At 45.8% G+C, this 57,671-nt stretch carries 49 protein-coding genes, 1 pseudogene and 1 other annotated feature (1 of these 51 cut by a window edge); of the genes and pseudogenes, 9 read left to right on the plus strand and 41 right to left on the minus strand.

Going from position 1 to position 57,671, the window contains the following annotated elements; all coding sequences use genetic code 11:
• Positions 1-140 precede the first annotated feature (140 nt).
• The gene (gene helD / locus BM358_RS02010; RefSeq protein WP_231517260.1) at positions 141-2,519 is read right to left on the minus strand and encodes an RNA polymerase recycling motor HelD; all 2,379 of its coding nucleotides are present in this window, start codon (positions 2,517-2,519) and stop codon (positions 141-143) included.
• 356 nt (positions 2,520-2,875) lie between these two features.
• Entirely contained in the window at positions 2,876-3,907 is a 1,032-nt protein-coding gene (locus BM358_RS02015) for an FUSC family protein (protein WP_175405266.1), read from the minus strand.
• A 187-nt stretch (positions 3,908-4,094) separates the two neighbouring features.
• Between BM358_RS02015 and BM358_RS02020 the strand changes: the two genes are divergently transcribed.
• A complete protein-coding gene (locus tag BM358_RS02020) occupies positions 4,095-5,417 on the plus strand; it encodes an MFS transporter (RefSeq protein ID WP_049828503.1) in 1,323 nt (440 codons plus the stop codon).
• Positions 5,418-5,510: 93 nt separating this feature from the next.
• Positions 5,511-6,680 carry a glycosyltransferase family 4 protein gene (locus BM358_RS02025; RefSeq protein ID WP_028542777.1) on the plus strand — a complete coding sequence of 390 codons (1,170 nt, stop codon included), beginning with the start codon at positions 5,511-5,513 and terminating at the stop codon, positions 6,678-6,680.
• A gap of 57 nt (positions 6,681-6,737) precedes the next feature.
• On the opposite strand, the gene BM358_RS02030 is transcribed toward BM358_RS02025, so the two are convergent.
• The 13 genes from BM358_RS02030 to BM358_RS02090 form a co-directional block, all read right to left on the minus strand.
• Positions 6,738-7,370 carry a DUF2238 domain-containing protein gene (locus BM358_RS02030; protein WP_023988099.1) on the minus strand — a complete coding sequence of 211 codons (633 nt, stop codon included), beginning with the start codon at positions 7,368-7,370 and terminating at the stop codon, positions 6,738-6,740.
• Positions 7,371-7,395: 25 nt separating this feature from the next.
• On the minus strand, positions 7,396-7,599 hold the full coding sequence (locus BM358_RS02035) for a YwbE family protein (RefSeq protein WP_013309792.1): 204 nt from the start codon (positions 7,597-7,599) through the stop codon (positions 7,396-7,398).
• Positions 7,600-7,663: 64 nt separating this feature from the next.
• A complete protein-coding gene (locus BM358_RS02040; RefSeq protein ID WP_028542778.1) occupies positions 7,664-8,404 on the minus strand; it encodes a DUF1361 domain-containing protein in 741 nt (246 codons plus the stop codon).
• 187 nt (positions 8,405-8,591) lie between these two features.
• The gene (locus BM358_RS02045; RefSeq protein WP_028542779.1) at positions 8,592-10,343 is read right to left on the minus strand and encodes a hypothetical protein; all 1,752 of its coding nucleotides are present in this window, start codon (positions 10,341-10,343) and stop codon (positions 8,592-8,594) included.
• A 34-nt stretch (positions 10,344-10,377) separates the two neighbouring features.
• Positions 10,378-11,337 carry a sugar phosphate isomerase/epimerase family protein gene (locus tag BM358_RS02050; RefSeq protein WP_034095012.1) on the minus strand — a complete coding sequence of 320 codons (960 nt, stop codon included), beginning with the start codon at positions 11,335-11,337 and terminating at the stop codon, positions 10,378-10,380.
• A complete protein-coding gene (locus tag BM358_RS02055) occupies positions 11,337-12,209 on the minus strand; it encodes a carbohydrate ABC transporter permease (RefSeq protein ID WP_028542780.1) in 873 nt (290 codons plus the stop codon). The genes BM358_RS02050 and BM358_RS02055 overlap by 1 nt, the downstream gene beginning before the upstream one ends.
• A 21-nt stretch (positions 12,210-12,230) precedes the next feature.
• Positions 12,231-13,133: an ABC transporter permease gene (locus tag BM358_RS02060; protein ID WP_025721738.1), complete on the minus strand. Its 903-nt coding sequence runs from the start codon at positions 13,131-13,133 to the stop codon at positions 12,231-12,233.
• A gap of 30 nt (positions 13,134-13,163) precedes the next feature.
• On the minus strand, positions 13,164-14,771 hold the full coding sequence (locus tag BM358_RS02065; protein ID WP_028542781.1) for an extracellular solute-binding protein: 1,608 nt from the start codon (positions 14,769-14,771) through the stop codon (positions 13,164-13,166).
• Between the two features lie 380 nt (positions 14,772-15,151).
• On the minus strand, positions 15,152-16,357 hold the full coding sequence (locus tag BM358_RS02070) for an MFS transporter (protein WP_023988092.1): 1,206 nt from the start codon (positions 16,355-16,357) through the stop codon (positions 15,152-15,154).
• Positions 16,358-16,376: 19 nt separating this feature from the next.
• Entirely contained in the window at positions 16,377-17,438 is a 1,062-nt protein-coding gene (locus BM358_RS02075) for an ROK family protein (protein ID WP_028542782.1), read from the minus strand.
• A gap of 187 nt (positions 17,439-17,625) precedes the next feature.
• Entirely contained in the window at positions 17,626-19,932 is a 2,307-nt protein-coding gene (locus BM358_RS02080) for a helix-turn-helix domain-containing protein (RefSeq protein WP_028542783.1), read from the minus strand.
• 299 nt (positions 19,933-20,231) lie between these two features.
• Positions 20,232-22,784 carry a beta-mannosidase gene (locus BM358_RS02085; RefSeq protein ID WP_028542784.1) on the minus strand — a complete coding sequence of 851 codons (2,553 nt, stop codon included), beginning with the start codon at positions 22,782-22,784 and terminating at the stop codon, positions 20,232-20,234.
• A 206-nt stretch (positions 22,785-22,990) separates the two neighbouring features.
• Positions 22,991-24,058, minus strand: coding sequence for a LacI family DNA-binding transcriptional regulator (locus BM358_RS02090; protein ID WP_025723495.1), 1,068 nt, complete (start codon positions 24,056-24,058; stop codon positions 22,991-22,993).
• Positions 24,059-24,338: 280 nt separating this feature from the next.
• Here BM358_RS02090 and BM358_RS02095 point away from each other — a divergent pair, with 280 nt between their 5' ends.
• Positions 24,339-26,030, plus strand: coding sequence for an ABC transporter substrate-binding protein (locus BM358_RS02095; RefSeq protein ID WP_028542785.1), 1,692 nt, complete (start codon positions 24,339-24,341; stop codon positions 26,028-26,030).
• Positions 26,031-26,102: 72 nt separating this feature from the next.
• Here the strand turns inward: BM358_RS02095 and BM358_RS02100 are convergent, their stop codons facing one another.
• The 3 genes from BM358_RS02100 to BM358_RS02110 are packed head-to-tail and all read right to left on the minus strand — an operon-like array spanning position 26,103 to position 28,311.
• Entirely contained in the window at positions 26,103-27,326 is a 1,224-nt protein-coding gene (locus BM358_RS02100) for an MFS transporter (protein WP_028542786.1), read from the minus strand.
• A gap of 2 nt (positions 27,327-27,328) precedes the next feature.
• Complete coding sequence (locus tag BM358_RS02105; protein ID WP_028542787.1) at positions 27,329-27,889, minus strand: GNAT family N-acetyltransferase; 561 nt, start codon at positions 27,887-27,889, stop codon at positions 27,329-27,331.
• 59 nt (positions 27,890-27,948) lie between these two features.
• The gene (locus BM358_RS02110; protein WP_023988085.1) at positions 27,949-28,311 is read right to left on the minus strand and encodes a DUF2500 domain-containing protein; all 363 of its coding nucleotides are present in this window, start codon (positions 28,309-28,311) and stop codon (positions 27,949-27,951) included.
• 407 nt (positions 28,312-28,718) lie between these two features.
• Between BM358_RS02110 and nrdI the strand changes: the two genes are divergently transcribed.
• From nrdI to nrdF, 3 genes are all read left to right on the plus strand, one after another.
• A complete protein-coding gene (nrdI, locus tag BM358_RS02115; protein WP_016819181.1) occupies positions 28,719-29,078 on the plus strand; it encodes a class Ib ribonucleoside-diphosphate reductase assembly flavoprotein NrdI in 360 nt (119 codons plus the stop codon).
• A complete protein-coding gene (gene nrdE, locus BM358_RS02120; protein WP_028542788.1) occupies positions 29,065-31,149 on the plus strand; it encodes a class 1b ribonucleoside-diphosphate reductase subunit alpha in 2,085 nt (694 codons plus the stop codon). The genes nrdI and nrdE overlap by 14 nt, the downstream gene beginning before the upstream one ends.
• A 220-nt stretch (positions 31,150-31,369) precedes the next feature.
• The gene (nrdF, locus tag BM358_RS02125; protein ID WP_028542789.1) at positions 31,370-32,335 is read left to right on the plus strand and encodes a class 1b ribonucleoside-diphosphate reductase subunit beta; all 966 of its coding nucleotides are present in this window, start codon (positions 31,370-31,372) and stop codon (positions 32,333-32,335) included.
• A gap of 193 nt (positions 32,336-32,528) precedes the next feature.
• Here nrdF and BM358_RS02130 read toward each other — a convergent pair whose 3' ends face one another.
• The 13 genes from BM358_RS02130 to BM358_RS02190 form a co-directional block, all read right to left on the minus strand.
• Positions 32,529-33,782 (minus strand): MFS transporter, encoded by a 1,254-nt coding sequence (locus tag BM358_RS02130; protein WP_028542790.1) that lies wholly within the window; start codon positions 33,780-33,782, stop codon positions 32,529-32,531.
• 155 nt (positions 33,783-33,937) lie between these two features.
• On the minus strand, positions 33,938-34,411 hold the full coding sequence (locus BM358_RS02135) for a MarR family transcriptional regulator (protein ID WP_023988081.1): 474 nt from the start codon (positions 34,409-34,411) through the stop codon (positions 33,938-33,940).
• 160 nt (positions 34,412-34,571) lie between these two features.
• Positions 34,572-34,997, minus strand: a complete 426-nt coding sequence (locus tag BM358_RS02140; RefSeq protein WP_028542791.1) for a VOC family protein — start codon at positions 34,995-34,997, stop codon at positions 34,572-34,574.
• Between the two features lie 91 nt (positions 34,998-35,088).
• Complete coding sequence (locus BM358_RS02145; RefSeq protein WP_028542792.1) at positions 35,089-35,739, minus strand: hypothetical protein; 651 nt, start codon at positions 35,737-35,739, stop codon at positions 35,089-35,091.
• Positions 35,740-35,764: 25 nt separating this feature from the next.
• Positions 35,765-36,304 (minus strand): GrpB family protein, encoded by a 540-nt coding sequence (locus BM358_RS02150; RefSeq protein WP_028542793.1) that lies wholly within the window; start codon positions 36,302-36,304, stop codon positions 35,765-35,767.
• A 90-nt stretch (positions 36,305-36,394) separates the two neighbouring features.
• Positions 36,395-38,503: a class I SAM-dependent methyltransferase gene (locus BM358_RS02155; RefSeq protein WP_028542794.1), complete on the minus strand. Its 2,109-nt coding sequence runs from the start codon at positions 38,501-38,503 to the stop codon at positions 36,395-36,397.
• 122 nt (positions 38,504-38,625) lie between these two features.
• Positions 38,626-40,158, minus strand: coding sequence for an NAD(P)H-binding protein (locus BM358_RS02160; RefSeq protein WP_319016732.1), 1,533 nt, complete (start codon positions 40,156-40,158; stop codon positions 38,626-38,628).
• A gap of 237 nt (positions 40,159-40,395) precedes the next feature.
• Complete coding sequence (locus tag BM358_RS02165) at positions 40,396-40,740, minus strand: DUF3024 domain-containing protein (protein ID WP_231517263.1); 345 nt, start codon at positions 40,738-40,740, stop codon at positions 40,396-40,398.
• A 235-nt stretch (positions 40,741-40,975) separates the two neighbouring features.
• A complete protein-coding gene (locus tag BM358_RS02170) occupies positions 40,976-41,947 on the minus strand; it encodes a glycoside hydrolase family 43 protein (protein ID WP_025723509.1) in 972 nt (323 codons plus the stop codon).
• 40 nt (positions 41,948-41,987) lie between these two features.
• On the minus strand, positions 41,988-43,373 hold the full coding sequence (locus BM358_RS02175; protein ID WP_023988073.1) for an arabinan endo-1,5-alpha-L-arabinosidase: 1,386 nt from the start codon (positions 43,371-43,373) through the stop codon (positions 41,988-41,990).
• A gap of 80 nt (positions 43,374-43,453) precedes the next feature.
• On the minus strand, positions 43,454-44,296 hold the full coding sequence (locus BM358_RS02180) for a carbohydrate ABC transporter permease (protein ID WP_023988072.1): 843 nt from the start codon (positions 44,294-44,296) through the stop codon (positions 43,454-43,456).
• Between the two features lie 27 nt (positions 44,297-44,323).
• The gene (locus BM358_RS02185; RefSeq protein WP_023988071.1) at positions 44,324-45,214 is read right to left on the minus strand and encodes a carbohydrate ABC transporter permease; all 891 of its coding nucleotides are present in this window, start codon (positions 45,212-45,214) and stop codon (positions 44,324-44,326) included.
• Positions 45,215-45,307: 93 nt separating this feature from the next.
• The gene (locus BM358_RS02190; protein WP_023988070.1) at positions 45,308-46,651 is read right to left on the minus strand and encodes an ABC transporter substrate-binding protein; all 1,344 of its coding nucleotides are present in this window, start codon (positions 46,649-46,651) and stop codon (positions 45,308-45,310) included.
• 509 nt (positions 46,652-47,160) lie between these two features.
• Between BM358_RS02190 and BM358_RS02195 the strand changes: the two genes are divergently transcribed.
• Positions 47,161-48,090 (plus strand): ArsR/SmtB family transcription factor, encoded by a 930-nt coding sequence (locus tag BM358_RS02195; protein ID WP_028542797.1) that lies wholly within the window; start codon positions 47,161-47,163, stop codon positions 48,088-48,090.
• A 56-nt stretch (positions 48,091-48,146) separates the two neighbouring features.
• Here the strand turns inward: BM358_RS02195 and BM358_RS02200 are convergent, their stop codons facing one another.
• Positions 48,147-48,857, minus strand: coding sequence for a DUF1361 domain-containing protein (locus BM358_RS02200; protein WP_028542798.1), 711 nt, complete (start codon positions 48,855-48,857; stop codon positions 48,147-48,149).
• Positions 48,858-48,952: 95 nt separating this feature from the next.
• Positions 48,953-49,561 (minus strand): DUF1349 domain-containing protein, encoded by a 609-nt coding sequence (locus BM358_RS02205; RefSeq protein ID WP_028542799.1) that lies wholly within the window; start codon positions 49,559-49,561, stop codon positions 48,953-48,955.
• Between the two features lie 189 nt (positions 49,562-49,750).
• Positions 49,751-49,989, plus strand: a binding site (T-box leader).
• Between the two features lie 43 nt (positions 49,990-50,032).
• Here BM358_RS02205 and BM358_RS02210 point away from each other — a divergent pair.
• Complete coding sequence (locus tag BM358_RS02210; protein WP_023988066.1) at positions 50,033-51,217, plus strand: aminotransferase class I/II-fold pyridoxal phosphate-dependent enzyme; 1,185 nt, start codon at positions 50,033-50,035, stop codon at positions 51,215-51,217.
• 176 nt (positions 51,218-51,393) lie between these two features.
• On the opposite strand, the gene BM358_RS02215 is transcribed toward BM358_RS02210, so the two are convergent.
• The 4 genes and pseudogenes from BM358_RS02215 to BM358_RS02230 all read right to left on the minus strand — a co-directional run bounded on the left by BM358_RS02215 (position 51,394) and on the right by BM358_RS02230 (position 53,210).
• Positions 51,394-51,954: a GrpB family protein gene (locus tag BM358_RS02215; protein ID WP_023988065.1), complete on the minus strand. Its 561-nt coding sequence runs from the start codon at positions 51,952-51,954 to the stop codon at positions 51,394-51,396.
• Positions 51,955-51,996: 42 nt separating this feature from the next.
• A pseudogene (locus tag BM358_RS02220) lies at positions 51,997-52,146 on the minus strand (macro domain-containing protein); the annotation flags it as partial.
• Between the two features lie 62 nt (positions 52,147-52,208).
• Positions 52,209-52,601: a hypothetical protein gene (locus tag BM358_RS02225; RefSeq protein ID WP_023988064.1), complete on the minus strand. Its 393-nt coding sequence runs from the start codon at positions 52,599-52,601 to the stop codon at positions 52,209-52,211.
• Positions 52,602-52,622: 21 nt separating this feature from the next.
• Positions 52,623-53,210, minus strand: a complete 588-nt coding sequence (locus BM358_RS02230) for a TetR/AcrR family transcriptional regulator (protein ID WP_023988063.1) — start codon at positions 53,208-53,210, stop codon at positions 52,623-52,625.
• A 195-nt stretch (positions 53,211-53,405) separates the two neighbouring features.
• Here BM358_RS02230 and BM358_RS02235 point away from each other — a divergent pair, with 195 nt between their 5' ends.
• The gene (locus tag BM358_RS02235) at positions 53,406-54,641 is read left to right on the plus strand and encodes an MFS transporter (RefSeq protein ID WP_023988062.1); all 1,236 of its coding nucleotides are present in this window, start codon (positions 53,406-53,408) and stop codon (positions 54,639-54,641) included.
• A gap of 86 nt (positions 54,642-54,727) precedes the next feature.
• On the opposite strand, the gene BM358_RS02240 is transcribed toward BM358_RS02235, so the two are convergent.
• From BM358_RS02240 to fabF, 4 genes are all read right to left on the minus strand, one after another.
• Positions 54,728-55,468: a zinc ribbon domain-containing protein gene (locus tag BM358_RS02240; RefSeq protein WP_028542800.1), complete on the minus strand. Its 741-nt coding sequence runs from the start codon at positions 55,466-55,468 to the stop codon at positions 54,728-54,730.
• Positions 55,469-55,562: 94 nt separating this feature from the next.
• On the minus strand, positions 55,563-56,519 hold the full coding sequence (locus BM358_RS02245) for a helix-turn-helix transcriptional regulator (RefSeq protein ID WP_023988060.1): 957 nt from the start codon (positions 56,517-56,519) through the stop codon (positions 55,563-55,565).
• 20 nt (positions 56,520-56,539) lie between these two features.
• Positions 56,540-57,046 carry a GNAT family N-acetyltransferase gene (locus BM358_RS02250; protein ID WP_028542801.1) on the minus strand — a complete coding sequence of 169 codons (507 nt, stop codon included), beginning with the start codon at positions 57,044-57,046 and terminating at the stop codon, positions 56,540-56,542.
• Between the two features lie 141 nt (positions 57,047-57,187).
• Positions 57,188-57,671: the final stretch of a beta-ketoacyl-ACP synthase II gene (gene fabF, locus BM358_RS02255; RefSeq protein WP_023988058.1), read on the minus strand. It continues 755 nt past the right edge of the window; the window shows 484 of its 1,239 coding nt (coding positions 756-1,239); its start codon lies beyond the right edge, outside the window — the gene reads right to left on this strand; its stop codon occupies positions 57,188-57,190.

Here is a 57,671-nt window from a genome sequence, read left to right on the forward strand (position 1 = left end):
TCCGTTTATGCTTCTTACCTGTTTTTCTTATTTGCTTATGTTACTGGAATACGCTCCATAATGCCAGCCAACTCTACATCTATTCAAGCATCGCATGGGTTTCTAAGGTATTTGCCCCCAGCTGATTGCCAATGTCCTCTCTATAGAACACGATCACTTTCTTCCACTTTGCGAGTATACGTATCCGAATCCCGTAAACTCACGAATGGCGTAATCTCCCCTATGCTATAAATATGCAGCAGATGCATCGCTCGCGTACAGGCGGTGTAGAATAACTTACGCTCACTCTCACGCTGGTATTGTTTCGCTGATCCGTCATAAATCAGGACCGCATCGAATTCCACGCCTTTTGCCAGGTAGGCCGGAATGATATGAATCCCCTTTTCAAAAGCGGGAGTTGTTTTCTTAATTAATTTTGGCTTCACTGACAGCTTTCCTTCCAGCGCTTCGTAGGCTGCCGCGCTTTCGTCAGCATTTTTACAAATCACCGCAATGGATTCATACCCTTCTGCCAACAATTCTGTGACATTCCCAGCTATCTGTTGATGCAACTTTTCACGCGAATGCACCTCGGTTACAAGAGGCTTCTCACCCTTACGATTAAACGGCACAATGTGCTCTCCCCCAGCGACCATTTCCCGGGTAAATTCCACAATCTCCTGTGTTGAGCGATAGCTTCGTGTCAGGGAAATCATTTCGGTCTGATCTGCACCATACAAGTCATACAATGGCTCTGCATCCTGAAGCACCGAGGCATGGGCATAGATAGCCTGATTAAAATCACCCAGTGCCGTCATTTTAGCCTGTGGAAATAAGCGCTTGAAGAAAGCCAGTTGGAATGGGGAATAGTCCTGTGCCTCATCAATAAACACGTGACGGATGTTGCTATTAGAACGGAAACCCAGCATCAACTCACGCAAATATAAAAAGGGTGTCACATCCTCATACGCTAACTCCCCAGCCTGAATTCGTTCCAGGGTTTGTCGACTAATTTCACCCCAGCTGACGGGCAGCTCTGCATGATTCGCCAGTTGGCTCAGCAGCGTCTCGTTCATAAACAGCTCGCTGTAGAGCCGGGTCGTATCTACGAAGCGAAGCGCCTTAATCCATTTGCGCAGGGGCTTTAAGCGGTCACTGACCACCATACGCGCCAATATTTCTCTTTCACGCGTAAAATCGTCGAAGGTATCGCCCTTATTCTTGGATTTACGGCGCATGCGGTTATAGGCACGCTGATAATCCTCCGGCTCCATCAGATCCATCTGTTGATCCACCCATGGGGCGGAGCATTCTTCCTTACCAAAGCGGGCCAGCTCTTTGAGCATCCAATCCCGCAGCAGTTCCAATCGGTTCGCCAGCCGCACCGTAGAGTCGAATTCATAAAACTTGCGTGCCATTTGCTCTACTGAAACCACCTCACGTCCCTGAAAGCGGATGGGTTTAAAACGCATTCCCTCCTTTTCCAAATACGTCTTGTAGCCTGTAATCACATGTAAGAATGTCTTGGACGACTTAAAGCGGATACCCTCCAGCCTGGCTTCATACCCAAGCTGTAACGACGCTGAAAGCACATATTCCAGCTGTTCAAATGGATCTTCTAACTGAAACTCCCGGCCCAAACGCCGCTCCAAATATTCCTGAAACGTGGCCTGAAGCATATTTTCCTCACCCAATTCAGGCAATACTGTCGATACGTAACTGTTGAACATCGGGTTAGGCGAAAATAACACGACCTGATCCGCTCGTAAGCGATCCCGGTACTTATACAGTAAATACGCTACTCTCTGAAGCGCAGCAGAGGTTTTGCCACTTCCCGCCGCCCCCTGAACAATGAGCATCCGACTTCGATCATCACGGATGATGCGATTCTGCTCCTTTTGGATGGTAGCGACAATACTTTTCATTTGAGCATCCGAGCTGCGGCTCAATACTGCTTGAAGAAGTTCGTCTCCAATCGTCACCCCTGTATCGAACATAAAACGGATCTGTCCATCACGGATCGAGAATTGGCGCTTAAGCGTGAGTTCCCCTTCCATCTCCCCTGCCGGGGTCTTATATGAAGCGGGCCCCGGCATGTTATCGTAATAAAGATTGGAAATAGGCGCGCGCCAGTCGTATATCAGAAACTCCTCATCTTGATTATCCAGCAGGGAGGCAATCCCCAGATAAACACGTTCCGCAGTCTGCCCTTCCTCAGCAAAATCAATGCGTGCAAAATACGGTGAATCAAGTAACTTTTTCAAACGACCTAACGCCTCTGTAGAATGCTTGTGTCTTCGTTCCCGCTCAGACAAAATCTCAGACTGCTGACGCAAACTGGTGGACGTCTCGCCCACATCATCCGCCTCACTGAAATTGATCGTTACCTCATCCCAGAAGTCTTTACGCATATCGACGACATCTCCGCGCACAGAACCAACCTCTGTCTCTAGCTTCCGAATACGCCCGCTAATTACTGCGGTCACATCTTCTACTCTTCGTTGTTCTTCATTCCATTGCTGTTCAGTAGTCACTGACATCGCTCCTGTTCCGTTTCCTCCTGCTCCACGCAGGGCTCCCTTGCGTACAAACTATGCTCTATTATGGACCCGGGCATACTCGCGGCATCCCCCTGATCCGGGAAAATTGACTAATCCTTTGAAGCATGCTATAATATAACAAGAAGTGTAATTCACAACTTATGCATATGGTTTCACCATAAAACAGAGCATCCTCTATTGTATCAAGTTCAGTCCCTGTTCGCAACCAGCGGGCTTTTTTTGTGCGTTCTGGCAACCTTCTATTAACCTGTTCTTACATAATTGAATTCATTACATAAAAAAGCGACCAGCCATCTGATTGATGAATGCGGTCGCTTTTCTTTTAGGAAATTCGCCTATCTGCTCTCTTCCACAGGATGAATATGATCGGCCAGTCTGCTCAGCCTCTCCAGCTGATGACCATAGTCGTACATCGCCGCAGCTACAATGGAAAGCCGCAGCATTCCCTCCTGACAATGGTCAAAACGTGTAATCGCATGCTTCATAAATTCGCCGTTGGCTTGCTGAAACAATTCACTTTCGTCCTCATTCGGTTTTAGCTTATTTTCGAATTTCAGTAGAGCATGCTCGTGAAAACGAATCAGTAGCTCCAGATGACTGTCAAAAAAAGCATCCGTTCCCTTTGGCCTTAAAGACTGGAAGTAGTGCCTTTCCACTGCATCCAGTACCTCATATCCTTTGTGCAAACTTCCGAGCATTTGTTTGTATACTACCATTTGTCTCGTTTGACTAAACTTAGAGCGCTTGAGTTTCTTCTGCTCTTCCTCGAACAAATGATATTTGTCCGACAGCGATTTAATAGCTCCCTCCAGATTTCCTTTTTCCTCTTTAAAGACAGACTCCTTAATCTCATCGGAAATGGCAGTACGCAGCAACAAAGACATGCTGTTAAATACATTTTGAATCTGATTAATAAACTGCCTTTTCGGTTTCGGGGGAAAAACGCTAACATTGATGACAAAAGCAGACACAATCCCAATCAAAGTGAGTGCAAAGCGGGTCACCGCAAATTTCCAGTCTCCTGAGGCTTCCATTACAGAAACAACGGTCACAAGTGTCAATCCAACCGTATCAGCCATATTTATTTTCAGACATATCATAAGTACCAATACACATACCAGCCCGACTGCAATCGGCTCATTCGAAAATACCATTCCGCCCAGCAACGCCATGATTGCACCTAGTGTGCTTGTTTGGAGTTGATCCAGAAAATAACGCCACGACCTATATATCGACGGTTGCATGGCAAAAATAGCGGCTATCGCTGCCCCCACAGGCGAATGGGTGTTCAAAAGCGTGCTCAGAAAAAGGGCGAGCGTCACTGCGATTCCCGTTTTTAACACCCGTGCTCCAAAAGCCAAAGCCATCCCTCCTGCTTACCTTTCAAATTTATTCATACCGAATTACTATAATGAAAATTCAATGTAAAGTCCATGCTTTATTATTACCCAAAACAATCGGAGATCAGGAATATTTATGAAATGTACAGTTCCTGATAGAATACATATCAACAGAATTAACTTATTTGCAACAACGTCACAGGAGGAACTCATCGTGTCATGGATTAGCAAAATGTTAGAAGAGCCCCGAAAGTGGCCGCGTAATATCCGATTGTTTTTTATGGCCAATCTGCTGTACCAGATGGGTACGGGAATGTTTTCTGTGCTGTACAACCTGTATATCCAAAAGCTTGGCTTTGACGATGATATGAACGGCCAAGTGGTCAGCATGCAGGCGCTAGCGACGGCGTTGCTGTTCATTCCGGTCGGATTTTGGGGCGATCGGACGAGCCGCAAAAATATGCTGGTCATCGGCGCGTTATTCAGCGGCCTGGCCTTTCTCGCCCGTACCTTTACAGATACCAGTGGAAGCATGTTGGTATTTGCCGTAATCTCAGGTGTATTCGCCGCCTTTATTCAGGTGCTGGCTGTGCCTTTCTTAGCGGAAAGCATAAGTAAAGCCCAACGCTTAAAAATATTCAGCTATTACTCAGCTCTTGTACTGGCAGCCCAAGTCCTAGGCAGCTTCGGGGGTGGTGTACTCGCAGATGGGCTGCAGACGTGGGGAATCACACCGCTATCCAGTCTGCGGGTTGCTCTGTTCCTTGGAGGAATGGCAACATTGACCGCTTTTATTCCTCTATTATTCATCACAAAAACTACGGCAACCTTAGAAGCACCAGCTCCTGCCGAATCTTCACCCCAAACAGAACAAGTACATACGCCGCACAGTACATCCGATATACCTGACTCGGAGACGCCTGCTGCTGCTTCTGATCGCCGGGTTATTGGACAATTTGTTCTGGCCCAGTTTTTTCTTGGGTTAGGTTCAGGTCTGGTCATCCCGTATCTTAATTTGTATTTTACGAACCGCTTCTCCGTATCACTCAGCGCAATGAGTTTACTGATTGCACTCGGCCAGCTCATGACCATCCTCTCCATGTTGATCGGACCTACCCTCGGTAGCCGAATAGGACTGGTCAGAGCTGTAGTTGGCTTCCAACTGCTTTCGCTACCGTTCCTTCTCATTACAGGCTTTACGAACGTGCTATGGATCGCTTCCATCAGCTTTCTATTCAGGCAAGCGCTAATGAATGCAGCCAATCCGCTGCAAACCGCCATTCTCGTCGAACGTGTGTCAGATAAAAATCGTGGCATTGCCAACTCCATTCTCCAGACGACCTGGATGCTAGGCACCGCAGGTATGGGACCTGTACAAGCCTATTTGGTTACAACTTATGGCAACTACTGGGGCTATGCCATCACATTTAGCATGACAGGTGTTTTCTATATTTTGTCTTCCCTCGTCTATTACAGAATGTTCCGAGAAAAGCGCCCGTCCGCGGGCCAGCTTTTACAAAACCCGGCAAGCCCGTAAACAAAATCATGACACAATAAAAGCCGGAGCCTCCAAGCGGACTCCCCTGGAACGTCATAGGATAAATGAGAATGGCGGAGGAGGAATGAAGGCATGCTTCGAGTTGCATTATTTACGGACACGTATACGCCTGACGTGAATGGCGCTGCTCTGACCCTGGAACGATGGATTGGCTATCTGGAGACACATGGAGTATCTACGCTCGTCTTCGCACCGGAGGCAGACCATCATCTGCCCTCTGGGCCGGGTGTGGAGCGATTTCGGAGTATTCCCTTTTTATTGTACCGGGAATGCAGACTTGCGATCCCCAACGCCAAACAGATCAACGAGCGTCTGTCAGCCTTTTCCCCGCATTTGATTCATGTCGCTACTCCGTTTAACCTTGGCCTGTATGGAACAAGCTACGCAGCCAAACACCATATTCCACTCGTCGCCTCATATCACACCCACTTTGATAAATACCTCGAATATTACAAGCTTCGCTGGCTTGAACCTGCGTTATGGAAATACATGCTCTGGTTTCACAGACATTGCGAAAGGGTGTATGTCCCTTCTCAATCAACCATGGAATTGTTGCGCAATAAAGGAATGGGGCAGCTCGAAATCTGGAGTAGAGGCATTGATACTGACCGATTTCAACCAAAGGTGGACCGTAATGCAGTATGGAGGAAATGGGGCGTTCATGCAGATGCATTTGTTATTTTGTATGTGGGCAGGCTTGCACCGGAAAAGGGGATAGACACGTTACTGGATTCCTATCTCCAGTTACCCGACGACGTCCGCGCAGCCTCTGTGCTGGTCATTGCAGGAGATGGTCCATTGTATAAGGTCAAAACTACAGCGGATATAGGGGTACCGGAGCATGCAGTCCACTGGCTTGGTTTTGTGAAAGGGCCGGAATTAGCTGAACTCTACGCCGCAGCCGACGTATTTCTCTTCCCTTCCACCACGGAAACCTTCGGCAACGTTGTACTGGAGGCTATGGCGAGCGGTACACCTGTGGTCGGTGCCAATGAAGGCGGGGTAAAAGATAATCTAATCCATGGAAAAACAGGACTATTGTGTCCTGCTGGGGACGCCGCTGCCTTTGCCAAAGCTGTACACCTGTTGTACGAGGATGCCTCACTTCGCGATTCTATGTCCAGAGCGGGTAGAGCCTACAGCCTGAAGCAGACGTGGGACCGTATTTTTGAACGGCTACTGGACAGCTACATGGACGCAGCAACCCTACACCTCGACAGCCGTCCCATGACGCGAATGTAGCCTTCAAAAACAGCGAAATTCCAGATAGCATGATAAAAGCGAGGTAAATAAATTCTGCTAATACCTTAATTGTTTCAGCAGCTTGTTATGTACCCCACTCAACAAAATCACTGCGGTCAAGGCACCGATGAACGCAAGAAGCATATCCCATTGGGTATCCCATACATCTCCCTGTGTGCCCAAAAAGGCTTCTGCTGCCGTTCCGGTTGCCTTGGCTACAGCAAACTCAATCAGCTCGTACACAGCGCTGATCGCAAGACACACACTAACCGTGAGGAAAGTGAGCCAGCTCCCGCTTCCCAAGGCCGTTTTACGCAACAGCACTTCCCTGACAATGAGTGCAGGTACAAAACCTTGTACAAAATGCCCAAGTCGATCATAATAATTGCGCTCCAGTCCGAACGTATCCCGGATCCAGTTGAACAGTGGCATTTCGGCATAGGTATAATGTCCACCGACAATCAAGATCAATGCGTGCAGCCAGATTAGGGTGTATACCAGATTGGTAAACCGAAATCTACGGTACAAAGCCGTCAGCAGCACAGCTCCCAAAACCGCGGGTAGAACTTCCAGTACCCATGTAAAATAATCCACCGGGCGAATCAAGGACCAAATGAGGGCAAGCGCCAGCAATACAAGTAAAACAAGCGGGTAGCGATCATTTTTAGACCATGCCGTTGCCTGGTTCATCTTCATTCCTCCTCAGCCCAAAGCTCTAGCCTTCGTTCGTTACGATATGTTTGACACGCCCAACCTGTCCGTCTGCCAAACGCACTTTGATTCCATGCGGATGACGCGGGGAATTGGTCAAAATATCTTTCACCGTTCCTCGCGTCAGCTTACCGGTAGGCTGATCCTTTTTAAGTACAATATCTACCTGAAGACCAGCGCGGATATCGGATCGATTCTGTCCGTTCATTGTAGCTATTCCTCCTTTGTTTTTACATTTTTTGATGATATCCAGCCACTCAGCTGCAATCAAATCACCAGCGACGCCATTCGTCCTGGCGGTTGTTCCCCATCCAGACTACGCACATCGTGGATACATAGCTGACGAGCAAAATGACGAATACCATCCCACTAAACTCCACAAAATGAGTACGTTGCAAGGAGTCTGCCCATATGGAAGATACTTGTGCATACAGTTGAGAGGGCGCAGAAACAATATCCCATGTGTTCCCTCGAAAGAAACGGCCAATGTAAATACCCAGGCTACTCAACAAGAGTACCGCCAGCATAAACAGCCAACTAACAAGCCCACCACGTGCACGCTGTACCAATTGTCGTACGGATTCGAGCGATACAAAACCCATTGTCAGGCCAAGTACGGCTACCAGCAGCATTCCCAGTACATGATTCCAAAAGTACGGATTTCCCCAGAAGCGTTGCTCCCCGAGAAATGGATATCTGGCGAATACATGCAGCAAATCTGTGATCAAATAGGGTGTATTGGGATAAAAGAAAAGCCATGCCGCCCCCGTAATCCAGAGTAAAAATGTCCTCGTTCCCCGCCTCCACGAGCTGTACATTACATCAAGCAGTAGCGTCAACACCATAGGAATCCAGGCCAACATCATATTCCACCAAATAAAAAGATAAGGGCGGCCCCCTGAGGGCAGTCGCACGTTAATGATCCACAATGTACTGATTACGGAGCATAAGGCCAGTGCTAAAAAAACATAGAGTTTTAGTGGATAATTTAACGATCTTAAACGGGCATACATATGTGTCTTTCCCTCCTTGTAACCGTCTTGCCTTCCTGACGTTCCAATTTACACCTGTTCTGGACAGTGTACACCACAATGGCTTCAAGCTCAATGGAAGCGCTCTACCCTGGCATAAATGAACATAAAAAAACATCCGTTCTCCGGGAATGGACTTCATCCCCGAAAAATAGATGCTTACTGTGTTTTAGACTTCACTCACAGGTAAAGGCGACATACGAATGCGGATCGTATGATCAAACGGAGTCACCCAATTAACCAGCAATGTATGGCAATCCATGGGGAGAGTGGCTCCCCTTACCGAATTAGCCTTATGCTCTACGGTTGTTCCCAGCAGCTCAAACCACGCATTCCCAGATTCATAGCGCGCCATACCGCCAGTCCAACATTGAACCGTTTCGTTAACCAGCCTGTATTCCCCGCAAGTGAAGCGTCCTTCGCGCCCAAAAATAAATCGAATCTGTGTCATGCAATCTACTGGACCCTCTGAGCGAAAACGAAGCGTCCACATATCGCTCTGACGATCCACATCGACCCGAATTTCATGCTTTTGTTCATGGGTTAATGGCCGTTTGTGATGCGGAAGCAAGTACCACGGACTGACTTCCTCCTGCGAGGTAGGCGGCAGATCTAAGGTCGCTACAGGGCCATAATAACCTTTGACCTGTGTGCCCGACAGAGTCCAACCATGTTCGTGAGCTGTCAGCTTCTGCATGGGTACAAAACCAGGCGAGAAATACGATGCAACCTGAACCGCCAATAATCGTGCATCTCCGTGCCGCAACGATAGGAACGATGAAGCCTCGGTCATCAGTGTGGCACTGGTATCCTCCTGCCGATATCGAACGACTGGCGCGCCAAAGTCCGTATGCAGTCGGCTATGATAAATCTGCTGGTGATGGCCTGCCTCATCCATTCGACTCAGATAGTCAGCCCTTGGGAAGTCTCCGTTCAGTAACTGGTTGTAGGTGACAGGTAATGTAGCTGGCAATACTTGACGAGTTTGCAAACGCGGATCTAGTAAAAAGCGCACAGCCGCATTGATAGGAGCACCACCCGGATGATCCATGACTTGAATAGCGGCGACAGCCATCGCTTCAAATATAGCGTCCTCATCCTCTGTAGCCAGCATGGCATATGGTAGAAGATAAGAAGATAAGTTCATGATCACCCCAAAATCCTGTCTCCCTGAATACTCTGTGACCACTTCACCATCAGGATGGACAAGGTACACCATCATGCGTAAATTACGACGCACCGACTCTAGTAGCTCCGGCAGTTTTAATAATCGGGCAGCATGAATCAGCATAATATCGCTAACGGCATTATAAATTCCGTTGCTGCGCTCCGTCCATTCGCCATCTGGCGTCCCGTCCAGCCCTTCGGCTAGCCAAGCCTCAGCCCGCACGAGCGCCTCGGGCAGATCAAACAGCTCATGTAGAAATCCCAGCGCAGCACACAAAACCCAACGGTGATTTGGCGTATGGCAACCTCCGGTCAGCATGACCGGAATCGTCCGCTCCAGAAACAAGTAGATCGCATCAGTCACCCGACGCAGCTCCAGCCAGTCGTCACCAACCAGCAGCTGATAGACCTGGGCGTAGCCTACCACCACGAACGCTGTATCCGGTGGCGAGTGAAAATTGGTCCAGCCCGGTGAAATAGAACCGTCCTCATGCTGCACACGTAGCATGTACTGCGCAGCCAGCTCCAGTCGGATGAGTACATCCTCATTCCGATAATATGCAGAATCCGGATTGACGAGCGCTGCCGCCCAGATCGCCATTGCGGCAGGAGTACCAACCGAATGATTAGGCCAGGCGATTCCATTCTCATCATCAGTCACTCCGCCGTAATAACGGCTGTCAGCATCCAGTACCTGATGGTCCATACCTGGTTTTACCCAGGCATCGTTGATCGCTACGATTTTACTATACATTCCTCTCAACCCCTGTAATATCCATAATCGTTTATCATCCTTGCGGCTGAAGCTTCGCTATCTTACTTGTCAGCAACTCATGGCTACGTTCAATATCCTCCGGCTGACAAGCTGCTTTCAGCTCATAAACCTTAATAGGGGCCTGCCGGATAATATTCACAAAACGATCGAAGAACTCCAGATCACCACTATGAATATAAGGGCACCAGTGATCGGATAAACCAATGGTTTCATGAATATGAACACCGAGAATATAGTCGATCATTTCATTGGCTTCCTTGGCGTTGTCGTACAGTCCCATTCGGTCCATAATCATACCGTGTCCAATGTCATACCACAGATAGACAGGTGCACCCTTCAAACGATCTATAATCGTCTTTGCCTCCTGCAACGTAGGCATCTGATAGCAACGTGAACGCGTTTCAATGCCAATGGCTACATCATATCCCTTGGATGCGATGCGGTCACACACCTCTTCCAGACTATCACGGATGCGTTGTACATAGTGCCCACTCAGTGAATTCCGACGCTCCAGCATTTGGCCCCACAACGTTTGATAAGCAGCAGAATCCCTGCCCTGCTCATTGAAAATATCCTCTAGTTCCTCACTGATATCATATGGAAATGGAACCTCTCCGGGATGCACAACTACCGCTTTTGCACCATAACGATGCGCATATTCCGCAGATTGCACCAACAGCTCTATCGCACGTTGTCGCTTGCTTTCATCGTCAAACCCGAGCAGAACGGAATCCGTGCCGTAATCCGGGTCTGGTGTATGAGGAAATGTATTATGCACACTCGATATGCCGATTTCTCCCCGCTCAATCATAGGCTCAATCGTCGTCAGCATTTCCCGGGTAATGTTATAGTTCAACTCCACCCTGCTAAAGCCCAACTGACGGATTTCCTCTACAAGTTCTCGGCCGACCGTATGCTTTTTAATATTCCAACAGGTGGAAAAGGAATATTCCCCCTTCGCCTTCATTATCATCACCCTTTCACCGCTCCCACCATCACGCCGCTGACAAAATATCTTTGCAGCCACGGATACACTAGCAGAATTGGAACCGTTGCAAAAATGACACTTGCTGCCTTCAACCCTTCAGGCGTAATTCTCGCGCCACTGGCTCCTTCCAGCCTGGTTAGCTCGGATACCATATTATTTTGAATCATTTGATACAGCTTGAGCTGTAACGGGAACAAGTCGGGGTTTTGAATATACATCAGCGTATCCTGAAATCCGTTCCAACGGCCTACACCGTAAAACAGGCTTAATGTCGCCAGCACAGGCAGGGACAGCGGCAGTACAATCCGAAGCAAAGTGCCGAACTGGCTGCTGCCATCGATTTCTGCTGCTTCTCCCAAGCTTTCTGGAATCCCATTAAAAAAGGAAATCAAAATAATCAGATAAAACGGGCTGATCAGCCCTGGTAAAATAAGGGACCACATATTATTCAACAAATGTAAGTCGCGCACCAGAATGTATTCAGGAATGATGCCGCCGCTGAAAAACATCGTTACTACAATAATGAACATAATCGTTTTACGACCTCTTAGGTGTTTCTTTGTTAATGGATATGCTGCGATAATTGTCATTAACATACTCAGCACTGTCGTGATCAGCGTCAGCATAACTGTAAACCCGAGCGAACGGATCATGCTCATATCAGAAAAGACCTTTCCGTATGCCTTCAAATTGAACTCTACTGGGAACAAAGTAACTTCCCCGGATGTAATGGCCCGGTTCGAGCTAAAGGAAATAGACAAAATGTGAATAAACGGGGCCAAGCACAGTAGTACAGCCACAGCCACTAACACGGTGGTTACGATATCAAAGGTGCGATTTGCAGTACGTTCACTCATCAGATGTCAGCTCCTTTCCCCTTACATAATACTTTCATCTGTCAGTTTCTTGGAGGCATAGTTAGCTCCTAATACGAAGATGAGACCAACCACAGCTTGGAACAGGCCTACCACCGTTGCCAGCGTATATTGCCCGGATTCCATCCCGATGCGATACACGAACGTGCTAAGTACATCGGAATAATCTCGAACCGCCACATTTCCAATTACATAAGGACGATCAAAGCCAATGGTGATCATATTACCCAAATTAATGATAAGAAGCGTAGCAATAGTCGTTTTCATGCCAGGGATCGTAATGTACCAAATTCTTTTCATGCGTCCTGCACCATCTACCTCGGCAGCTTCGAACAATTCCCGGTTAATCCCGGTCAAGGCAGCGAGGTACAAAATCGTTCCCCAGCCTGCACTTTGCCACACTCCTGTCAGCAGGTAGGTGAGTACCCAGTCATTTTTATCTGTCAAAAATGGAATCGCCTGAAAGCCGAGCGAAGTAAGCACATTGTTGATCATGCCGGACTGCGTACCAAACACCTGGTACACAATCCCGCCAATAATCACCCACGAAATAAAATGGGGAACATACAAAATCGTTTGTGACAGCTTTTTAAACCAGACTACTTTCATTTCATAGAGCAAAATCGCCAAGATTAAAGGTGCTGGAAAAGATACCAGCAAATCAAGCAGGTTTAGCACGATGGTATTGCGCAGCGTTCGATAAAAATCATCCATACGAAACACTTCTCTAAACGCATCGAACCCGATCCACTCACTCCCTGTAATTCCCTGAAAGAAGTTGAAATCCTTAAACGCGATCTGTACTCCCCACATCGGACCATATTTGAACACAATGAAGTAGGCCAGGGGCAGCACAAGCAACGCGTATAATTGCCAATATCTGCGGAAGTAAACGTTCCCTTTCATGCGCTGTCTCCTCCTTTACTTTCCGCCTTCTTACTTGCCTGTCATGGCCTTATAAGCTTCGGTACGCTCATCCAATATCGCTTGACCACCGCTCACCATATAATCCTTCAACGCCGCTTCGAATGTTGCATCAAACTGCGCCGGAGGCACCATCACGGATTTAACGACCATTTCGTCAAACTTATCCAGCAATGAGTTACTGTATTTGGACTCGGCTTTAATCGGATGGTCAAATTTCACTGGTGAAATTGTGTCCGTGTTGGAAATATCCATCGCCTTGCGAACATCCTCTTGGAATTGGGACGGCATGCCCAAAACAAAGGCTTCCTTGTTTTTGTTATCGTCTCCTGCAATCTTGCCATTCGCAATAATGACCACATCACCCTGATTATAGATACGATCCTGCGCTTCTTGTGTCGGTTTCTCCTTGGCAACTGGAATTCCGTCTTTCAAGGTATAGTTCTCGCCTTCCACACCATTTTGCATATCAAGCAGCACCTTCTCGGAAGACATCCAGTCGAGATACTTGATCGCCTCAATCGCATGCTCACTGGATTTAGGTACCATAATGTAGAGTCCATTGGATGCAAATTCTGGCTTGGCGTGCTTACCCTCACTGTTGGTATAAGGGTCCATTGGAGTCAGCTTCGCTGCGGACTGGTTAGCCAACAGATTCGGATAGGCGGAGTCGTTATAATAGATGTTGTCGTAATCTTCACTGAAAAAACCGGTATTTCCGCTTTGAATATCCTGAGTCAGCTGTTTTTTGTCCTTATCCAGACCAAAGTCCTTGCTGATCAGATTCTCATTGTAAAGCTTGTTCATAAACTGAACTCCATCCTTGAATCCAGGTAGCAGGATTGGATAGTCACGGGAACCCAGCTCTTGGGTTAGCGTATATTTCTGCTCATCTGTCACTGGCTTAATAAAAGACCACAACAGCGGATCATATTGCCCCGGCTCCATCGTCATCCCCAGCGGAACGACCTTACCGCCGGTCTTACCGGGGTCTTTTTCCTTGAACGCTTTTAGCGTGTTGTATAGTTCATCTGTCGTTTTAGGAACAGGCATATTCAGCGTATCGAGCCAATCCTGGCGAATAAAAGAGGAATATTTTCCTAAGATGGTACGTTTGCCGGGAATGGCGAACTGCTTGCCCCCCACCTGACCGTAGCTGAGCGTATCTTCACCGAGGAATTTTTTAAGATTTGGGCCGTACTCATTCAGCAGAGGGGTCAAGTCTGTCAGTCCACCCTGCTCCGCATACCGTTCAAAGGTTCCGGAATCATAAGTGAACACGATATCAGGTACATCACCACCGCTAGCCATCAGAACATTCAGCTTGGTAACTTCTTCGGAGCGCTGAACGGGCACGTACGTCAGATCAATATCGTTGGGTTTGCCAAAGTTTTCTTTTGCATATCGGGTTAAATAGCTGTCAGTAATGGTATAGCCCTGAGGTGTATTGCCTCTGTCAAAAATTTCAACCTTCAATGAACCACCCTTGTTTCCGGTAGCGGTCGAAGCCTTGTCCGCCTCACCCGACGAGCATCCGCTCAATACAACCGACAGTGCAACCGTAGCTGCAAGCAGCAGACGAAGCTTCTTCAATGTTCCTCCAGCCTTATTCCCACTCATTCCTGAACACCCCTTTGTCTGCTTTTCCCGTTCGTCGCCTCTTCTGAGGAGGAGGTTATGACATTTCATGCATCGGCATGAGTCTGTCCCTTTTGGTCCGGGATGTGCCTTAGTATGACATGACCGCAGGAAAACTGACAATAAACTAGTTTCCCAATCATAAACCGGTTGATTGAAAGCGATTACTGAACATGATGAAGCGCTTACTCTTATTAAAAATCACTATTTTCCTGTGAATAAACCATTTTCTTTGTTCGTTTTGTGTGAGATATAGTTCCATATCACGTGATTTAAAAGTTTTTCGCACGAAAAAAAAGAGCATCCTCACCCTCATCAGGGATTCGATGCTCACAATCAATGAAATACTAACGTCACTGCTCCTACTGTGAAGTCTCTGAAGGGAGGCTCATGGATAGCTTGCGTACCTTCCCTGTTTTCCCATCCTTACGGCTACGTGATACATAAACCATCATTAATGCCCCCAAGGTTGCGCTGATCAGACACGCCAGGTTCATTAATTGCGGCCCTCCAGCGTGAAGAAGAAAGCCATTTAACAAATTACCTACAATCCCTGCCAGCCCGGCAAATACCATATTGAACACGCTTTGTCCGGTCGCTTGCATATCCTTTTCAGTTACATGTGAAACATACTCGACCGCTGCGATGTAGAAAAAACCAAATGACAATCCGTGCAGCACCTGCACAGCAATCATAACGGTAGGGTCGGGAAAAGCTAATTGAATTCCCCATCGAATCATATAAGCGACTGCCCCTAGCAAAAGAGTTCTCTCTAACCCAATCTTTCGAATCACTCGTGAAGCGAGCAGCATGGAGGGGACATTCGTAATGGACGCAATCAGCAGAGCAACCCCGACCAAGCTCGTAAGTCCTCCCGACATCTTAAAGGCCAATACAAAATAGGTGTTGAATGCAGTTAACGTCTGATTTACTAAAAAACTGCCCCCCAAAAATATTAAAAATGTCCTGTTGCGTATCAATTGACCAATGCCGTCCGAAAACGATTTGCGCAGCACGAGATCCTCCTCCGTATTTTTCGGCAACGCCAGCGCCGTCAGGGCCGCAAGACTGTTCAGCACCAAAAAAGGTACCCACATCATAGTCACAGATAACAGCGATACAAATAGCCCCCCGGCGTAACCGCCCACCGCATTGCCTATACTCGCCATAAATCGTATACTGCCATAGGTCGTTCCTGCCTTCTTGGCCGCCACAATCGCATAGGAATCCGCAATCGGCGCCTGCGTTGCCGTAAATATTGCCATAGTGGAATACACAAGCGCCATCAGAACAAAACGCTCCGACTGATAACATACAGCCATAATTCCCGGAACCGCTACACTCAAAATGAGCACCAGCCGCATTTGACGATATTGATCCACAATAATTCCCCATATCGGCTGAACCAAAATGGATACCAGCGTACCAATTGCCATCAGAACACCGACACTGCTGCTCGTCAATCCATTCTGAACCAGCAGTAGTGTCAAATATGGATTAAACATGCCCCCTGCCAAGCCAATAAACAAATAGAAGCTTCGTAGCTTCAGCATTTGTGAGCCTACCATCTGGAAACCTCCCTGTTGTTTAGCGTACCGAGTTGTCCAGAATCGTAGCCAATGCTCCGATGGCCCCGGCTTCATTCCCCAGACCAGCAGGTACAATAGTACAAGGAATATCCGTCCATAAGGCTACTCTTTGCCGAATTTCATCCAAATAATACGTGTTACCTTCTGCTACACCGCCACCTACAACGATCATTTCCGGGTTCAGCAGGCTGATCACATTCGTCAAAGCCATCGCCATATGCACTAGTGCAGGCTCTAAAATCATCTGTGCTTCTACATCCCCTTCGGACGCCGCTTGCAATACATGTCTCGCCCCTACCTCGTCCCTGTTTCCTCCTGCTAGCCGGATCATGTGTGTACCTGGTATGCCAGAGGCGAGTGCTGATTTTACACTGCGCGTTATTGCCGTCCCCGATGTTAAAGATTCGAACACACCGAACTCATCCGTCCCTTTCTGTTTTGCTGCTTGCCGTGCCTGTTCCTCGCCTGCAATCCAATAAGCCATTTCACCTGCTCCGCCTGCGGCTCCCTTATACATCTCTCCATTTAAAATAAGGCCACAACCGATACCTGTTCCCACCGTTATCATCATCACATGCCGTAATCCCCGAGCTGCCCCTAACCATTGTTCTCCCAAAGCAGCCATATTCACATCATTATCCAGCACTAAGCGACCACTGTATCGGTGTGCAACGATAGATCGTATACTTTCATGCGCATTACCGCCATGCGTACTGTCGCCATGTATACGATCTTGAACACTCCATGGAATTGCCGGGGCGTGGGTAATCGTTCCGCTATCGTTATCCACCACACCAGGGAAACCGATACCTATGCCTTTTAACTGTGCCAGCGACAAGCCTTCCTGCTTCAGACAATGGTCCAGCTCCTCAAACAGACTCTCAAAGAAAAAATGGGCATCCTTCGTATGAACTGTCGGAAATTTATGCCTCACCACTACTTGCCGCTCCGCTGTGCCGATACAGATCAGCGTCTTCGTCCCGCCAACATCAATGCCTGCGGCCCAGCCGGAAGCCTTCGGCTCATCCCTGTGTTGCTTTTGTACATACATGTCCGCCATAGCCATCCTCCGTCATTCCGGTTCGCCATCATGCCTGCCAATACATCGGCTGTTGACGCCCTGTAGGTTCAAGATATGGACATAAGTATCGCATTTGAACACCTGTGCCGCAATAAACTAAATTCCGCCCCATAAACTGACGCGCTTTACTCCCCTTTTTAATGAAAAAAACAAAAAAGGCGAGCGCCTATAGCGCTCCCCCTGTTAATGAATCCTCCGGTTTTAATCTCAGCTTGCGATAATCTCCCGGCGTTACGCCGACTACCCGCTTAAATACCCGCCCAAAGGTAATCGAATTGGCATAACCAACCTGAGTCGCAATATGCTGAACCGTCTCGGTCGTGTTACACAGCATTTGCTGGGCATGATTCATACGGAGCCGGGTCAAAAAATCGACGAATTTCATATCAAATTCTGTTTTAAATAGATGACTAGCATATTTAGGTGACACATCAAAACGTTCACTCAAATGATTTAACGATAAATCCGGATTCGTATAGTGCTCTTCAATATATTGCTTCATTTCGCTAACCATAGCCCGGTAGCTTTTGGTTTCACTGGCGGCAACGTAAGTCCGATACACAGTGGTCATGTGCTCCAGCATTAGCGTATGCATCACAGCCAATGAAGAAGCAGACTCGACCTCACATTTCCATCTTTCTGCTTCCGGTCCGTTAAAATAACGATCCAGCGCCCCCGATACATCCTTCATCTCACGCATTTCCCGTTGCAGCAGTTCTTGCATCCACTGCATTACCGTTAAAATATCCCCATCCTTCAGCTTGTCTGTTTCCATTGCCCCAAATAGTCCTTCCAGCTGTACACGCCAATCGTGGCTCGCCAGCCGAAAAGAACGAATCGTCTCCGAAATCAGCGGCAAATAAGAGTATAATGGAATGTCATCAGCCTGCGGAACCTGTTCACTGGTTACAATATCACGCACTCCAAGCGTTAACCGGTACCGCAGAGCAGAAATGGCGGACCGATAGGAATCCTGAACATGCGCCAACTCATGAATCTGGCCGCCTATCCCAATCGTGAGCTGTACACCCAGATGCCCATGCAGCCACTCACAGCCTGTTTGTGCCATTTCTTGCAGCTTCACACCCAGTAAGCCTTCCCCATCATCTACCTCTTTCCGCAATAAAATGGAAATTCTTTTACGACTCATCCATTCTGCCCAGCCCTGCCATCCATAGGTAGCTGCTAGTTCCTGTACCACACCAAGCAACGACAGGCTTAAACGCTGATCTTCGCCCCCATGATCCTCTAAACGTCTGCTACCGTCTGCTGTCTGTGGCAGATCCAGATCGTGCAACTCTACCACCATGACAGCATAAACCAGAGTAACACCTCTCTTCCCGCCATCCGCAAAAGGAGAAAGATCATTCAGCCGAAGCTCTACCGTTTCGGTGCCTGTACCTTCCATAAGATCAAGGAACAGCTGCCGCCGCCGAATGAGTATATTCGCATGCTCCTGCTGTTCATAATCAATCGTTTGCCGAATCAGACTTTGCAACGCATGATCAATCATCCACAGCTCGTCCTTGTTGTTTTCCTCACCCGGACGGCTGGGCAGTTGTTGAATACGCTGCATCATCAGCTGAATTGGCCTGTAATTTCTGCGGGTCACATAAATAATGTAGATCACCGCTAATATAACAACAGCCAATCCAACTACAATCCAGACGTAAGAGATAACAGACACCCACTCGAACAACTGTCCGGCACGAATACCACTTTCAAAACTCCATCCCAGCCGGGGGGACATCAGATGAGTCAGTTGCTGCCCGTCCTCTGCTTTTACAGCATCTTTTGTACCGGATGCAGCTGGATAAATGGTTTGACCGCTAGCATCATTAATCACCAGATAGGAAACTGTCGGATTCGTCATTTGACCAATCATTTGCTGCAACGGATACACACCGATATTGATTACCAGCAGCCCTTGTCCTCCAAAAGGCAACGGGAGGCGCTTATGCATCGAAATCACACGTTCTGACGTATGTGTTCCCGGCTCCGTCCATTCCCGCACAGGTGACCACTGCCGATCCTCCGACCGAAGAGCCTGCTCAATATACGGATAATCACCGAATGTCGAAGCATCCTGAAGTCCACTTCTCGTTAACACCGTGTGATCCTTCGTTCGATAAATATAAACGGAATGTACCAGTTCATGATTATCCTTAAGCGCGCGTAGGCTTCCAACCAGCCCATACAGCATCGTGCTGCCACTTTGCGCCTGCCCATTCAGAAAAGAACTGTAGCTCTTGTTCGTCTCCGCCTCGCTTAATACGTCCATTTCTACCTTTGTCAGCGACTTCTCCACACTGTCCAGCACAAATCCGGTTGTAATCCGATTCGCCTTTCCAGTTTCATTGCGCGATATCTCGTTTACAATCAGGAAGGATAAAAAAATGAGGATCGACACCGTTAACATAAAAATCGGGAAATAGGAAAAAAGCAATCTCCTGTACCAGCTCTTTCGCATCATGTCCTCCCCCTGCCGCCTAATGCTTTCATGACCCTCTCTATAGGGCTTCGCTCAACACTAAGCATACTCGTGATGTCAGTTTTAATGCGGATTTGATTATACTTTGAACCTATTCTACCAAAATTAGATGCTAAATAGATAGATTTCTTACAAATGATCTGTTATCACTTAAGTCGAAAACCCTCTTTTGTTATGTATATTAACATTATGAAAACGCTTTACATATCATAAAATAAATTTATATTATAAAAAAAGCCTATCCATCATCTACTTAAAGACGGATAAGCTTTTACTGTTGTCTAACCTTGTATCCAATTGACCAATGAATGTACTGTCAATGTACCCGGCGCAGCTGTCACAAATGCTGATGAACCGTTGCGCAAGGCCAAGAATTCCACTGTTTTTGGAATACCGGGAGCCAGATCCAGATGGTTGTCACTGAAAACACCTTCCTGCTCTGCCGATAGCCACACGTGTCTAGCAAGTACATCCGAACACAGCATGAATCTGCTGCCTCCACTTCCCTGAATCTCTGTCACTTCAATTTTTGCCTGCGGTAAATCCATCTCTTTTGTGTCTGCAAAATAAATTTCACCAGAGGCCACCTGTTCACCATTCTGCGTCAGACGCGCGACCAGCATATGCTCCGCCCGCTTCAGGCCACTCAGCCATTTGTCGATAGGCAGTATATGTACAATTCCTGCACCGCCTGCTGGTTGATTTACCTTAACGTTTTCTTCACGAATAGCCTGGCTGCTACGGATATGCAAAAGCGTCAGCCGCAGCGTTCCTGATATCGGCTCTAGTGTATCGTTGACCAGATGCAGGGCCTTATTCCCCTGTCCTGTATCTGTTGCACTCAACAGCACATCGGCAAAGCTGCGCTTAGCCGTATATTGGAGCGCTTTCCAACGACCAAAATAGTCCATACTCGACCAGGAGGCAACGGGCCAGCAGTCATTCATTTGCCAGTATAATGTTCCCATGCAATAAGGCTTGTGACGACGATGCGCCTCTATAGCTACTTTCATTGCTTCTGCCTGTAAAATTTGGCTCATGGGAAGAAAACTTGTAAAATCCTTTGGCTCTCGCATGTACCGCTCCATATATTCTTTAATCAGACGATTGCCTGCGCTGTTCTTCTGATGTGCCAGCATCACCGCAGATTCCAGCTCCAAATCCTTTTCTTCCGCATAAGTACGAACGGACTTGTATTCTGGAAAGGACTGAAAACCATATTCACTCATAAAACGACCCACATGGACATGGTAATTCTCAAACGGCTCAGACGCGTGCCATACACCCCAATAATGAATATCACCTGCAGCTGAAGACCGATGGGCATGCTGGTTCCGATCTCTCGTCAGGTCAATCAGTGGGGAGGAGGGCCAATATGCTGTCTGCGCAGACCAAGTGTGTACCGCCTCCGGTAGAATCCGATGAAAGAGCGTTTCATAATCATCCCACAGGCGCTCCCGTTGCTCAGGTGTGTAGTCCTTTTTCCACCCCCAGCCTCCGTTCTCTTCATAATGCGCCCATGCAGAATCGATCTCATTGTTGCCGCACCATAAGGCAATGCAGGGATGATGACGCAGCCGCTTGATATTGTCCTCGGCTTCCTGTGCCACATTGTCCATAAAATCCTCATCCCCTGGGTACATGCTGCAGGCGAACATAAAATCTTGCCACACGAGCAAACCGTATTCATCACAAAGCTCATAAAATACGTCTTGTTCATAAATACCGCCACCCCACACCCGCAACATATTCATATTCGAGGCTGCTGCACTGGCAATTTCATACCGATATCGTTCCATCGTAACTTCAGTGACAAAGCTGTCATTCGGAATATGGTTAGCCCCTTTTGCAAACACTGGAATTCCGTTCAGCTCAAAATAAAAGCTCTCTCCTGCTGCATCCCGTTCACGTACAAGACGGATGGAACGCAGCCCCGTTTTTACTGATTTTTCCGCGATTACAGCTCCTTGTTCTTGTTCCACCAATTCGGCCACAAACGTATATAGATGCGGCTCCCCCAGCCCACGGCACCACCACAGCTTCGGCTTCTTCATCTCCAGCTCCAGCTCCACCGTCTGCTTCCCCTTCAGCAGCCGAACTGGCTTGGACCACACCTTCCCGTCAGCGGAAATACGCAACTCGGCATCTCTAATCTCATCTGCATTTTCGATCTCTACCACTGCCATGAGTTTAGCCCCTACCGAGTTCACCTCGTCCTGTCGAATAAACAAGTCTCTCACGATCAGACCAGACCACGCTTCGATCCGGACCTCTCTCCAGATACCGCTCGTCACCAGCCTCGGTCCCCAATCCCAACCATAGTGGTAGGGAGCCTTACGTGCGAAAACGCTTACCTTTTTGTCGGACAAACCACCTATCTCGGACTGATCATTGGGTGCAGGGAGTCCATAACCTAAGCTTTCCAGCTTGGGTACATCTTCAGCAATCGGAGAACGAAAACTGATTTCCAGCCGATTTCCCCCTTGCTGAACAAATGCCTTCACATCTTGTCTCCATACCTGAAACATATTATTGGCTGACAAGACAGATTGACCATTCACTTTTACATCCGCGTATGTGTCCAGACCTTCCAACACCAACTCTACACATTGACATTGAAGCTGATCTGCATTTATCTCAAAATGGGCTTCATATACCCAATCCTGCTTATCAATCCACTGTACCTCCATCTCGTTCATACCGATAAACGGATCAGGAATTTTGCCATGTCGTAAAAGATCGGTATGCACACAACCCGGCACTTTCGCGCTGAGCCACTCATCACTTTGTGCTTCCCTAAACCTCCAGCCATCCAACCCTATCACATTAACCATCGTCACAAGCCTCCCTATAAGCATGATTGGGAACATCTGGATTCATCAGTAACATAACAAAAATAACATTAAGCTAACAAAGTAGTCAATTGTTTTTTGGAACAAATGACAAAATACAAAATAAAAGTCGCCCTCTGCCCCTAAACAGGCTAAAAGCGACCTCCTTCGTCTCCACGGTGTATGGTGTCATAACACGTACCTGGACATTAACTATATGTGATTGTGCTGATGGAACGCTCACGGTCATCATTTTCCCGACTGATCCGGGGTGCATGAACTTCCCGTACGAATAGCTCAGCATGTAGCAATTTTTTCTCGACAGGCGAGTCCGGGTTCGTTATGCGCCACAACAACTGGTCCACTGCACGCATTCCCAGCAATTCCTTATCCACTCTCACCGTGGCATAAATCGGCATTTGTTCATTCGTATCGTCAAACCCGGTCACTCCGCAACGCCTCGGAACGTCAATCCCCTTTTCTTTCAGCACATCCACGACTTGCGCAGCAGTCACATCATTAGCACATACAAAAACCTCAGGCAGTTCGTCCTCAGACAACTTGTCCATTTCCTCAGCAAGCGCCTGCGCTCCTCCGTGAAGAAGGGCTTTATTCTGCCGCAATTCTACTCCGCTCATTTCCAGTGTGGAACGACAAGCTTCCCAGCGTTCGTAGAAACTGTGAGCGTCATCAATATGACCCACAAACTGAAAGCGGGTATAGCCCCTGCACAGCAAGTCCTTCATTAATTCACTCATGCATGTGCGATTATCTGTAAACACCGTATCACTTAAAAATGCAGAATCCCAATGATCTACCATAACGACCGGAATACCCATCCGATAAATGTTCAGCAACAACGAAGTTGAAATCGTTCCTACTGTGATAATCCCTTTAATCGCCTCCGGGTTCAGTAGAGAAAACGTATCTTCAGTCGAGGGCTCCGTTAACGTGATCATATCCATACCCTTACGGTTCAGACGCTCGGAAATCCCTTCAAATACAGGCCCCCAGTACCTGGATTCCCTGTTCTGGTACCTAATATTCGGAAATAACACTAGCACGGTACCCGACCATTCTCTGGGATCTGTGTCCCGAGGCTCTACCCCTGTCATTTTGGGATGACTGCGAAAATAGCCCATCTGGGCAGCAAGCTTGACCAGAACCGCCCTTGTCTCTTCACTTACACCGGGTTTGCCTGACAGTGCACGCGAAACAGCGAACTTTGAAACGCCCGCCGCATCCGCAATTTCTTGCAACGTTACTTTTCCACGCATCTTCTCACCCAACCCTATTCGGAATCTTTTTCTACCTTAGCCTTTCTAATACACGGGTGTACCTATAAACTGGTACCATCGTAGCATACTTTGTTTTAGATCATCAAATGATAGATTTGTACAATTCCACACCCTCCACCAAAATATGTTTGCTTAATAAAAAAACAAACCGCATAACAAACAATCATAAATAACTTGACGTGAGGTTTTTTATTTCCTACAATTTACTATTGAAAGCACTTACATTGTGTAAATCATACTTATTAAGGGGGATTTGCAAATGTTCATGAACAGGTCGGTACGTCAGAGCTCCATCCTGCTCCTGTCTTTGCTGCTGCTCGTTACAACGGGCTGTGCGAACGGAACAAGCAGTAAGGCAGAAAAGGAAGATCCTAATGACACCAGCCCTATTACATTTACTTTCTTTGGCGGTGATTCCAGCTCTAACTGGAACAACATGAAGGATGCTGTCGGGCAGGAAATTATCAAGAAAACGGGCGTTACGCTAAATGCTGAACATGCTGTCAATGGCCGAGGCGAGGAAAAGTTTGCTTTAATGGCAGCGAGCGGAGAGTATCCAGATCTCGTGTACCCCAAATCAGACATTGGCAAGCTGGTCGATGCCGGAGCACTCATTGACCTAACCGACCTCATTGACAAATACGGCCCTAACATTAAGAAAGTGTATGGAGACTATTTTAATCGTATTAAATATAGTAGTGAAGATCCAGCCATCTACACGATCCCGACTAATTTGGGTGTGGATCACATCGCGTTTGATGCACAAGCCGGCTTCGAAATCCAGCATCAGGCACTTAAGAAGCTTGGATATCCTAAAATCCGCACCGTTCAAGATTTTGAAAAAGCACTTAAAGATTATGTCGCCAAATACCCTACTACCAATGGCCAGCGAACCATCCCCCTATCACTTGATGCCGAAGACTGGAAAATTCAAATTACAGTGACTAACCCGGCTGTTACTGCTACAGGTGGACCCGACGATGGCGAATATTATATTGATCCTAAAACACACAAAGCCATTCTTCACTACAAGCGCCCAGAAGAACGTGAATATTTCCGTTGGTTGAACCATATGTACAATGAAGGACTGTTGGATAAGGATACTTTTGTGCAAAAAAGTGATCAGTATAAGTCCAAAATCGCCGCAGGCCGTGTCATCGGACTCATTGATCAGGAATGGAACTATCAAGATGCCGAAAATGCGCTCAAGGCAGCAGGTAAGGATGAATTCACTTACGCCCATTTTCCAGTCACTTTAAATGAGAAATACGAGGATCATTCCCTCCAGCCCATTGGCTTCGATACCGCATCCGGGATCGGAATTACAACCTCATGTGAAAATCCGGTGCGAGCTATCAAATTTCTGGATTTTCTGGCCTCCGACGAAGGACAAATTTTACGCAATTGGGGAATTGAAGGCCAGCATTACAACGTAGAGAACGGCAAACGAGTCATTCCGGCGGATGTGCAACAACGTAAAAACACCGATAATGCTTCTTTTAGTAGAGAGTCAGGAATCGGTTTGTACTGGATATGGGGGCCACATTACGGCGATAGCGTAAAGGACCCTTCTGGCAACTATTACACAACCAATTATCCGGAGATGATTACCGAAAATTATAGTCAAGCCGAAAAAGAGTCCCTTCAGGCATACAAAGCCCATACGTGGAAAGACCTGTTCCCGAACGAAAAGGATTTTCCGGTAAAAGAATGGGGGGCTGCCTACAACATGCCCGTTCCGACTAATACGAATTACAATGTTATTTATCAGAAGTCACAGGACATTGTACGCAAACGGATTCCTGAGGCCGTACTCGCCAAGCCAGATCAGTTCGACGCTGTGTATGACCGCATGCTCCAAGAGCTGGATCAGGCGGGTGTGCCAAAAGCTGAAGAAATCTACACTGGCCTAATCCAAAATCGCCTGAAACTGTGGTACGGCGAAAAATAGGGTTTGCTTTTTAAAGAAATATTATAGGGCTGACAGACAATGCTGTTCAGCCCTTCTACATTAACTTTTATATTAAACATTCTGTTTGGTTTCTTTTTCTTTCCAAGAATTACTTTTGCCTGAAACACGATTGACGTGAAACAATAAAATGATAGGAATCAACGCAATCCCGCCACACATCACCCAAGATATTTGAATAGGTGTTTGATCGGAAGACAAATCCGTAAAATTACGACTGATGATACCTGTCACGATTAAACCTACGCACATGCCTAATTGTGAAATCGCAGAATCCAGAGATAGTAGTGTAGAACGATACTCATTAGAGATTCTTTTGTTCAGAAAAATTTGTTTGGCAACCGGATACATGCCGCGCCCAATTTCATAGATCAAAAAGGTAAGCAGTACAGGATAAAATGTGTTGAACGCACCGGCTAAAATGAGCCATATCCCAATCATACCGCAAGCATACATGAGTATATGTACATCACTGTATCGTGCGCCTAGCTTTCGAACCAGGTAACTTCCCAAAGTCATACATAGTGAATACCCTGCCTTGATAAACCCCATAATCCAAATCCCTTGTTCAGAAAGGCCAACCAGACGTGGCTGTTGAAATGTATTCCCCGCCGAGTTCGAAAAGCTGATAAATAAGCCAATCATAAACACAATCCAGATAGACTTATTTTCAAAACCGATACGGACGCTTTCTCCGATAATCGTTTTAATGCGAGTAGTAGACGTCTTTCGATGAGCAACATTCTCCTCATCCATATAAAAGGAGCATAGAAAAATGCATACAATAATAGATAAAATGCTAGCCGCCCATGGAAGTGAATAGTTAAAAGTTGCGAGGAAGGCCCCCAACAGACCACAAATAAATCCCGAAATGTACTGTATACTGTTAGAGGTTGTAAAAAGAACTTCCATGGGCTTATCACTATTTTCCACAACCCATGATTCCAACGAACCTGATTGTAAACATATAGCCAGACCCCCAAAGACTTGCGCAAACACAAGCACCCCGATATGATCTGTCCAAACGAACAACACACTATAGAGTAGAAAACAACAAAGTCCCAAAATAACAGAAATTTTTCTTCCATACTTATCTGCAATAGCCCCTGTGGGTATCTCAAACAAAAAAATACTTACAAAGAATACAACTAGTAAGAAGTTTGCACTCTGCAAAGAAAGTCCTTTAGCTAATAGAAAAAGGATGAGCGTAGTCCCCGTGATTTCACTCATAAAAAATTGAAGAAAGCTGACGGAGTAAAATAGCTTATGAGATTGCACTCTTAGGATTCCGTCGCTTGCTCTGCAGCCTCGTATTCGCTTCGCAAAATCCCCATCTGAATAATGTCATAGTATTGCCCTTCCCTGAATAGCTTTTCCCGTAGCCGCCCTTCCTCCTTGAAGCCGCATGCCAAATAGCAACGGTGTGCACGTTCATTGAACGCATAGACCTCCAGCTCCAGCCGATGCAGATTCAGTGTATGAAATGCAAATTTTTGTAACAGCCGGATCGCTTCCCGTCCGTAGCCTTTGCCCAAGTCACCGTCACGCCCGATCACAACACCAAGGGTGGCGTGCCGATTTACCCAGTTGATTTTAAATAAATCCAGTTGTCCGATATAGTCCAGTGTGTCTTTATGCGCAATGACAAAACCTTTGATCTCGGGGTTGCCGTCAATCATCATCTGCAAAAAGGATTCGCTATTCACCTGTGAATGCGGGTAGATAAACACGTCGCTTAAACCACGTGTGATTTCCGGGTCATTGACCCATTTTCGGATAGCTGGTACATCTTCTTGACGGTATTCTCTCAATACAATTCGTTTTCCAATGATATGCGGCATCGTAATCTTCCCTCCAATTATGTATTTGTTTTGGCAATACTAACTCCCCGCCAACACCTTTATGCTTCCATTACTCTTACAAACTCCAGAAAACGTGTACCTTTATAATGAAGCTCCCCACGATCCCCGATCACAATCATACCAAAGTCCGTATCCTTCACCTCCAGCTCCATACGCTCACCCCCGTCAAACTCAAAGGTGATATAATAATATGTCGAAGCTGAAAAATCGCCTGATCCCCCACGCACTCTCGTCCGTTTATCCACAACCTTACATGAACGTTGTATCCGTTCGGCTGCTTGATTGGACAGGCCCGCTCCTATCGTTTTGACAATTCCCATAATCATTACAATAGCAATGAGTCCAAATACGATAAAAAAGATCATATTAAACGATTGAAATTCCATAAAATCATTTCCCATCTGCTTCATCCTTTCTACAGTAAAATGTAAATTTTCCATTCTATTGCCCATTGACAAATCGTACATCTTCACCCTCAAAAACTCCAATACTTTTTTAACATACTTACGAAAAAAAAGTTCTTTCGCTCTTTTCCGTACCCCGCTTGGACTTATACCCGATCTGGGTCCGCTGATCCCCTCTAGACCGATTGACAAAACTATATATAGATATAAAATAGAGAATGTACTCTAAATATAGTGTAAAAAACGTATTTATGCCCGATATCTTGAAGATACAGGTATGAAAATACATGTAAATATAGAGTCAAAAATTTTAAATGGCACAGCCAGCAAGGGTTTCCAGCTATGATGGATCTCGGGCAATGCCGTTTTCTTTTTTCGTTAATTGTTTAAGGAGGTTGCATACCATGCTGATTGCATATGATTCCAAGACCGGCAATGTAAAAAGATTTATAAACAAGCTCAAGCTTCCAGCGGTTCAGATCGAGGAGCAAATGACTATAGAAGAACCTTACGTACTTATTACATATACAACCGGGTTTGGGCAGATACCTGAGAGGGTATCTTCCTTTTTGAAAAAAAATGCACAAAACCTTGTTGGTGTAGCTGCAAGCGGCAATCGTAACTGGGGTGAGAAATTTGCCAAAAGTGCGGATTTGATTGCCGACCACTATAATGTCCCCGTAATTAGTAAATTTGAATTATCTGGAACGTTCGGAGATGTAGAGCGTTTTAAACAGGAGGTGAGCCGAGTTGCGGCATATTGAATTGAACAACATGTTGATGAAACGCGATACAGACGGCTTTTTCCAATTGGAAAAGGACCAAGAGGCTGTAGCAGAATTTATGAAGGAAGTTCAGGAACGGAGTTTGAAGTTTGCTGACACAGCCGCTCAAGTGCTGTATATGATTGAGAATGATTATTACGAAAATTTCTATAACAGCTACACGGCTGACGAAATTAATGATATTTTCCATATCACTCATAGCTATAATTTTAAATTCCCTTCCTATATGGCAGCATCCAAGTTTTATACCGACTATGCAATGAAGAGTAACGACCGTAAAGTCTATCTGGAACATTACCCTGACCGGGTTGCTGCTGTCGCGCTGCATTTAGGACGCGGTAACGCCGATACGGCACGCCTGTTGTCCCGCTCGATGATGGAGCAACGTCTCCAGCCAGCGACACCAACCTTCCTGAATGCAGGCAAAAGCCGCCGTGGGGAATTGGTTTCCTGCTTCCTGCTCGAAATGGACGACTCCCTGAACTCAATCAACTATGTGCTGAACACCTGCATGCAGTTGTCCAAAATCGGGGGCGGTGTTGCGGTCAACCTGTCGAAACTGCGGGCACGCGGTGAAGCAATTAAGGGTGTAGAAGGCGCAGCAAAAGGCATAATGCCTGTGCTGAAGCTGATGGAAGACGGCTTCTCCTACGCAGATCAAATGGGACAACGTAAAGGTTCTGGCGCAGCCTATTACAACATTTTCGGATGGGACGTGCTTGAGTTCCTGGATAGCAAAAAAATCAATGCTGACGAAAGAGTACGTCTCAAGACACTTTCTATTGGATTACTGGTGCCAAACCGCTTTTACAAGCTGGCTCAAGATAATGAACCGCTGCATGTATTTGCTCCTTACAGTGTGTTCAAAGCCTATGGAACGCATCTGGACGACATGGATTTGGATGAAATGTACGACACGCTGCTTGCTGACGATCGGGTGAAGAAAAAAATAGCGATGAGCGCACGTGACATGCTGACGAAAATTGCCATGATTCAGTTGGAGTCTGGTTATCCATATATCATGAACAAAAGTAACGCGAACCAGGCACATGCTCTTAAAAACGTGGGTCAAGTCAAGATGTCGAACCTATGCACGGAAATCTTCCAGTTGCAGGAAACTTCCGAAATTACAGATTACGGACAACAGGATACTATCCGCCGGGACGTGAGCTGTAATCTGGCTTCTCTGAACATTGTAAATGTGATGGAACATGGTAAAATTCGCGAATCTGTTCATGAGGGTATGATCGCGCTCACTTCAGTCAGCGATATGACCCAAGTAGCTAATGCACCAGGTGTTGCGAAAGCGAACCGTGAAATGCACTCCGTCGGTCTGGGTGTTATGAATCTGCACGGCTACTTTGCCAAAAACAAAATTGCGTATGAAAGCAATGAAGCAAAAGACTTTGTCCGTACCTTCTTCATGACGATGAACTATCATTCCATCGAAAAGAGTATGGAAATCGCGAAAGCAGCTGGACAAAGCTTTTATGGATTTGAGGAATCGGATTATGCGACAGGCGTATATTTTGACCGATACCTGAACACAGATTATCGTCCGACAACTGCACGTGTGCAAGAACTGTTCAAAGGCATCTATGTTCCGACTTCAGCGGACTGGGACAAATTAAAAGCAAATGTGATGAAAAATGGCCTGTACCACGCCTATCGTATGGCAATTGCGCCGACTGCTAGCATTTCGTACATTCAAAATGCAACATCCAGCGTCATGCCGATTGTTGAGCAGATTGAAACCCGTACCTATGCCAATTCGACGACCTACTATCCAATGCCTTATTTGCAAAAGGATAACGTGTTCTTCTATAAATCCGCTTATCAAATGGATCAGTTCAAAGTGCTTGATCTGATTGCAGAAATCCAGCCGCACGTGGACCAAGGGATTTCGACCGTGCTTCATGTGAATAGTGACGTGACTACGCGTCAGTTAGCACGTTGCTATCTGTACGCCGCACACAAAGGACTTAAATCGTTATACTACACACGCACCAAAAAGCTGTCTGTGGAAGAGTGCCTCACCTGCTCCATCTAAAACATAAATGGTAACAAACTGTAGTATAAAAATTAGATTTTGAATAGATATGGATGCTTTGCATTAGAAGCTGTATCCAGCGTGTGGTTCAGACCTTTTACGGGACTGGACAAGACCCTCGCGGATACAGCTTCCGTATGTCAAGCATACGATGATTCGCCTGCACTATTTCAATATGTGTTTCCAGGGAATCTCGCAAGCTGAAGGGAGAATGCTAACAATGACAGGTATACAAGCTGTAAACTGGAATCGCTCGGACGATGATTTCACACTGATGTTCTGGAACCAGAACATTATGCAATTTTGGACGGATGATGAAATCCCGTTGTCTGACGATAAAATGTCCTGGGTAACCCTCAGTGATATCGAAAAAGAAGCCTACATGAAGGTGCTGGGCGGATTGACGCTACTGGATACCATTCAAGGCGGCGTGGGTATGCCGCAAATTATGGAGCATGTGGACGGACTGCAACGCAAAGCCGTACTAAGCTTTATGGCGATGATGGAACAAATTCATGCCAAGTCGTACAGTAGCATCTTTACAACGCTAGCTTCCACGGAAGAAATTGACGGTGTGTTCCGCTGGGTGGAAGAAAATCCACATCTCCAAACCAAGGCAGAAACCATTCGTCAGTATTATATGAATATCCACACACCCAAAGACCTGTATCTCGCTATGGCAGCGTCGGTGCTGTTAGAAAGCTATTTATTTTATAGCGGCTTCTTCTACCCTCTTTATTTGGCGGGCCAGGGCAAGCTGACATGCAGTGGAGAAATTATCGATTTGATCCTGCGGGATGAAAGTATTCACGGTGTGTACGTAGGTGTACTGGCACAGGAGATTTATGCAGAATTGGCCGAGGAAGAACAACGTGATCTTTACCAGACGCTGGTAGGCTTGCTCCGCTACTTGCACAATAACGAGGAACAATACACCGAGCAAATTTACACTCCTATTGGACTCGTAGACGATGTGAAAGTCTTTTTGCGCTACAACGCCAACAAGGCCATGATGAACTTGGGCTTTGATCCACTGTTTGAAGAAGAAGAAGTTAATCCCATTGTATTCAACGGTATCAGCACCCACACTAAGCAGCATGATTTCTTTTCTAAAAAAGGAAACGGCTATGTGCGGGCGATGAATGTAGAGCCGCTGACAGATGATGATTTTAATTTTAGCGTATAAGTACAAATACGTGAAATTAATTTAGCAAGGTGATACTATGAAGAGCCATCCGCATGCGGTTGGCTCAGACTGTAAACAAAGTAGATAGTTTACATATTTCAGGATTTTGCAAAATTCGATTCCAGTCGCTCCGAAGTGCAAGATATAGACGAACTATACCATTTCGATCTATATCTTGTTCATTGGAAGTCGCTTATGGGATTTTTGCAAAATCCTCATTTACTTGCGTTCGCTTATATAAAACTGGTATTGCCGCTGCTATAAGGATCATACCCATAAAAGCGGGTGCGGCATGACCAAGTGACACATAGATTTGACCTCCAATGATAGGCCCAATCATTCTTGCTAAAGCCTGAATAGATTGACTACCTCCTTGAATCCTTCCTTGTTCACTAGAATCGACAGACTTGGAGAGCATCCCATTGAATGAAGGCCCAAAGATCGAATCACCAAAACCAAATATAAACATTCCAGCGATAAAAAGAGGATAGAATGAGAACAAAGTAGATAGCGCAATAAGACTGTAGCCTATAATCTCCGAAACCATTCCAAGAATTGCTATCTGTTTATCATTAAGTTTTATCAAAAGCTTTGGCATGATGAAACCTTGTGAAATGATGTCTTGGAAGCCCATAATTGAAAACATAAGTCCGATTAGTGCAGGCTTCCAACCGAAGGTATCCATTGTAAATTGTGAAAAAACGGCCTGTAAAGATCCGTTGGGTATCCAAAGTAAGAACGCCGAGACAAGTAGCCTTTTTAAGCTTTTCATGGAAAGTATGTTTGCAAGCTGTGTAAGTGGATTCAGTCTTACAAAGGTAATCTCTTTCAGTCTATTATTCTTGGCAAGGCTCTCTGGCATAAAAAAGAATCCATAAACAACATTCAATAAAGTTATGATTGCTCCAAAATAAATAGGTACAGAATAACCAAACTTGGCAAGTAATCCGCCTAGAGTTGGGCCAATGACAGTGCCTACACCTACAACCGCACTCACCCATCCAAAGTATTTGGTTCTCTGTTCTGGAGGAATGATGTCTGCAAAATATGCGAAGATCGTGCTTATGCTCCCACCTGTTATCCCCTCTATTATGCGTCCCGCAAATAGTACCCATAGAGCTCCTCCTATGCCAAAAACCAAGTACCCGATTGCGGAACCCAAAAGGCATACTAAGAGCAATGTACGACGGCCATATTTGTCACTCAGAGCTCCAAGTACGGGGGCCGCAAAAAACACGCAGAAGGCATAAACAGAGGTCAGCAGCGTGACAACGATAGCTTGTTGTCCCGGATTGCTTATATAAGGCTGTACTAAGAATGGGACGACAGGTGCTATGATACTGAAGCCTATTCCGCAAAGAAACACAGAGATAAGACCGAATATTAAAGCGTGTTTATCTACGGTTTGTTCTGTGTTCTGTTCATGGTGTGATCTAAATTTGAACATTAAATTCTCCCCTCAAAAATTGTTATTTCGCTTCCTCGGAAGCAAAAATATCGTATCACAGTTTTGCTTCCTCGGCAACAAAACAGTAGCAAAAAAAATGCAGCCCGTTCTCAATAGAACCCAGCTGCCTGTGGTTTGATTTTCATTATTCAAATTTATTCCGACTTAATATCTACACCCTGTTTCTTTATTTCTGCATCCAAATGCCTACTATACTTTTCCAGGAAGCTAATCATACTGTCAAATTGCTCCTCAGTTACCTGCTCAAATACAGCTTTATCCCGCTCTTGAAACTCTTTGTGCAGTTCCTCATGGATTTTATAGATTACTTTCCCTTGCTCCGTAAGCCTAAAATAGATTTCTTTCTTGTTATCCGGCTTCTGGTAGCTTTCGATAATGCCTCTTTTTATGAGCTTCTTAGTTATTTTACTTATGGCACCGCTAGTCATATAAAGGGACTCCGCAAGTTTTGTCACGTTGGAATCTACATTTCTTTCAATGTATTCGATGCAATGTACTTCAGAAGACTTATAACCCTTAAGACTGTCTTCCATCTTATCCTTATTAAGCCAAACCATCTTGTTATATAAGTCCCTGAAGCCCATTATGACCTGTTCTTCTTTGTTCATGGCCTGTCCTCCCACCCGTTGGTGCATTAACAACATAATATAATATATTTTTGTTTCTATTTCAACAATATTAAAATCATTATTTATTCTAGGAATTGAACTATACGTAAAAAAAACGGCCAGATCGCTAAAGTAGCGGAATCGAGCCGTTTTCCATTTCTTAAGACCGAGCCTCTGTGAACATTTGAAAGGTGACACCAAACTTGTCTGTTACATTCCCATAAGCGGGACTAAAATGGGTTTCCTGCAAAGGCATTCCCACCTGTCCTCCTTGCTGTAGAGCATCAAACATTTTTTGAGCTTGCTCCACACTATCGGTTGTAATACAGATACTCACCTGATTCCCGCTGCTAAACGGTGATCCGGGAAAGGTATCAGAAAACATGAGCTCTGTCTCACCCACTTTAAGGGTAGCATGTCCCACACGTTCCTTGACCTCTGCGGGAATGGGAAAATCGGGGTTTTCCGGCATTTCCCCAAAGGTTTGAATAAAAAGCAGTTGAGCATCCAATGCCTCTTCATAAAATTCGATTGCTTCTTTTGCATTTCCATTCATCGTGATGTAAGGAATCAAACGTTTGGACATCTTCAACACAGCTCCTTTAATTCGAGGTGATTACCCAGCCATTTCTCCTGTATTATATACAAAACTTGTCAAGAAAAACAAATCTGTATTCTTAGCTTTCATGCACCTGAACGCCAAGCTGCTTTAGCTCCTTTATCGCTTCCGTAACGTTACGCTGTGGATGAAGCGCAGAGATCATCTGTGCAGTGACCGGAACGCCGTTGAAAATCTGGCTTACCACCCCTAGAGAAATCGGCAACTCATAGTAACTTTCAGCCCAATCCTGATATTCCTCCGGTGTAACTATAATTTTCCCCAGCAAAAAGGATGAGCCATCGTCATACGCCTCGGGAATGTTCGCATTGCCCATACGCCACTCCTTATCTTCCGCTTCCCTCCACATACAAAAGGTAACGTCCTCCTTCTCCAGCGCTTCGTCTTCCAAGAGCTCCATCATATCATCAGGCACACCGTCGTACATGCCCGGCCAGACCTCATATTCGTCTCTCGCATGAGGACTTACAGGGGATTCGTGGTCAAAACCCTTCAACAGCACACCTCCACGCGTCCATAGCATATGAATCGTATCTCCAGCGCCGTTGTTCACCTCACCCAGGCATACATCACCAGACCATTCAGATTGCATACGATACGTGCGTAACCAATCTTCTGGGGACAATATAATGTCCAGCGCTGACAGCAGCATCATTCTGTCTTTTAAACCATTCGGCGTTACCTGTGCATCAAGCATCATATTCTTCATCATTCCTCCACCTTGTCCATGCGTACTAAGAATTCATCTGTCCCTGCCTATATCTTTCAAGCTTCGCCCGCTCAATCACCTTCCGAATGAATGGTCCTTTGGCTTCGGAATACGCTGCACGGTCATATTTGAATTGGTACGCCAAATCTTTTTTTAAAGTATCATACGCTCGCAGGCTATCAGGATGCGCTTTTAAGTAATCTCTGAACAATAGATGGTTTTCCCAATGCTCACCTTTATACTTGTAAATATGCAAGTGATGAGTCCCAGCTCCCCATTCTCCACGGCGAAAGAAAGCTCTCTCTGGAAAATCAGGCTTATGTACATATTCATATTGAAACCCTTGTAGACGCTCTCGATGTTCGGATTGAAGACTTGCCAACTCTTCTACTCCAACCATAATATCAATAATAGGCTTGGCTCCCAGATTAGGAACGGACGTACTACCGATATGCTCTATGCCGACACATACATCTTTGAGAGCCTCTACAATTTTCCTTTGCTCTCGCATATACTCTTCAGCCCACTGCGGGTCATACCCGGATATTTCCACCTGCGAGGACATACATGAACACACCTCCACTAGCTTTCTAAAAAATGCCTTCCAATCGTGCTTGGCACAAATCAGAAGGCATTCTCTTGTTCAAATTAAAAATCATTCAGCAATTCCAGCCCTATTATTCGGCTTCTCAATCACGATCAGACAGGTACTGTCTGGCAAAGGAACCCGCTGGCCCTGCTCATCCATGAACTCAACACGGCTGGACAGCGCCTCGGCATAGCCCTCCTGTAAATAATGGCGGCTCACCCGGATAATCGCTTGTGATCCAAGTGTGTTATGGATACACTCTTCATACTGTGACGGGGTAAAATAACCAAACTGCTCCTGCACTTCATGCACATAGGCTTCCGCCCCCCATGTATAGGTATATAGAAATTCCATCGCATCGTTCACTGGCAAAACAGCCTCATGCTCACCCACACGCTCTATTTCAATGTGGCGGCCTGCAAAATCTTGCGCATACCGCATCAGCCATTCCATTCCGTCCGGCTCCAAGAATCGAATTCGTCTGCGCTGCTCTACTGGTTCGGTCATAATACCGTCACGAATGATGATACGCCCGCCGGGTGCAAGCACACGATAGGCACTCTGCAAAGCAGCCTCCACCGTTTGTGGATTGAACCGAATTCCATCTCGTTCGATGTAGGAATAGAGCTCGTGAAGAATCGAAGAGAAGATGACCGTGTCCATGCTCCCCGTTTCCACATATTCCTCCAACCGAAGCGCATCTCCTTTGATGACATCCCAACGATGGCGCTCCAATTGCTTTTTACGTTTAAGTGCCTCAATGACATTCACAGAAATATCAAGACCTAATGGCTTCGCATCTGGTCTTTCCTGTTCGATCAGATCCAGCAGCACGCCCCCGCCGGGTCCAATATCCAGTATGCGGGTTCCCGTCACGTAATCCAAAATGACCCTTTTGTAATCTACGGTCTGGTTCATATCTGTAAGATACGTTTCCTCATTGTGAAAGCGATCATAAGCATCACGCCGTAATCCGAACAGATCGAACAGCAGCAGGACTGCTTTGTCATACAGAGGCGTTTTTTCTGCTTCAATACAAAAATCGATTAGTTTCTCAGCCGCAGATGAAAATACAAAATTAAAAAATACAGTACTCGGCAGCTCCTCTTTATGCTCCACGATCACACTCAAATGAGGATTATGCTTCCGTTTCCCTTTTGAGATGTCCTGCCAGGACAGTGCACTTAAATATTTTTCTATCATTCGTTTTTTATATACGTTAATTTTCTTGACACCACGATAGTCATAATACATCGTATTCATAAGCGATTCGAAGCTGATATGGCGAACGGTCGCAGGCTGTTCCTGCCCCGTCCCATCCCTTAATGTGAGTAAGAATACCTTTACCAGTTCTTGAAGTGAAAAATCCTGCAAAGCTGATTCTACATACCAAAGTGTCCGATTCTCCAACGGAGCCAGCGCCTTCTCTACATTCAACTCCTGCTCTAGTTCTGTGTAAGCCTGCTCGAACGGCTCTCCTTCATGAATCGAAACCGACCGTAATCTCTCCAGTCGCTCCTTTACACTCCAGACTACAGGAGCGTTATCCCATGCAATCCAGCCGATCAGCTGCTCTACTTCACTGCGTACTTGGTCCCATAATGCAGGTTCTACCCCGGCGATAATACACTCGTTCAGGGCCCGTAAAACAAGCTCCAGTTCCTCAGAGCTCAGCCAGCCCTTACGAGTAATTTCAAGCAGCAGTCGATTTTCCGCAAAAGGAATTTCTCCCCGTATATATTGCCCGATCAATCCATGCGTCTCAATCAGAATTCGGGTCATGCTATTGCGCGGGTACGCAGGGGACTCCGCTTGGGCCTGTCTGACATACAGTTGGGAGGAGCCGATGTTATGTACAAATAAATTAATGCCCTCATGCTGCCAGCGTAGCCGTTCGCGGACTGTACCTCCTTTGGCTGTCTCAGACCACACCAATACATCCTCCAGCAGCTCTTTAACCCAGAATGACAATGGAAGTCCGTCCAAAATAAGCAACGTACGCTCCACGTAATCCAGTACAGGATTGGCATCCTTTAACTCACCTATAGATCGAATGCGTTCCAAATTTACAATACGCTCCTCAGCCGAAACAAGCAGCTTTAACCAAGTCGGTGTATCCCAGGCCAGATCATTTTCTTTCCTGTAATTAGCAATGGCTTTTAACGATTGCAGCATTTTTCTCACCTCGTGTGATTCGGATTCGGTATGCACAGGAGACTTTGGATAGGACATTTGGATAAAACCTTGTATATATTACACTTTACCATACATTTGTAGCTTCCATCTCGTGGAAAATATTAAACATTTGTATCAATCAACCGCTTGACATACTTGCCAAACGCATACATAACCCCCAAATGTACTTTGGCCTGTGTATATTTATAAATAAACCAAGGCAGCGATGGCACATAATCATGAATGGCTACGACACAAATATTTGTACCGGGAATTTGCAGGAACTCAAGCCTGCCGCGATGGTCTTCCTTTACAGTGGCAAAAGTACCTCCTGTGATTCGATAGAGTGCAAACTCAGAGGTGCTCTGCGCACGGTCATAAATCATTTCTAACAACGGCTTTCGACTACCCAAGAGATACAACTGATAGGTATCCGGGCCCCGTGTCTCGACACGCACCCAAGGTTTTGCAAAGACCGGAAGCCAGGCCAAATAGCGTTCCCCGGCCCATGTTGCATCCTTACCAGGCGGGAGTTTGATCCGTTGCACCGAGCGTACATCAGATTTTAATGATCGAATTGCTGACTTTAACGGCTTTTTGGACTTGCTATGGGAATTCTTCTTATGCCGATATTCTTCTTCCTGCTCGAGTGAGGTTCGAGCTGCTTTGTCAAAGGAAATCTTCCCATCGCTGATGCCTTGAACCTTATGTTTCCGTTGCGCCACCATCGGATGAGCCAAGCTTTCAATCAGCGGATAAGCCATCTCTTTGGAGGCTCCAGTCACTAGGGTAACCCAAAGGCGGGACAGTTTGATCGTCAGCAACGGCACATTAAAAAAGCGACGCTTTTTATCCATTATTTCCGCTGTTCTTTGCATCATTTCTCTATATGTCATAACCTCCGGCCCGCCTACGTCTATAATTTGTTCATCAAGAGTACGGTTGCCGATGCTCCGATCCAGCGCATTCAAAATATCCTCCAATGCAATCGGGTGGGTCTTGGTTCGGGTCCAACGAGGCAGAATCATGACTGGTAATCTGCGAACGAGCTTGACCAAAATTGGAAACGATGAACCCTGTGGGCCGACGATCAAGCCTGCACGAATTGTGGTTACAGGTACTCCAAAAGACTTCAATACACGCTCAACCTCCAGACGGCTGCGTAAATGTCGGGATAGTTCATCCTCACTTGTATGCTCGGGAAGGATACCGCTCAAGTATACAATCTGCTTCACCCCGTTATTACGCGCTGCCCGGGCAAAATGCTCTGCCAAAATCACATCCATATCCTCAAATGTTCCTTGTGTCAGCTTCGCTGAGGGCAGCATGGAATGAATGAGATATACGGCATAATCCGCTCCATGTAATCCTTGATTTGCATCCTCCATGGAAAAAAAATCACACGAGCGCCATTCCACGTGCTCTGTATTTTTACGCTGATCTCCACTGCGGGATAAGGCAATGACATCTGCATGCTCAGTCAGCCTCTGCAGCAGATTATGCCCGATATAACCACTGGCGCCTGTCAGTGCAATTCGGGATCTGCCTTTTGGATACAATGCTCCAAGCTCCCGCTCTACTTGTCTTATCTCAGGTTCCGGTCGATACTGCTCATCTACACGCCTTTGTCTGTCATTACGTTGCTGCTCATTCACTACACACCGCTCCCCACTCGTTATCACGCTCTGTGTTTCACATACCCTGATTTACAGTGCCCGTAACAAGCCTCATGACAAGACATGGAAACGTAAACTAGACAGTGCCACCCCAGACAAAACAAATGACCGTAACCTCCATATAAGGAGTTACGGTCAGTCTGTTTACTTCCATATATAGTTTAACGGGACGACTCCCACTACCTCCATCTTCCGAACTTATCATTCTGCACTTCGTTAACCTGTCCAAAAAATACCTGCTGGATCTATTTCTACCTGTTCGAGCTGTTCTTCAAAGCACGGATTAGGTGCAATCTCTTTTACGCGCTGCCAGCTTTCAGCCTCTTGCCGGGCATATACATGCCAATGATTTTCCTCCCAGCGAAATTGGACAATGTCCGTGCGATCCCACGACTCAGTTTCATTAGAAGGCCTTTCCTCCGTCAAGATCAAACAGTTATCCTCTATTTGATAAATGAGCCGCACGTCAGAACGCACGTAGCCTGGCACCTTTAGCGCAATATAGCCATTCAGCAGGTATTCAACCTTTTTAACGGTAAACGGATCAATCCGCTTGTTCACGAGATTTCCACCCCTTGATCAATTCGTAAATATTACGATTTAAATATAGCAGAAATCGAAGTTTTTGAAAAGAGTCCTCCTTGCCGTCCCAAAAGCAAAAAGATATCCTCCAGCCTGAAGGCTCAGAAGATATCTTATTACTCTTGTTATACGCATCCAAATCATAATTCCCTATGATTTCTAGAAAGTTACAGTGCCACTGTGTAACACGTCAACCATCTATAATAGATTTCGATTATTTATCAACGGAAACGCCATCTGGTACTGGAATACCAAAATCAGGTGTTCCATCTTCCTTCCAGTTGAACGGCTGAACACGTGTATGACGATTCGGATCATACAGCGGGTCTCCAGTAATTTCCTTGTAGTTTCGGGCGTGATATACGATTACATCGCTACCGTCAGCAGCAACCGTAAAACTGTTATGACCTGGCCCGAATTGTCCTGTTTCCTCATTGGTGCAGAATACCGGCTCAGGTGATTTCGTCCATGATTTCGGATCAAGTAAATCCGCATTCTCATCTGCTGTCAACAGGCCCATGCAATAATTGTGGTCTGTGGCGCTAGCTGAATAACTGATAAAGATCCGCCCGTTCCGTTTCAGAACCGCTGCTCCTTCATTCACCTTAAAACCGATGATTTCCCAATCATATTCAGGAGTAGAGATCATGATCTGCTCACCGCGCAGCGTCCACGGATTGCTCATTTCAGAAATATACAGATTGGAATTACCGACGATGTCCGGGTCCTTCTGAGCCCACACATAATACAGAACTCCATTATGCTGGAAGGTTGTCGCATCAAGGGCGAACGTCTCCCAACGGGTTTTGATCTGTCCTTTTTCCACCCATTCCCCTTCCAGAGGATTAGCTGAATCATTTTCCAGCACGAACATCCGATGGTCGAACAGGCCTTCCTTCGTCTCCGTTGTACGAGCTGCTGCAAAATAAATGTACCACTTGTCGTTAATATAATGAATTTCCGGTGCCCAAATGTTCGCACTTAACGGGCCCGTTTCATATTTGTGCCACACTGCGACAGGCTCTGCTGTACTCAAGCCTTGAATAGTACTTGCTCGTCGAACCTCAATGCGGTCATACTCTGGCACAGATCCGGTGAAATAATAGTATCCGTCACTATGCTTGTAAATCCAAGGGTCTGCCCGTTGCTCAATGACCGGATTATTAAAGGGTACAGATTGATTCATGGTTTTTCTCTCCTCTATGTGTAGTATGTAGTTCATACAATTAATCGCTGATACGTTTTCCCCAGATGGAAATTCCCTTTTCATTCATACCTGTGAAAATTAGAGTATGGCGACCGAGCTCCCAGTCCCATGAAGGAAGCAATAACAGTTCTTCCTTTGTTCCTTCGGATGTATTGCTCCAATCCATTGTTAGAGTACGCTTGCCATCAAAGCTCCAGTGACCTTCAAGAGAACCACTGGTTGCCCGCCCTCCATCTTCAAGACGGAGCGGTTCAGCTTCCACCTGACCATCTACTTCCTGCCTTATCACGATGCGCTCCCAGTTGCCGGATAATAGCCTTTTGGGTATATCCTGCTCCTTTTCCCCCGCATAGCGCTCCGGAGAGACGACCGGCCAGCCCTCTGCCGTCCATAATATTTTGCGTACATGCAGGTACGGCCAGCTCTTGTCCGTTTCTCCCCGCGCATGATGTACAATATAATAATCCGCACCGTCCTTCAGGACAGAATTGTGACCTGGCGCAACCCAGCCTTCTCCTTCGCTGAACCGATAACCGCCCAATACCTTGTTTCCAATCTCGTATTGAGGCAAATAGCTGGTATCTGCCATGTCATGTCCATTCATGTCCACATAAGGCCCTGTGATAGAATCTGAGCGAGCAACGCGAACATTGTAGTCCTCGAACAAAGAATCATACGAGACGAACAAGTAGTATTTACGGAACATTGGATTGTACACAATGTAAGGCCCTTCTACAGCACCGTCCTCAGTTGCCCGATCTCTGGCAGCGATATTTTTGCCATAGCCGGACTCTTTAAGCTTTCCAGTCAGGGGATCAAGCGGCGTAATGTAAATACCGCCGAAAAAAGAGCCGTATACCATCCATGGATTTCCCTCTGCATCCAGCACCGGATTGGCATCAATCGCATTCAGCTTGTCATGCTCTCTCGTTTTAACGACCAGCCCTTCATCCTTCCAAGGGCCTTCCGGGGAGCTGGATGTCTGCAATCCGATCGCAGACCGTGTGCTGCCAAAGGTAGAAGCGGAGTAATACATCCGATAGGTATCACCCATCTTGATGATGTCCGGTGCCCACAGATTGGTTGCTGATGACCACGCCTCCGCTTCCTTTGGAATGCCGGGGAGTGCATACTGAACCCAGTTCCAGTGAATCAGATCAGTCGATTTGCGTACCATAACACCAGGTCTCAATTCTCCACCTGTCTTTACATCCGTTGAGTAGACATAATAGCCTTGATCTGTTTTGATAATCGCCGGGTCATGTGCATTGTTAATGGTCCAGCGCTGTTCATCGTTAATCGTACTTTGATCATACAAGTGATCGGGAGGCGGAGCCTGCGGATACACAGGGTCCGGAGTGTTATCCCCACAGCCGGATAGACCCAGCATGAGCAGCATAACCATAACTGTTATTCTCCTCCTTCCTTTACCCATTACATATTGTGACTGCCTTACATCATTCATCCATACCCTCCAAGTGTCAATTAGCCTTTGACACCCGAAATGGCAACCGATTCAATAATTTGTTTCTGGAAGATCAAGAATATAATCAGTACAGGTAACAAGGCTATAATTGATGCTGCCATGATAAGCGGATAGTCCGTCTGAATGGCGTAAGTCGCATTAAAATTCGCGATAACCAGCTGCAGTGTCTGCGTTTCTGGTGAGTTCAAGTAAATAATCGGTGCCAAATAATCGTTCCAAATCCCCATGAACCATAAAATAAGTTGTGCCGCAACTGCTGGCTTAATGAGCGGGAACGTAATCGACGAGTAGAGTCGGAAATAAGAACTTCCGTCAATTTTAGCAGCTTCGATAATGGCATCTGGTACACTAAGCAAGTACTGCCGCAGGAAAAAGATCATAACTACATTTCCGAACAAACCTGGAACAATCAGAGGCAAAAGTGTATCGACCCAGCCAAGTTTGGAAAACATCATAAACTGTGGAATCATAACCGTTGGGTATGGAATCATCATAGATGCGATGAGTGCCAGAAACAGTTTATTTTTATGAGGGAATCTCAGCTTTGCAAATGCAAAAGCGGCTACACTGGATGTAAAGGTACCTATAACGGTAACACTTACAGCCACAATCACACTGTTCTTGATCCCGCTTAACAAAGGTCCTGCTTCCCAAATTTCCTTATACTTACCAAACTGGAATACCTCTGGTATCCATACTGGTGGAAGAGCAAAGACATCCTGCTTTTCTTTCACCGAAGTGGACAGCATCCAAAGCAGCGGCGCGATCATCACAATCGCTCCAATCGCTAGTACAATAAAGATAATGGTATTGGTAACTTTCGTTTTTTGACTATGGGACATAATCAGACTCACTCCTTTCCGCGAAAATCAATCCCCATCAAAGGACGATTTTTCATTCATTTTGAATTGAATCAAAGTTACGATAAAAATGAAGATGCCGAGAATCATAGCCATCGCGGAGGCATATCCCATTTGCAGGTTTTTAAATGCCTTATCCCAAATATAAAAGACGATTGAGGCGGACGAGTATTCCGGACCCCCTGTAGGTGTCATAATGTTCATTTCAGTAAAGATTTGCGAACCACCAATGATATTAGTTACGACCAGGAAGAAGGTTACTGGTTTCACCATTGGCCATGTAATATTGCGGAACATCTGGAATCCGCTCGCTCCATCTAGCTCTGCTGCTTCATAATAAGAGCGAGACACGCTTTGCAGGGCTGCCAAATATAGCAGCATCGTATATCCGAGACCCTTCCAGACGGTCATGAGAATCAAGGCCGGTTTGACCGTATCCTTATCCATCAGCCAGTTAGGACCCTTAATACCGAATATTTCGAGGAATTGGTTCACCAAACCATAGTCTCCGTTGTATGCCCAGTTCCACATAATAGAAACGGCAGCCAACGAAGAAATAACCGGGATATAGTAAATCACACGAAATGTTGTCGTACCTGGAATCTTGCGATTCAAACCTAGTGCCAGCAGTAAAGCTAGTACAAGACCGATTGGAATACCCAGCATTAAGAAAAGAGTATTGTACATCGATTTATAAAAGAGCTCATCGCTAAATAAATCTTTAAAATTGTCGAAACCAATAAAATTCATTTGTCCCAATCCGTCCCAGTCTGTAAAAGAGCCGTATAACGAATAGACAAACGGGAATAACGTAAAGATTAGCAGACCGAGAATAGGTGGAAGAATAAATAAGTATCCATATATCTTCTCTTTGCGGTAGAGATTAGATTTGGTTATCACAGGGCTCACCTCTGTTTCTAATTTGGAATGAAGATGATGTTAGCAGCATGATATTTAGCCACTAACATCATCCTTTTTTCCTCTATTTACGCATTATTTCTGTGATTTTTTCTCTTGCTCCACCGCTTTATCCAGCAGTTTCTGCATTTTCGGTTGTTCTTGCTTCAGATAATCTGCCGCCGTAATTTTGCCGTCCAGTACAGGCTGAATATCTGTGAAGAAAATATCATACCATTCTGCATTATACGTATAGTTGCCTGGTAATGAGCGTCCATAGTCATTTACGATATCAATAAATTCCTGTTTATTGTTAGGCTTGGTTTTCGTATCTTTGGACCATTCATCAGCCATGTCCAGCAGATTCGGAATTTGTACCTTGGCATCTACCAGCTGCTTCATTCCTTCTTTGGAAGTGGTCAGGTAATTAACCAGTTCTACAGCTTCATCTGGATATTTTGTTTTAGAGGAAACACCGATACCCAGGGAACCAATCCATGTTGCCGATTTTCCAGTCGATCCGGCTGGGAACGGCAGCAAATCATATTCGAATGGCAGTTTTTCAAATGTACTCATATCCCAAGGACCTACCGGGAAGAATGCCATTTCGCCCTTCATCCAACGTTGGTATGTGTCCAATGTTTGCGATTGTTCAATACCAGGTGTGATTTTATATTTGTTTTGCATGTCAGCAAAGTACTGAAGCGCTTCCGCAAATTTCGGATCATCAACCGTTACTTTGGTTTTGCTCTCATCCAGCCAATCCGCCCCATTGCTCCATACAAAGGCTTGTAATGCCCACTGAACGTTAAAGCCTGTACCGTACTGATCTGGCTTGCCGTCACCATTCGTATCTTTGGTTAACTCTTGGTTGACCTTGATGAACTCATCCCATGTATACGGTTTGTCTTTATCAGGCAAAGGCACGCCCGCTTTTTCGAACATCGTTTTGTTGTAGCCAAGTGCGAATGGACCCAAGTCCTTCGGCATACCGTAAATATCTCCTTGACCGGCCATTTTACCGTCATAGCGATATAAATCCACACCGTATTTCCAAATGTTATCTAGGTTTATATCCTTATTCTTCTCAATGTAAGGGGTGAGGTTCTTCAGTACACCACTGTTTACATAAGCTTTCACATCTCCAGGGTTAAAATAAAAAACATCTGGAAGATTATTTCCTGTGATCGCAGCTCTAAGCTTTGTAGCATATTGGTCCGCTGCTGTCACGACCATTTTAACCTTTACGCCAGGATGTTCCGCTTCAAATTTCTTAATTACTTCCTTATAAGCCTTTTGCTCATCTGTTCCACCACGGAACATGAATGTCAGTTCCTTGCTTCCATCACTACTGGAACTTCCCCCGCCACAACCAGTCAATGCAGCCATCATTAACAACAGAACAACCATTGCTATTGCAAAACCTTTTTTCTTTATCAACGCGACCCCTCCTAAATTTAAATGAAACCGCATACATTTGGTGTTAAAATAACTTCATACCACTCGGCCTAATCTTTAACTGTGCGGTACACAACCCGTTGTTGATTGACGCTGTGATTATCATCCCTCTCATGTACCATATAATTAACATTTTACTTTATCAATAATGAATTCGTTTACAAACAAAATATAGCATGCCCTTCCTCAGTTCGTCAATGTATTTTTCAATCTTTTTAAATAATTATAAAACATAGATTAGAGTAATATGAAAAGCAAAATTAAATCGTATTTAAGTTAATTTTTGTCTAAAAAACTAGAAATAAAACTTAAATACGATTCATTTATGAAATAATCTCTAATTTGGAGTCTAATTCACTCCCCTCTTTATTTAGTAAAAAAAATTTACAAAAAAGCAGTTTACTTCTTTTTGATTTTATTTTAACATAAATCAAAGTAAAAAATATAAGCGCTTACATCACAATTTTTATAGATAAGGATGGTCTATAGATATGATTTATATTAAGGACTTAATGTCAGGGTTAGATATTTTTAAAGCACTGGGGTCAGAAATCCGCATTCAAATTCTCGAGCTACTTGCTTATCAGGGCCAAAGTATGAATGACATTGCCAACAAACTTAATTTGAGCAACGGTACCATTACAATGCATATTCGAAAGTTGGAAGAATGCGGCCTTGTGGAGATCAATACCGTGAGCGGCAAGCACGGTACCCGAAAAATGTGTTATTTGAACAAGGATAAGCTGATGGTAGATTTGCGCAGCAGAGAACAAAAAAATGTGTATGAGGTTGAGATTCGCGTAGGTCATTATAGTAACTACCAAGCGTCCCCCACTTGTGGATTGGTGACCCGAGACAGCATAATCGGCGATTTTGATGATCCACGCTATTTTGCAGATCCCGGGCGGCTGGAGTCGGAAATGATCTGGATGGCCGAAGGTTTTTTGGAATACCGCATCCCCAACTATCTGAAAGCGAATCAATCCTTTAAGGAAATTCAATTCTCCGCAGAACTGGGCTCAGAAGCACCCTGCTATTGTGAGGAATATCCCTCTGACATTTGTTTTCATATTAACGGTATCCCTATTGGGCACTGGACCAGCGCCGGAGATTTTGGAGAAGTGCCGGGGGTTCTGAATCCAGATTGGTGGCCACCGCATTTGAATCAATATGGTATGCTCAAATTAATTCGCATCAATCAGCATGGCAGCTTCATTGACGGGTGCCGCATATCCGAAGTCACAATAGACGATATTAACCTTAACTATAAAAGCGACATTACACTCCGTTTATCCGTAACCGATCAATCGGAAAACAAAGGTGGGCTCACTATTTTTGGCAAAAGATTCGGGAATTTCAGTCAGGATCTGCTTGTGCGCGTGCTTTACGATGTGCACGGGGAGGACAGCACCAACTCCTGACACGCCACATGTAAAAATAGGCCGAAGCCTGTATTCATTGAATACATGTCCTCGGCCTAAACATCCTGATCCTCACTTAAAGAGATATAGATCAATAAATAAAAAATGACTGCTATCCCAAACACCAGCCAGCAAAAGGACAGCAAATGAAGCCTTGGTCCTGCATGTACTCCCCATCTCCAAATATCCGCAAGGAGCACCAGTGGCTGCAATAATACATCCCAGCTATTCCAGCGAGCAAATCTGCCAATATATACGCCTATGCTGGCCAGCCACAACAACACAAAAACTACAGCCCATGCGAGTCCACCTGAACAAATCCTCCTCAGCATATGGTGGATCACCAATACACAAAGGGATGTAAGAAAAAGGCCCAGCCCTGCTGCTGAAAAAGACGTAAATAAGATAAACCAAAATTGTGTGTTCAACCAAAAACGTGTATCAGGATTCACATCGTAAAAACGAAACGCATGAAGTAACTCAGTCACCAAATAAAGAGCATTCGGCAGAAAAAACAACCATACAATTGAAGAGAAAAATAAAAGAATACTTCTCACTTTTGTACTTTGCAGTCTGAATAAAGCCATCATTCCCAGAGTGATAAAGACCGGAACCCAGGCCAGGAATATATCCCAGTACAGAAATTGATACATCCTTGTTCCGCTTGTGGACTGTAAATACATAATGAGTCCGAAACAGCCCAACGTAGCTACAAGCAGCACTCCCAACAAACTGAGCAGCTTGTAGCCCTTCCTTCTTAACAGCAAGTTTCCATCTACCTCCTGCCTGAGTATGCGTATATACGTCTTTTCAAGCCCTATTTTATAGCGCTTTCATACTTAGAGAGAAAGCCTTTGTCTATTTACTCCACGTTTCGTATGTCCTCGGATACATGGTTTGTTATCGTCAAGGCATCAAAGGTAACAGCACAGCCCTCCCCCACCGGGGATTGAGCAACAACTCCAACTTTTAGCTGGTTAGGAACATTCATACCAAAATATCTCGCCAGCTTCCAATGCTGACCGTCTGATGAATAATGGAATGCAAAGCAATTTCCAGCTCGTGCCACTCGTAAATACGGATTGGACACGTCCATCGCCCCAGAGATACAATCATCGGATGTATCCCGAGTGACCACACTAAGAATAGATGGAGTGCTTTCAAAATATTCAAAACACAGCTTAGCCCAGTGGGTATCATCCGCCATCATCATCAAGCATCCTGAATCATAAGGCTGCTTCATATCAACACGGACCCTCGTCCATATTGTAAAATCACCTTGAAGCGTTGTATGCAAAAAGGGTGCGGACGATTTAGTCGCTGCGCCAGACGGATCCCTAAAGAAATCTGCCTGTGAAGGTGCAGAAATTTGCAAAGACTTGGAATCATCGAATCTCCACTCAGCCGGCTCATTGATCCAGCTCCAATCCGCCGGCAAAACTTCACTGCTAAAGCGTTCAAATACGTTCATATGGATACCATTCCTCTCTGGCAATATAGTCATATAACACATTGAAATCTGGGGCACAATCCCCTTGATACCACTATATACGTTATTTTCCAGTCGTCAATGATGATGATGTGTCTTTAAAGTTTATAAAAAAAAGACTTGCCATCCTGAAATGTTGTGCTTATAATTACACCTAACTTGATACGGTAACAAATTTCAATGACGAGAACGAGTAAGCTATACAGCGGATTTGCAGAGAGTTGGGGCAGGTGAAAGCCAACATTCCGAGGGTAGCCGAACGCCATCTCTGAGAAGCGGGCTGAACCTGAAGTAAGCTCTGCCGCCTTTCCAGCGTTAACCGGAACACGTATTGATGGATACGTGAACAGAGTGTCATTTCCTATGGAATGAAACTAGGGTGGTAACACGGGTATAAACTCGTCCCTTTTACAGGGGCGGGTTTTTTTGTTTTTTAAAAAGGAGGAAATCATCATGACAAATGTATCGACAGCAGTATCAATAACCGATTTTTTGACTCCAGCTGTACGGGAAATGCCACCTTCAGGCATCCGTAAGTTTTTCGAATATAGTACAGGCAGAAAAGATATTGTATCGCTTGGTGTCGGTGAACCTGACTTTGTAACCCCTCAACATGTCAGAAAGGCCTGTATCACAGCACTGGAAAATGGTAAAACATCATACACACCGAATGCTGGTCTTCCCGAGCTTCGTGAGGAGATTGCCGGATATCTGGAGAGCAGCTTCAGCACATCCTACAACCCGACAGATGAAATCATGGTTACCATTGGCAGCAGTGAAGCACTGGATTTGGCACTACGCGCCCTGATCACCGCACACGATGAAATACTCATTCCGGCTCCATGTTATATTTCGTATTCACCCATCACGTTTCTGAACGGAGGACATACTGTAACGGTTGAAACCTCTGCGGATCAGCAGTTCAAGCTGACAGCTGAGGCACTCCAAGCCAAGCTGACTCCACGATCCAAAGTGCTTATTCTCTGTTATCCGAATAATCCGACGGGTGGGGTGATGACCTATGAGGATTGGCTACCGATTGCCCGCCTGGTTGAGGAGCATAATCTTGTCGTCATATCAGACGAAATTTATGCTGAACTGACCTATGGACAGAAGCATGTAAGCTTCGCTGCTCTGCCGGGAATGAAAGAGCGCACCCTGCTCATCAGCGGCTTTTCCAAAGCATTTGCGATGACAGGCTGGAGGGTCGGCTACGTGTGCGGCCCAAGAGAGTTGATTTCAGCTATGCTGAAGATTCATCAATATACCGCCATGTGCGCTCCTATTATCGGGCAAATTGCCGCAATTGAATCCCTGCGTAACGGGCTGGAGGAAAAAGATCGTATGATGGAATCCTACAATCTGCGTAGAAAATGGTTCGTTGAAGGCCTATGTCAGACAGGACTGCCATGTCACGAACCAAACGGTGCCTTCTATGCTTTTCCCTCCATTATGCACACAGGGTTAAGCTCAGAGCAGTTTGCCAAGCGGTTGCTGGAAGAAGAAGGAGTCATTACTGTACCCGGTTCCGCATTTGGCCCAGGCGGCGAGGGCTTTATCCGCTGCTCGTATGCATCATCACGAGAACAGTTGGAAATGGCTTTGGAACGCATCAGCGTATTCTTGAAACGTCTATAAATACGATTTTTCCTATCATGAAATGAACATGAGTACTGGATGAAAGTTACTTTAGCAGCTTCTGAATAAGCTTTTTCTGGTGTGCTGGCAAGCCTTCCGGCCATTCCCCTACACGGCAATCACAAATGTCGGAGATTTCGGCGCTTGGTCGGAAAGTATCCAGGAGTCCGGTCGTCCTAATCTTTAGGATGTCCGGTATTCAGAACGTTTTGCACAAAATCAGTCTTGGCCTCCGTGTATGCTTCACGATCATGCTGATTTTCCATCGCCAGCCGTCTTTTTAATACATCATATTGCTGAATCAGCTCAGGCTGTTCACGAAGTCGATTCCGAAACAATAGCTGCTGATCCCAATGCTCATCAGATTTCAGCATGAGATGCAGATGTCCCTTTCTTTGATCCTGTTCCACTTTAACCAAAAATCTTCTCCATTCCCGACCGTCCAATTCAGGTGGAACATAGTTCCAGCCTGCTGGTTGTAAAGCAGATACGACCTGTTCCAGTTGATCCCAAGATTCTAATTTTGCCATAATATCAATAATGGGCTTAGCGGAAAGATTGGGAATTGCCGTGCTTCCTATATGTTCGATTTCCGTCACCTTAAACGGCAGTAATAACTCCCGCAACTGGTGAATGACCTTTAAGCCCTGCTCTGACCAGGCAGGATCAGCATTCACTATTTTTACAGGCTCCGTAGCCCACACCGGCCAATGTTCCTGGTTTTGCTCCTCATGCATTCATGATCCCCCCTAATTTCCACGCATGTATTCTCTCATTCAGCTGATGTTCGGAAAGGCAATGCTTCGTGCATTCAGTTCTAAAGCTAATTGGAGTGCATTATGGTAGCATTTCGCCAATAGCTCCTCTTCCCGATGGTCGCCACCATTCCACACAGGACCGACAGTATGAATAACATATTCAGCATACAGTCACGTTTAATAGTTCAATTTGGGTATCCATTGATCCTGCTCCTCTTCTAAAAATCAACCGTTTATATAGTCATCTTATAGTCTCCACAGGCAATTTCTACTATATCGTCATAGGTTTTCAGCATAAGGTGCTTTAGATTTTTCCCCCGTGCACTTGCTATTGTAGCCAATAACGGCGTATCTGTAAGCTCATCAAAGCTGCTGCCCTGCGTATATTCCCGATCAGACAGGTGCAAAGCAACGTCCAGTTCAATCATGTTGAAGTAGTAGACTTCTGTGAATATCAGTTCGTAGGGCACAAAACCATCTGTTGCTTCCGCTGCCAGCCCCCCATTAATCTCTCCCTTCAAAACTAGCTCCTTCTTCGAATAATTCATATGCACATGGTCCAAATAGATCGCATCTCGTCCATACAATGCTCCAATCGGGGTTTGAACGGCCTTTATCTGTGGCATCCCTGCTTCTTCCCTTCATCTCTATTTCCCATCCAGTAATATAAGTAAAGTCGCAACCGCCTGATCTACAAAAGAGCGCGCTGGACGTGATTTCATCATCACGGTAATCCCGATTAACAAAGAGACCATCGTATGGGCCAGAGCTCGTGCGTCCATGCTAGCCTCCAGCTCTCCTGATCGTATACCGCGCTCAAGGGTTTCCTGAAAGACGGCAGAAAGATACATCTGATGTTCTCTGGTTAAAATTTCAAATCTTTCATCATGAGGGGCTAATTCTACCATCGTATTGATACAAAAGCATCCCCTATTAGGCCCATCCTCGTACTCTTCTGCCACGATTCCTCCAAAAAAATTGTAAAACGCTTCTTTTACAGAAGAATTGCTTTGTAGTCTAGAGCGTACATAAGCAGCGTGGGATTGCGTATATTTGCGCAGCGCGGCTTCGAATAATTGCTTCTTGTCTCCAAAAGCAGCGTAAATGCTAGGGCGCTGAATTCCCATTTTGGAGGTTAAATCGCTTAAAGATGTAGCCTCGAATCCTTTTTCCCAAAAAATTTGCATCGCTGCATTCAACGCTTGATCTTCATCAAATTCCCGTGGTCGAACCATAAGCAGCTCCTTCTTTTCATATCGTTCAGTATATTAAGATTGTATGATCAGGAAAAGAAACTGTCAAATATGTACATGATAAACTCTTGACATTTTATATTTGCACGAGTTATATTGACCTAAATTCATTACATACCAATCGGTATATTATACTCAACGGTATGTAAATTACAGAAAGCGACGTGGTATGTGAAAATGAAGACGTCAGAAGAAAAAGCGGTACTCCTCCCTCATCAAAAGGTAGCAAATGCTGCCGAAACAGCCCCCATTCCCTCCTTGTCCCGATCTGTGGCACTCTTGTTTGCCATAGCCTGCGGGCTGGCTGTCGCTAACATTTACTATGCACAGCCATTGCTGGATGCGCTGGCAAACGAATTTGGCATTACGCACTCATCGGTAGGCATGGTCATTACCATCACGCAAATTTGTTATGCGTTGGGATTATTGCTGCTCGTCCCGCTTGGCGATCTTTTGAATCGACGACGACTGATTACAGGGCAAATGCTGCTATCCGTGCTGGCACTAATCGTGGTTAGCTTTGCTCCTACCCGTACAATACTGCTTATGGGAATGGCAATGATTGGACTGCTGGCTGTAGTCACTCAAACACTCGTGGCTTTCGCCTCTACCTTGGCTAATCCGACTGAACGTGGGCGTATCGTAGGTCTGGTGACCAGTGGAGTCGTTATCGGCATTCTGCTGGCACGAACCGTGGCCGGTGTATTAACTGATCTGGCAGGCTGGCGTTCAGTTTACCTTGTTTCTGCTATACTTACGCTGTTTATGGCTGTAGCTCTGTTGCGGGTGTTGCCAAAGAACGAACCCACAAGTGTGACACTTTCCTATCCGCAACTGCTCCGCTCGGTTATCGTACTGTTCGTGCAAGAACGAATTCTGCGTATTCGTGCTGTCCTTGCGCTGCTCATTTTTACGGCGTTCAGCATATTGTGGACTTCGCTTGTGTTACCTCTCAGTGCCCCGCCTCTATCTCTTTCACATACAGCCATCGGAGCCTTTGGCCTGGCTGGAGTCGCCGGGGCATTAGCAGCAGCACGAGCAGGGCGTCTTGCCGATCAGGGCTTGGGACAACGGACGACGGGTATCGCACTAGTTGTATTGCTGCTATCCTGGTTACCTATCCGCTACACCGAGCATTCTCTGTTCGCTTTAGTTCTTGGCGTAATACTTTTGGATTTGGCCGTACAGGCTGTACATGTCACCAACCAAAGCCTGATTTTCAATGTTCGCCCTGAGGCACGGAGCCGACTTACTGCAGGCTACATGATATTTTATTCCATCGGTAGCGCCACCGGGGCCATTGCTTCCACTCATATGTACATCTATGCCGGATGGAACGGGGTGTGTCTATTAGGAGCTGGTGTCAGTGCTCTGGCTCTCATCTTTTGGGCTGTAACTCGACGTTCAACTTGATGGGGAGACTGCTATTGATTGAATCAGAAAAAACCGCTTGGTCCACAATAATGGCCAGGCGGTTCTCTTCTGTCACGACAAAATCATCACTTGATTGCAATATAAATCAAAACAGGTTCATCTGGACTGCCATACACTTCAAAATCACCTGTGTATGTCCGCTCCCCTTGTCCCATGGCAGCCCACTCCCAAATCGTCTGCCATACACGGAAGACAGAAGAAGGTTCCTGAGTTGCCTGAAAAATAGCATAGCGTGCAGCCGGAATGACAAGTTCTTCAAGATCGTCAGGAGTCTGGAAATCAACAGCCACTTCCTTCCCGATAAAAAATGTATACTCGCCCAAAGCTCCATTTTCATAGTCAGTATAGCAACCATAGACAGAAGCATGTCCTGCTTTTTCCTTTATCCGACCAGGCACGTCCTCACTCCAAAAACGTTCCCACATGTTTGGAATGATCCCGTGAGATGTTTGTTCATTCTGATTACTTGTACGTGCTTTCAACCCAATCAAACGGATCTCACCTCGATATTCTTCCCGAATGGGTCCATCCAGTGTAAGCCCCGTATCCTCTGAGGACCGCCATCGTTTCAAAAACGGCAGGTAATTACGCAGCATCGAAGTCGCTTCTTCTTCCTGCATCCCCTTCTCTACCAGGAAAGGCACAGACTGCTGAATCATTCCCTCCATAGTCAATTCAGGCTGTACAAATTCGCCTTCCTTGTAACAATACTTGCAATACTCATCCGTTTTATGATGTTGTGCATCCGTTCCATATTGGTCCTCATGCTCCAACGGCATCCCGCAACTTTGACAAGCTTTATCCATCCTCGTAAATCCCCTTTCGCTAACTGATATCAGGTATGCCACCAGTATAACGAAACAAACCTGACAACTATGGGTCAGGTTTGTTTTACTTAATCTAAGATGATTCCCGAACTTCTTCATAATTAGACGCAATACTCAGCGCCATCTTATGAATCTTGTCTCGCAAATGGGCTGGTTCCTTGACAACCACATCCGGTCCCAGGCTTAAAATAAATCCGTACGCCCATGCATCCTCGGGAAACGGGACCGAAACCGTGTAGATCCCTTCCTCCTGCTCGGTCAATGCTTCTACGCCAAACCAGTCCTCCGCCAAATGCCTTGAATTACGGTTAAATTGTAGCGTAAATGGTTGTACGGCTCTGGATGCCTCCATCCGTCCCTCATTCCACGGCAGCACTTCATAAGAAAGGTCCCTGCGAGCAAAAACTGTCTCTGTAACCACAGGGTCACTCATGCGGGAGAGTTTGAATAGACGAAACTGCTCCCTATCGGGACAATACGCATATACAAACCATTGTTGTCCTTTCAGAACGAGCGTATGCGGTTCAACATTCCGTTCCGTTATGGCTCCTTCCGCATTTCGATAGGTAAAAGCGACAGTACGCGCTTGGCTCATTGCTTCTTTCACCTTTTTCAATTTGCCTTCCTGTGCAGCTTGATTTCCCCATCCCGAATGATCGACGATAAACTGTGTGGTACGGACACTAAATCGCTCTTTCCCGGACTCCGGTATAATACTTTCAAATTTATGAAGTAACCGCGACACATTGGGGCTGCCCAACGTCGAGGACAAACTCTGCAGCCCCATCACAATGTCCTTGACATCGTTATCCGTCAGCATACTGCGATCCAAACGGTATCCTTCCATCAGACCGATTCCCCCATTGGCTCCCTGATAAGTCACCACCGGAATACCTGCCATACTAATCGCTTCAATATCTCTATAGATCGTCCGGATCGAAACCTCATATAAATCAGCCAGTTCCTTCGCTTGTACTCTATTTTTCTTTAGCAGCAAAATGACGATAGAAAGCAATCGGTCAATTTTCATTTTTTCAAAACCTTTCACCCTTAGTAAAAATAAGCCATGAGTTCCTCATTATATTCCTGTCCGTGATATTCTAAAGCATTCTTTTCTATACCATAGGTTTCAAATCCCAACTTCCTATACAGCTTAACAGCAGCTTGATTGGTAGTTACCACACTCAGGTTAATTTGCTTCAAACCTTCCAATTTTCTACCTTGGCTGATGACTTCCAATAAAAGTTTTTTAGCGATCCCCTGACCTCGGTAGGTCGATGGTACATAAACTCCCCAAATCGTTCCTTTATGCTGCGTTTTTATTTTTTGTTCTCTTCTAAACCCAGTCATACCAGCCAGCTGATGATCCTTTGTAAATGCACCAAGTATGTAATGATCTCGTTTATTTTGTATCTGCTTCACCACATCAGATAATGGAACTCGTGCAGCTTCCTCATAGGAGGTTCCAAAAGCTTCAGGGTTCATTTGCAGGGCTTCCAGTCTCAAATTCCAATACGTTTCAGCGTCTGCTGGTTGTATGTTCCTGATTAAAATCATGGTTTCCCGTCCCTCCAAATGTTTTCCTTCATCTTACTCTATCTCTTCTCTAAAATGAATCTGTTATTCTTCGATTAAAATAACCTCAGGTGCTCTATCCAGCCGGATAGAATGCCTGAGGTTTCAATAACTCCTTACAAATTATGACTCGTAGCGCTTCAGCACAATAACCGCATTATGACCACCGAAGCCGAAAGAATTAGATAGCCCAATATTTAGTGGAACCTTGCGCGCTTCGTGAGGCACATAATCCAGATCGCAAGCAGGGTCTGGATTATCCAGATGCATGGTTGGAGGAATGATACCTTCTCGCAGGCTTTGCACAAGTGCAATCGCTTCAACACCGCCCGCAGCCCCCAGCATATGACCCAGCATGGACTTATTCGCAGTAACCGGAATCTGATAGGCATAATCACCAAAAAGCTTGTGGATTGCAAGGGTCTCAGCGACATCCCCGACAGACGTACTCGTCGCGTGGGCGCTAATCACGTCCACTTCTTCAGGGGAGATGTGAGCCGAACGAAGGGCCGCTTTCATCGCCAAGTAAGCTCCGGTTCCTTCGGGATGCGGTGCAACCATGTGATAAGCATCCGAACTGGCTCCATAACCGATGACCTCACCATAG

Origin of the sequence: Paenibacillus sp. cl130, assembly GCF_900116035.1 — a bacterium.
Classification (GTDB): Bacteria; Bacillota; Bacilli; order Paenibacillales; family Paenibacillaceae; genus Paenibacillus; species Paenibacillus polymyxa_B.

Coding starts and splice junctions, on each gene's coding strand:
- BM358_RS02140 (WP_028542791.1), bottom strand. CDS start 34,997: ATGTCCAAACGTTTGATTCCTTACATCACGATGAATGGAAATGCAAAA.
- BM358_RS02145 (WP_028542792.1), bottom strand. CDS start 35,739: ATGAAGAATATGATGCTTGATGCACAGGTAACGCCGAATGGTTTAAAA.
- BM358_RS02035 (WP_013309792.1), bottom strand. CDS start 7,599: ATGAACGGACAGAATCGATCCGATATCCGCGCTGGTCTTCAGGTAGAT.
- BM358_RS02235 (WP_023988062.1), top strand. CDS start 53,406: ATGAAGACGTCAGAAGAAAAAGCGGTACTCCTCCCTCATCAAAAGGTA.
- BM358_RS02025 (WP_028542777.1), top strand. CDS start 5,511: ATGCTTCGAGTTGCATTATTTACGGACACGTATACGCCTGACGTGAAT.
- BM358_RS02030 (WP_023988099.1), bottom strand. CDS start 7,370: ATGAACCAGGCAACGGCATGGTCTAAAAATGATCGCTACCCGCTTGTT.
- BM358_RS02060 (WP_025721738.1), bottom strand. CDS start 13,133: ATGAAAGGGAACGTTTACTTCCGCAGATATTGGCAATTATACGCGTTG.
- BM358_RS02090 (WP_025723495.1), bottom strand. CDS start 24,058: ATGCGTGGAAAAGTAACGTTGCAAGAAATTGCGGATGCGGCGGGCGTT.
- BM358_RS02055 (WP_028542780.1), bottom strand. CDS start 12,209: ATGAGTGAACGTACTGCAAATCGCACCTTTGATATCGTAACCACCGTG.
- BM358_RS02195 (WP_028542797.1), top strand. CDS start 47,161: ATGATTTATATTAAGGACTTAATGTCAGGGTTAGATATTTTTAAAGCA.
- BM358_RS02250 (WP_028542801.1), bottom strand. CDS start 57,046: ATGATTTTAATCAGGAACATACAACCAGCAGACGCTGAAACGTATTGG.
- BM358_RS02240 (WP_028542800.1), bottom strand. CDS start 55,468: ATGGATAAAGCTTGTCAAAGTTGCGGGATGCCGTTGGAGCATGAGGAC.
- BM358_RS02110 (WP_023988085.1), bottom strand. CDS start 28,311: ATGGGAAATGATTTTATGGAATTTCAATCGTTTAATATGATCTTTTTT.
- BM358_RS02075 (WP_028542782.1), bottom strand. CDS start 17,438: ATGGCGGACATGTATGTACAAAAGCAACACAGGGATGAGCCGAAGGCT.
- BM358_RS02050 (WP_034095012.1), bottom strand. CDS start 11,337: ATGATAATGAAGGCGAAGGGGGAATATTCCTTTTCCACCTGTTGGAAT.
- BM358_RS02150 (WP_028542793.1), bottom strand. CDS start 36,304: ATGTCCTCGCAGGTGGAAATATCCGGGTATGACCCGCAGTGGGCTGAA.
- BM358_RS02015 (WP_175405266.1), bottom strand. CDS start 3,907: ATGGCTTTGGCTTTTGGAGCACGGGTGTTAAAAACGGGAATCGCAGTG.
- BM358_RS02080 (WP_028542783.1), bottom strand. CDS start 19,932: ATGATGCGAAAGAGCTGGTACAGGAGATTGCTTTTTTCCTATTTCCCG.
- BM358_RS02045 (WP_028542779.1), bottom strand. CDS start 10,343: ATGTATAGTAAAATCGTAGCGATCAACGATGCCTGGGTAAAACCAGGT.
- BM358_RS02135 (WP_023988081.1), bottom strand. CDS start 34,411: ATGAACAAAGAAGAACAGGTCATAATGGGCTTCAGGGACTTATATAAC.
- BM358_RS02155 (WP_028542794.1), bottom strand. CDS start 38,503: ATGCTGCAATCGTTAAAAGCCATTGCTAATTACAGGAAAGAAAATGAT.
- BM358_RS02225 (WP_023988064.1), bottom strand. CDS start 52,601: ATGCCACAGATAAAGGCCGTTCAAACCCCGATTGGAGCATTGTATGGA.
- BM358_RS02245 (WP_023988060.1), bottom strand. CDS start 56,519: ATGAAAATTGACCGATTGCTTTCTATCGTCATTTTGCTGCTAAAGAAA.
- BM358_RS02065 (WP_028542781.1), bottom strand. CDS start 14,771: ATGAGTGGGAATAAGGCTGGAGGAACATTGAAGAAGCTTCGTCTGCTG.
- BM358_RS02175 (WP_023988073.1), bottom strand. CDS start 43,373: ATGGTTATGCTGCTCATGCTGGGTCTATCCGGCTGTGGGGATAACACT.
- BM358_RS02215 (WP_023988065.1), bottom strand. CDS start 51,954: ATGCATGAGGAGCAAAACCAGGAACATTGGCCGGTGTGGGCTACGGAG.
- BM358_RS02085 (WP_028542784.1), bottom strand. CDS start 22,784: ATGGTTAATGTGATAGGGTTGGATGGCTGGAGGTTTAGGGAAGCACAA.
- BM358_RS02130 (WP_028542790.1), bottom strand. CDS start 33,782: ATGTTCAAATTTAGATCACACCATGAACAGAACACAGAACAAACCGTA.
- BM358_RS02205 (WP_028542799.1), bottom strand. CDS start 49,561: ATGAACGTATTTGAACGCTTTAGCAGTGAAGTTTTGCCGGCGGATTGG.
- BM358_RS02070 (WP_023988092.1), bottom strand. CDS start 16,357: ATGGTAGGCTCACAAATGCTGAAGCTACGAAGCTTCTATTTGTTTATT.
- nrdI (WP_016819181.1), top strand. CDS start 28,719: ATGCTGATTGCATATGATTCCAAGACCGGCAATGTAAAAAGATTTATA.
- BM358_RS02180 (WP_023988072.1), bottom strand. CDS start 44,296: ATGTCCCATAGTCAAAAAACGAAAGTTACCAATACCATTATCTTTATT.
- BM358_RS02230 (WP_023988063.1), bottom strand. CDS start 53,210: ATGGTTCGACCACGGGAATTTGATGAAGATCAAGCGTTGAATGCAGCG.
- nrdF (WP_028542789.1), top strand. CDS start 31,370: ATGACAGGTATACAAGCTGTAAACTGGAATCGCTCGGACGATGATTTC.
- BM358_RS02105 (WP_028542787.1), bottom strand. CDS start 27,889: ATGCCGCATATCATTGGAAAACGAATTGTATTGAGAGAATACCGTCAA.
- helD (WP_231517260.1), bottom strand. CDS start 2,519: ATGTCAGTGACTACTGAACAGCAATGGAATGAAGAACAACGAAGAGTA.
- BM358_RS02210 (WP_023988066.1), top strand. CDS start 50,033: ATGACAAATGTATCGACAGCAGTATCAATAACCGATTTTTTGACTCCA.
- BM358_RS02095 (WP_028542785.1), top strand. CDS start 24,339: ATGTTCATGAACAGGTCGGTACGTCAGAGCTCCATCCTGCTCCTGTCT.
- BM358_RS02170 (WP_025723509.1), bottom strand. CDS start 41,947: ATGAATCAATCTGTACCCTTTAATAATCCGGTCATTGAGCAACGGGCA.
- BM358_RS02040 (WP_028542778.1), bottom strand. CDS start 8,404: ATGTATGCCCGTTTAAGATCGTTAAATTATCCACTAAAACTCTATGTT.